This window comes from Marinobacterium sedimentorum (genome assembly GCF_024267675.1).
Taxonomy (GTDB): domain Bacteria; phylum Pseudomonadota; class Gammaproteobacteria; order Pseudomonadales; family Balneatricaceae; genus Marinobacterium_A; species Marinobacterium_A sedimentorum.
On sequence record NZ_JALDYX010000028.1, the window covers coordinates 1 to 57,671 of the forward strand.

The 57,671-nt window shown below is 60.1% G+C and carries 50 protein-coding genes and 1 other RNA gene (1 of these 51 running past the window's edge); 16 read left to right on the forward strand and 35 right to left on the reverse strand.

Annotation, left to right across the window (positions count from 1 at the left end; all coding sequences use genetic code 11):
* The 3 genes from MRS74_RS18430 to MRS74_RS18440 form a co-directional block, all read right to left on the reverse strand.
* Nucleotides 1-383, reverse strand: a 383-nt coding sequence (locus MRS74_RS18430; RefSeq protein ID WP_254581747.1) for a DMT family transporter, incomplete at its 3' end; no start/stop codon positions are given.
* Nucleotides 383-2,080, reverse strand: a complete 1,698-nt coding sequence (locus MRS74_RS18435) for a potassium channel family protein (protein ID WP_254581748.1) — start codon at nt 2,078-2,080, stop codon at nt 383-385. The genes MRS74_RS18430 and MRS74_RS18435, both read right to left, overlap by 1 nt.
* A gap of 13 nt (nt 2,081-2,093) precedes the next feature.
* Entirely contained in the window at nt 2,094-2,474 is a 381-nt protein-coding gene (locus MRS74_RS18440) for a DUF6394 family protein (RefSeq protein ID WP_067379188.1), read from the reverse strand.
* Between the two features lie 250 nt (nt 2,475-2,724).
* Between MRS74_RS18440 and MRS74_RS18445 the strand changes: the two genes are divergently transcribed.
* On the forward strand, nt 2,725-5,580 hold the full coding sequence (locus MRS74_RS18445; RefSeq protein WP_254581749.1) for an insulinase family protein: 2,856 nt from the start codon (nt 2,725-2,727) through the stop codon (nt 5,578-5,580).
* Between the two features lie 108 nt (nt 5,581-5,688).
* On the opposite strand, the gene MRS74_RS18450 is transcribed toward MRS74_RS18445, so the two are convergent.
* The gene (locus tag MRS74_RS18450) at nt 5,689-6,066 is read right to left on the reverse strand and encodes a hypothetical protein (RefSeq protein ID WP_254581750.1); all 378 of its coding nucleotides are present in this window, start codon (nt 6,064-6,066) and stop codon (nt 5,689-5,691) included.
* Nucleotides 6,063-7,526: an exodeoxyribonuclease I gene (gene sbcB / locus MRS74_RS18455; RefSeq protein ID WP_254581751.1), complete on the reverse strand. Its 1,464-nt coding sequence runs from the start codon at nt 7,524-7,526 to the stop codon at nt 6,063-6,065. The genes MRS74_RS18450 and sbcB overlap by 4 nt, the downstream gene beginning before the upstream one ends.
* 171 nt (nt 7,527-7,697) lie before the next feature.
* Here sbcB and MRS74_RS18460 point away from each other — a divergent pair, with 171 nt between their 5' ends.
* Together MRS74_RS18460 and MRS74_RS18465 are read left to right on the forward strand one after the other, a co-directional pair.
* Nucleotides 7,698-8,162 (forward strand): YchJ family protein, encoded by a 465-nt coding sequence (locus MRS74_RS18460; protein ID WP_254581752.1) that lies wholly within the window; start codon nt 7,698-7,700, stop codon nt 8,160-8,162.
* A gap of 163 nt (nt 8,163-8,325) precedes the next feature.
* Nucleotides 8,326-11,172: a DUF349 domain-containing protein gene (locus MRS74_RS18465; protein ID WP_254581753.1), complete on the forward strand. Its 2,847-nt coding sequence runs from the start codon at nt 8,326-8,328 to the stop codon at nt 11,170-11,172.
* A 104-nt stretch (nt 11,173-11,276) separates the two neighbouring features.
* Here the strand turns inward: MRS74_RS18465 and phbB are convergent, their stop codons facing one another.
* The gene (gene phbB / locus MRS74_RS18470; protein WP_254581754.1) at nt 11,277-12,026 is read right to left on the reverse strand and encodes an acetoacetyl-CoA reductase; all 750 of its coding nucleotides are present in this window, start codon (nt 12,024-12,026) and stop codon (nt 11,277-11,279) included.
* A 283-nt stretch (nt 12,027-12,309) separates the two neighbouring features.
* Here phbB and MRS74_RS18475 point away from each other — a divergent pair, with 283 nt between their 5' ends.
* The 3 genes from MRS74_RS18475 to MRS74_RS18485 all read left to right on the forward strand — a co-directional run bounded on the left by MRS74_RS18475 (nt 12,310) and on the right by MRS74_RS18485 (nt 16,258).
* A complete protein-coding gene (locus tag MRS74_RS18475; protein ID WP_254581755.1) occupies nt 12,310-13,026 on the forward strand; it encodes a 16S rRNA (uracil(1498)-N(3))-methyltransferase in 717 nt (238 codons plus the stop codon).
* A 214-nt stretch (nt 13,027-13,240) separates the two neighbouring features.
* On the forward strand, nt 13,241-14,272 hold the full coding sequence (locus tag MRS74_RS18480) for a Fe(3+) ABC transporter substrate-binding protein (protein ID WP_254581756.1): 1,032 nt from the start codon (nt 13,241-13,243) through the stop codon (nt 14,270-14,272).
* 294 nt (nt 14,273-14,566) lie between these two features.
* Nucleotides 14,567-16,258: an ABC transporter permease gene (locus MRS74_RS18485; RefSeq protein ID WP_254581757.1), complete on the forward strand. Its 1,692-nt coding sequence runs from the start codon at nt 14,567-14,569 to the stop codon at nt 16,256-16,258.
* A gap of 366 nt (nt 16,259-16,624) precedes the next feature.
* Here the strand turns inward: MRS74_RS18485 and MRS74_RS18490 are convergent, their stop codons facing one another.
* The 3 genes from MRS74_RS18490 to ampD all read right to left on the reverse strand — a co-directional run bounded on the left by MRS74_RS18490 (nt 16,625) and on the right by ampD (nt 19,180).
* Nucleotides 16,625-17,671 carry an ABC transporter ATP-binding protein gene (locus MRS74_RS18490; protein ID WP_254581758.1) on the reverse strand — a complete coding sequence of 349 codons (1,047 nt, stop codon included), beginning with the start codon at nt 17,669-17,671 and terminating at the stop codon, nt 16,625-16,627.
* A gap of 115 nt (nt 17,672-17,786) precedes the next feature.
* Nucleotides 17,787-18,599 (reverse strand): hypothetical protein, encoded by an 813-nt coding sequence (locus tag MRS74_RS18495; protein WP_254581759.1) that lies wholly within the window; start codon nt 18,597-18,599, stop codon nt 17,787-17,789.
* The gene (gene ampD, locus MRS74_RS18500) at nt 18,596-19,180 is read right to left on the reverse strand and encodes a 1,6-anhydro-N-acetylmuramyl-L-alanine amidase AmpD (RefSeq protein ID WP_254581760.1); all 585 of its coding nucleotides are present in this window, start codon (nt 19,178-19,180) and stop codon (nt 18,596-18,598) included. The genes MRS74_RS18495 and ampD overlap by 4 nt, the downstream gene beginning before the upstream one ends.
* Before the next feature lie 93 nt (nt 19,181-19,273).
* Here ampD and nadC point away from each other — a divergent pair, with 93 nt between their 5' ends.
* Nucleotides 19,274-20,113, forward strand: coding sequence for a carboxylating nicotinate-nucleotide diphosphorylase (nadC, locus tag MRS74_RS18505; protein WP_254581761.1), 840 nt, complete (start codon nt 19,274-19,276; stop codon nt 20,111-20,113).
* 254 nt (nt 20,114-20,367) lie between these two features.
* Here nadC and MRS74_RS18510 read toward each other — a convergent pair whose 3' ends face one another.
* Together MRS74_RS18510 and MRS74_RS18515 are read right to left on the reverse strand one after the other, a co-directional pair.
* Nucleotides 20,368-20,712: a hypothetical protein gene (locus MRS74_RS18510; RefSeq protein WP_254581762.1), complete on the reverse strand. Its 345-nt coding sequence runs from the start codon at nt 20,710-20,712 to the stop codon at nt 20,368-20,370.
* Between the two features lie 350 nt (nt 20,713-21,062).
* Nucleotides 21,063-21,569, reverse strand: coding sequence for a pilin (locus tag MRS74_RS18515; protein WP_306422011.1), 507 nt, complete (start codon nt 21,567-21,569; stop codon nt 21,063-21,065).
* Between the two features lie 329 nt (nt 21,570-21,898).
* On the opposite strand from MRS74_RS18515, the gene pilB reads away from it, so the two are divergent.
* The 5 genes from pilB to yacG all read left to right on the forward strand — a co-directional run bounded on the left by pilB (nt 21,899) and on the right by yacG (nt 26,740).
* Nucleotides 21,899-23,608, forward strand: a complete 1,710-nt coding sequence (pilB, locus tag MRS74_RS18525) for a type IV-A pilus assembly ATPase PilB (RefSeq protein WP_254581763.1) — start codon at nt 21,899-21,901, stop codon at nt 23,606-23,608.
* Between the two features lie 24 nt (nt 23,609-23,632).
* Entirely contained in the window at nt 23,633-24,856 is a 1,224-nt protein-coding gene (locus MRS74_RS18530; RefSeq protein WP_254581764.1) for a type II secretion system F family protein, read from the forward strand.
* A 134-nt stretch (nt 24,857-24,990) separates the two neighbouring features.
* Entirely contained in the window at nt 24,991-25,854 is an 864-nt protein-coding gene (locus tag MRS74_RS18535) for a prepilin peptidase (protein WP_254581765.1), read from the forward strand.
* 38 nt (nt 25,855-25,892) lie between these two features.
* Nucleotides 25,893-26,501, forward strand: a complete 609-nt coding sequence (gene coaE, locus MRS74_RS18540; protein ID WP_254581766.1) for a dephospho-CoA kinase — start codon at nt 25,893-25,895, stop codon at nt 26,499-26,501.
* Nucleotides 26,498-26,740, forward strand: a complete 243-nt coding sequence (gene yacG, locus MRS74_RS18545; protein ID WP_254581767.1) for a DNA gyrase inhibitor YacG — start codon at nt 26,498-26,500, stop codon at nt 26,738-26,740. Before coaE ends, yacG begins: the two co-directional genes overlap by 4 nt.
* A 258-nt stretch (nt 26,741-26,998) precedes the next feature.
* Here yacG and MRS74_RS18550 read toward each other — a convergent pair whose 3' ends face one another.
* From MRS74_RS18550 to rsmI, 21 genes are all read right to left on the reverse strand, one after another.
* Nucleotides 26,999-27,946, reverse strand: a complete 948-nt coding sequence (locus tag MRS74_RS18550) for a Nudix family hydrolase (protein ID WP_254581768.1) — start codon at nt 27,944-27,946, stop codon at nt 26,999-27,001.
* Nucleotides 27,947-28,013: 67 nt separating this feature from the next.
* The gene (gene argJ / locus MRS74_RS18555) at nt 28,014-29,228 is read right to left on the reverse strand and encodes a bifunctional glutamate N-acetyltransferase/amino-acid acetyltransferase ArgJ (protein WP_254581769.1); all 1,215 of its coding nucleotides are present in this window, start codon (nt 29,226-29,228) and stop codon (nt 28,014-28,016) included.
* Nucleotides 29,229-29,302: 74 nt separating this feature from the next.
* Entirely contained in the window at nt 29,303-32,068 is a 2,766-nt protein-coding gene (secA, locus tag MRS74_RS18560; protein ID WP_306422012.1) for a preprotein translocase subunit SecA, read from the reverse strand.
* 204 nt (nt 32,069-32,272) lie between these two features.
* On the reverse strand, nt 32,273-33,187 hold the full coding sequence (gene lpxC / locus MRS74_RS18565; protein ID WP_254581770.1) for a UDP-3-O-acyl-N-acetylglucosamine deacetylase: 915 nt from the start codon (nt 33,185-33,187) through the stop codon (nt 32,273-32,275).
* Nucleotides 33,188-33,311: 124 nt separating this feature from the next.
* The gene (gene ftsZ, locus MRS74_RS18570; protein ID WP_254581771.1) at nt 33,312-34,511 is read right to left on the reverse strand and encodes a cell division protein FtsZ; all 1,200 of its coding nucleotides are present in this window, start codon (nt 34,509-34,511) and stop codon (nt 33,312-33,314) included.
* Between the two features lie 88 nt (nt 34,512-34,599).
* Nucleotides 34,600-35,895, reverse strand: a complete 1,296-nt coding sequence (gene ftsA, locus MRS74_RS18575) for a cell division protein FtsA (RefSeq protein WP_254581772.1) — start codon at nt 35,893-35,895, stop codon at nt 34,600-34,602.
* Between the two features lie 4 nt (nt 35,896-35,899).
* On the reverse strand, nt 35,900-36,694 hold the full coding sequence (locus MRS74_RS18580) for a cell division protein FtsQ/DivIB (protein ID WP_254581800.1): 795 nt from the start codon (nt 36,692-36,694) through the stop codon (nt 35,900-35,902).
* Between the two features lie 5 nt (nt 36,695-36,699).
* Nucleotides 36,700-37,659 carry a D-alanine--D-alanine ligase gene (locus tag MRS74_RS18585; protein WP_254581773.1) on the reverse strand — a complete coding sequence of 320 codons (960 nt, stop codon included), beginning with the start codon at nt 37,657-37,659 and terminating at the stop codon, nt 36,700-36,702.
* A 13-nt stretch (nt 37,660-37,672) separates the two neighbouring features.
* Nucleotides 37,673-39,103, reverse strand: a complete 1,431-nt coding sequence (murC, locus tag MRS74_RS18590; protein WP_254581774.1) for a UDP-N-acetylmuramate--L-alanine ligase — start codon at nt 39,101-39,103, stop codon at nt 37,673-37,675.
* 204 nt (nt 39,104-39,307) lie between these two features.
* The gene (gene murG, locus MRS74_RS18595) at nt 39,308-40,393 is read right to left on the reverse strand and encodes an undecaprenyldiphospho-muramoylpentapeptide beta-N-acetylglucosaminyltransferase (protein WP_254581775.1); all 1,086 of its coding nucleotides are present in this window, start codon (nt 40,391-40,393) and stop codon (nt 39,308-39,310) included.
* Complete coding sequence (ftsW, locus tag MRS74_RS18600; RefSeq protein WP_254581776.1) at nt 40,390-41,613, reverse strand: putative lipid II flippase FtsW; 1,224 nt, start codon at nt 41,611-41,613, stop codon at nt 40,390-40,392. The genes murG and ftsW overlap by 4 nt, the downstream gene beginning before the upstream one ends.
* Nucleotides 41,610-42,965, reverse strand: coding sequence for a UDP-N-acetylmuramoyl-L-alanine--D-glutamate ligase (murD, locus tag MRS74_RS18605; RefSeq protein WP_254581777.1), 1,356 nt, complete (start codon nt 42,963-42,965; stop codon nt 41,610-41,612). Before murD ends, ftsW begins: the two co-directional genes overlap by 4 nt.
* 60 nt (nt 42,966-43,025) lie before the next feature.
* Nucleotides 43,026-44,108, reverse strand: coding sequence for a phospho-N-acetylmuramoyl-pentapeptide-transferase (mraY, locus tag MRS74_RS18610; RefSeq protein ID WP_254581778.1), 1,083 nt, complete (start codon nt 44,106-44,108; stop codon nt 43,026-43,028).
* The gene (locus MRS74_RS18615; protein ID WP_254581779.1) at nt 44,109-45,491 is read right to left on the reverse strand and encodes a UDP-N-acetylmuramoyl-tripeptide--D-alanyl-D-alanine ligase; all 1,383 of its coding nucleotides are present in this window, start codon (nt 45,489-45,491) and stop codon (nt 44,109-44,111) included. It lies immediately after the preceding gene.
* The gene (locus tag MRS74_RS18620; RefSeq protein WP_254581780.1) at nt 45,488-46,987 is read right to left on the reverse strand and encodes a UDP-N-acetylmuramoyl-L-alanyl-D-glutamate--2,6-diaminopimelate ligase; all 1,500 of its coding nucleotides are present in this window, start codon (nt 46,985-46,987) and stop codon (nt 45,488-45,490) included. The genes MRS74_RS18615 and MRS74_RS18620 overlap by 4 nt, the downstream gene beginning before the upstream one ends.
* Before the next feature lies 1 nt (nt 46,988).
* Nucleotides 46,989-48,704: a peptidoglycan D,D-transpeptidase FtsI family protein gene (locus MRS74_RS18625; RefSeq protein WP_254581781.1), complete on the reverse strand. Its 1,716-nt coding sequence runs from the start codon at nt 48,702-48,704 to the stop codon at nt 46,989-46,991.
* Nucleotides 48,694-49,104 carry a cell division protein FtsL gene (gene ftsL, locus MRS74_RS18630; RefSeq protein ID WP_254581782.1) on the reverse strand — a complete coding sequence of 137 codons (411 nt, stop codon included), beginning with the start codon at nt 49,102-49,104 and terminating at the stop codon, nt 48,694-48,696. Before ftsL ends, MRS74_RS18625 begins: the two co-directional genes overlap by 11 nt.
* Nucleotides 49,101-50,039 (reverse strand): 16S rRNA (cytosine(1402)-N(4))-methyltransferase RsmH, encoded by a 939-nt coding sequence (gene rsmH / locus MRS74_RS18635; RefSeq protein ID WP_254581783.1) that lies wholly within the window; start codon nt 50,037-50,039, stop codon nt 49,101-49,103. The genes ftsL and rsmH overlap by 4 nt, the downstream gene beginning before the upstream one ends.
* 36 nt (nt 50,040-50,075) lie before the next feature.
* Nucleotides 50,076-50,531 carry a division/cell wall cluster transcriptional repressor MraZ gene (mraZ, locus tag MRS74_RS18640; protein ID WP_067379093.1) on the reverse strand — a complete coding sequence of 152 codons (456 nt, stop codon included), beginning with the start codon at nt 50,529-50,531 and terminating at the stop codon, nt 50,076-50,078.
* Between the two features lie 287 nt (nt 50,532-50,818).
* An RNA gene (gene rnpB, locus MRS74_RS18645) (RNase P RNA component class A) lies at nt 50,819-51,182 on the reverse strand.
* A gap of 72 nt (nt 51,183-51,254) precedes the next feature.
* A complete protein-coding gene (gene rsmI, locus MRS74_RS18650) occupies nt 51,255-52,097 on the reverse strand; it encodes a 16S rRNA (cytidine(1402)-2'-O)-methyltransferase (RefSeq protein ID WP_254581784.1) in 843 nt (280 codons plus the stop codon).
* 35 nt (nt 52,098-52,132) lie between these two features.
* On the opposite strand from rsmI, the gene MRS74_RS18655 reads away from it, so the two are divergent.
* From MRS74_RS18655 to MRS74_RS18670, 4 genes are read left to right on the forward strand one after another with little or no spacing between them, the layout of a single operon-like run.
* A complete protein-coding gene (locus MRS74_RS18655; protein WP_254581785.1) occupies nt 52,133-53,962 on the forward strand; it encodes a penicillin-binding protein activator in 1,830 nt (609 codons plus the stop codon).
* Nucleotides 53,962-54,321 carry a YraN family protein gene (locus MRS74_RS18660; RefSeq protein ID WP_254581786.1) on the forward strand — a complete coding sequence of 120 codons (360 nt, stop codon included), beginning with the start codon at nt 53,962-53,964 and terminating at the stop codon, nt 54,319-54,321. The genes MRS74_RS18655 and MRS74_RS18660 overlap by 1 nt, the downstream gene beginning before the upstream one ends.
* A gap of 18 nt (nt 54,322-54,339) precedes the next feature.
* On the forward strand, nt 54,340-54,927 hold the full coding sequence (locus MRS74_RS18665) for an SIS domain-containing protein (RefSeq protein WP_254581787.1): 588 nt from the start codon (nt 54,340-54,342) through the stop codon (nt 54,925-54,927).
* Between the two features lie 5 nt (nt 54,928-54,932).
* Nucleotides 54,933-55,502 (forward strand): BON domain-containing protein, encoded by a 570-nt coding sequence (locus MRS74_RS18670; protein WP_254581788.1) that lies wholly within the window; start codon nt 54,933-54,935, stop codon nt 55,500-55,502.
* 92 nt (nt 55,503-55,594) lie between these two features.
* Here MRS74_RS18670 and MRS74_RS18675 read toward each other — a convergent pair whose 3' ends face one another.
* From MRS74_RS18675 to MRS74_RS18685, 3 genes are all read right to left on the reverse strand, one after another.
* Entirely contained in the window at nt 55,595-56,059 is a 465-nt protein-coding gene (locus MRS74_RS18675) for a ClpXP protease specificity-enhancing factor (RefSeq protein ID WP_254581789.1), read from the reverse strand.
* Between the two features lie 196 nt (nt 56,060-56,255).
* Nucleotides 56,256-56,888, reverse strand: a complete 633-nt coding sequence (gene sspA, locus MRS74_RS18680) for a stringent starvation protein SspA (RefSeq protein ID WP_254581790.1) — start codon at nt 56,886-56,888, stop codon at nt 56,256-56,258.
* 87 nt (nt 56,889-56,975) lie between these two features.
* Nucleotides 56,976-57,671: the 3' portion of a cytochrome c1 gene (locus MRS74_RS18685; protein ID WP_254581791.1), read on the reverse strand. 69 nt of this gene lie beyond the right edge of the window; only the last 696 of its 765 coding nucleotides appear in the window; the start codon falls outside the window, past its right edge; the stop codon is at nt 56,976-56,978.

The following is a 57,671-nucleotide window of genomic DNA, read 5'->3' on the forward strand; positions in this document are numbered from 1 at the left end:
ATCGACAGGCTAACCCCCACCCACTGGCGCAAGCTGATGGCATGGTGCAGAAAGAACCGGCTGATAATCAGAATCAGCACAGGAATCATAGAGTGCATCAGCGTGGTGTTGGTCGCGGTCGTGGTTTGCAGACCGGTATAAATCAGGGTGTTGAAGCAGGAAACGCCCAGTATCGAGAGCAGCAGTATGATCGGCCAGTTGGCGCGGATCACCGCCCATTCGCGCCTAATGCGCGGCAGCACTATGGGCAGCAGTATCAGCATGGCCAGGGTCCAGCGCGAGGCGGCCAGGCTTACCGGAGGGAACTCCAGGTGAATCGCCCGTGCCATGACCGAGTTACCCACCCAAAACAGCACGGTAAACACCAGCAACAGCTGAGCCATCAGCGCCTGCCTCCCGGATTCAGCAAACGCGACAGCAAGCTATCGCTGTTTTCCCGCCCGGTAAGCAGATATTGCAACAAGTTGTAATTATTCACTGTCCACTCCATTTGATGCAGTGCTTCACTCAAGCCACAAAAAAGTAATTCGTCCCCCTCCTGCAACTCGCACAATTCGCCCGGCAGCAGCCGCACCTCGGTGCCACGCCGGTGCATCAGCGCCAGACAGGCCAGGCTGCAGGTACGATCGCGCGGATCCTTCATCAGGGTACGCAGTTTCAGCGTCTGCCCGGGCTGGCGCATCAGCAGCGCCGGAGTGTCTTCCTGACACAGCCGGATGCCCCAGCTGTCCAGCTCCCGATCGCCTACCACATGACTCATGCGATTGAGCAGTACATGGGCCCAGACATCGTCGTGCTCGCGCAGCATGCGCTCGATAAACACCGGCAACAGTGGCGTCTTGATCTGCGCCAGAATGCGGTTGGCGATAATCCGGCCGGGTTCCATCACAAAATCCGCACGCGAACTCTGAAACACCAGATCGTTCTCGCCCAGATTCTGCCGCACCACCGTGATCAGCTTAGGGTTCAGCGCCCGCGCCGTCATGATGATCGAGAGGTTGTCGGCATCGTGAAAGGTGCCGGCCACTATACCGACGGCATCGCCGACGCCAGCATCCTGCAGCGTCACGGCCTCGGTGCCGATGCCCCGCACCCGGTGCAGCGGCGGTATCAGATCGTCACTGCCCTCATTGATCAACGTCAGCTCGACACCGGCCTGCCGGAAGGTCCCACAGAGCGCGCGGCCAAAACGACCATAACCGCAGATGATCCAGCGCCCTTCCATGCGCTTGTTGGCCGTCGCCATATGGCGGTGCAAAGGATTGAGCAGCCAGTCGTACACCAGATGGGTATAGGGGGCGTGGGTGGTCAGTACCAGGTATTCGGCATAGGAGCGAAACGGGTCCACCACCAGATTGGTGCCAAAGGAGTCGAGGTTGGCGGTGGTCACATCGGATTCAGTACGGCTGATCACCATCCGCTCAGGCACCAGCACCTTGCTGGCAATGGCAATGGCCAGGTTCGCCTGATCATCGTTGGTCAGCGCCAGCACACCGATACAATGCTGATGCCGCAGGCCGGCATCGTGCAGCACATCGGGCAGGGAGGCGTCGGCACACAGGCGCGGCACCCGAATCGACAGACCGTCCATCTCCAGGGCGTCGATGCGCTCCTGCTTCAGGTCCAGCACCACGGTGCGAATGTTCCGCGCCGCCAGTTTCTTTACCACCTGGGAACCGGTAACACCGTAGCCGCAGATCAGGTAAAACGGCTCCCGCAACCGGAGTACCTCGGTGACGAAGGAACGCCTGCGCATCAGGCGCCCGAAGGCTGGCTCCTGCAGCAGCGTCAACAGAGTACCAATGCTGTACAGCCAGGCAATGACCGTGGCGTAGATGCAGGCCAGGGTCCAGAAGCGCTGCCCATCGGTAAAGGGGTAAGGCACCTCGCCAAAACCGATGGTCGACCCCATAAAGGAGACGAAGTAGAAGGCATGGAAGAAGTCCATGCGCCAGGGCTGCCCCTGATCATCCACCCCCGGGATCAGCACCAACCCCAGCACCGACGCCGCATAGACCACGATAAGGGTGATCAGCGGTGCCCGCAGTCGGCGCAGCAGTATATAGATGACATCATTCATCGCGGAGCGCCTGTCAGCGCCGGACCATCACGGTCTCGACCACCAGCAACACCACCGACAGTATATTGGCCATGAGCGCGCCGCCCGACAGCGAGACCACACTGGCCAGAATCAGCTCGTCGACACCCCCGCCCACCTGGGCGGCGTAGCCCCAGATAACCGCGGCGGCCACCAGCTGCAGATCCGCCACCAGACTGGTAGCCAGCATCATGGCGCCGACATGGGTGCGATCACCGAATTTAAGCACAGTGCAGATCAGGCTGATCACCAGGGCAGCGTAGAGCTCGTACACATTATGGTGATTCGGGTTGCTCGTATCACCGACGAAAAAGCCAAAGTTCAGCGTCAGCGCCAGCACGATAAAGAAGGCAAAAATCACTTTCTCACGGTTCATTGGATTCCCTTGCATGATCGAACAGCCAGATGGATGCCCGATTGTATCGACTGTAGCCCGTCGCTGCCACGCACGACAGCGGCCTGCGCGCAGAATCAGCGGGCGCTGCTGCCCTGGCGACTTGATGCAGGCGCCAGCGAACTTTGCACCGGGGGTACAGTCACAAGGCTCACAACTCTGAGTGACAAGTCATGTGCAGGCTCAGTAGTATGTTGACCCTGTTGCCGGCACCCAAGGACCCCGAGACGCCATGAGACAAAAGAACTTCGCCGCCCCCCTGCTGTTGCTGTTTTTCTGGCTGTTCAGTCTGCCGGCACTGGCCCAGGGCCAGATCAGCGTCAGCCCCAACGACACCCGCGACTACCTGAATTTCACCCTGGACAACCAGCTCAAGGTGCTGGTGATATCGGACCCCGGCACCGACAAGGCCGCCGCATCGCTGGATGTGGATGTCGGCTCCAATGCCGACCCTAAGGCGCGCATGGGGCTGGCCCACTTCCTGGAACACATGCTGTTTCTGGGCACCGAGAAATACCCCGAGGCCGGCGCCTACCAGGCATTTATCCGCGCCAGCGGCGGCAGTCACAATGCCTATACATCCTATGAAAACACCAACTATTTCTTCGATGTCAGCGCTGAGAACCTGACACCGGCGCTGGATCGCTTCGCGCAGTTCTTTATAGCGCCGCTGTTCAACGAAACCTACGTGGACCGCGAGCGCAATGCCGTCAACTCCGAATACCAGAGCGGCCTGCGTGACGACAGCCGGCGCATCTGGAGCACCTACAAGCGCCTGACCAACCCGCAGCACAGCTTCAGCCAGTTCAATGTCGGCAATCTGGACACGCTGTCCAACGATGAACCCGGCGCATTGCGCCAGGACCTGCTCGACTTCTACCAGCGCTACTACTCCGCCAATCTGATGACACTGGTGGTACTGGGCCGCGAGCCCGTCACAGAGCTGCGTGCGCTCGTTGAGGCCCGCTTTGCCGATGTAAAGAACTTCGATGCCGCTCCCTTTCGCGACACCGCACCGCTTTATACGCCCGGCACGCTGCCCGCTAGGCTCGATATCCGCACCCTGGACGATACCCGCGAGCTGAGCCTGAGTTTCCCGCTGCCGCCGGTCAAGGACTACTGGTCCCAGAAGCCGCTGTATTACCTGTCGAGCCTGATCGGCTATGAAGGCAAGGGCAGCCTGCTGTCGGCCCTGAAGGACCGGGGCTGGGCCAATGAGCTGGGCGCATCACAGGGCATGGAGCTGCCCAATGCCTCGTCACTGGTGGTCAATATTGACCTTACCGAACAGGGCTTTGAGCATTATCAGCAGGTAGTGGCGCTCTTTTTCAGTTATGTGCGCCTGCTGCGCCAGAGCGGCATCGACGAGCAACTCTACGCAGAAGAGCGCCAGCTAAACGCTACGCGCTTTCGCTTTGTCGAGCCCAGCTCCCCCGTTCACTATGTGCGCCAGCTGGCCCGCGGACTGCAGGAATATCCAGCCGCTCACGTGCTGGATGCAGGCTATGTGCTTGCGGACTTCGACGCCGAGCTGATCCGCCGTTTTCTGGCGCCGGTACGCCCCGATAACATGCAGCTCACGCTGCAGGCGCAGGATCTGGACACCGACCAGGTCGACCCCTGGTACCAGACCGGCTATCGCATCACGCCGCTGTCCGATGCGCAGCTGTCACAGTGGCGCCTCAACCCTGCGGGCGACGACATGCTCAGCATCCGCCCGCTCAATCCCTACGTGGCACAGGACCTGGAACTCAAGCCCCTGGCACAGGCTGCCAGCACCCGCCCCCGGGCGCTGCTGTCCCAGGCCGGGCTTGAGCTCTGGCATCAGCAGGACAGTGAATTTCGCATCCCCAAGGCCGATTTCTACTTCTCGCTGCTGTCACAGCCCGCCAATGCCGATGCCACCGGCGCCGTACTGACCGCGCTCTATACCCGCATGGTGAACGACGAGCTCAACGAAACCCTGTACGACGCTGCACTGGCAGGGCTCTCGGTAAGCCTGTATCCGCATATGAAAGGCATCAGTGTACGCATCTCCGGTTACAACGAGCGCCAGCCGGTATTGCTCGATGCCCTGCTGCACACCATGGTCAAACCGCAGCTGGATGCCGGCCGCTTTGAATTGATTCGCCAGCAGTACGCCCAGGAACTGGCCAACGAGCGTAACGACACGCCCTATAGTCAAACCACCGGCGAGCTTTACAACCTGCTGCTGCCGCAGTGGTCCAGCGAGCAGAAACTCACCGCGCTGCAATCGGTTACGCGCGCGCAGCTGCAGCGGTTCGTCCCCGGACTGCTGGCCAACACCCGCCTGCGGGTGCTGTCCCACGGCAATCGCCAGGCCGATGAAGCCCTCGCCATGGCGCATACCGTCAACCAGGTACTGCGCAGCAACGCCGCACTGGCCAAGCCCGCCAGTATCGACGTCGTGCAGCTGAATCCGCAGGAGGCACTGGTACAGACGCTGGAGCTGGAGCACGAAGACTCCGCCGTTACCCTGTACCTGCAGGGGCAGGATACCGACCTTGGAACCCGCGCCGCCTACATGCTGCTGGGGGAAATGCTGTCGTCACCGTTTTACAACGAGCTGCGCACCGAACAGCAGCTGGGCTATGTCGTTTTCGCCAGCTCCATGTCGCTGCTGAATGTGCCGGGGCTCGCCCTGGTGGTGCAGTCGCCGCTCGCGGATCCGCTGACGCTGGAGCAAAAGATGGAGCAGTTCCTGCGGGATATCAAACCGCTGTTCAGCCAGCTCGATGCCAGCTCCCTGGCCGAGGTGAAAGCCAGCACCCTGTCCCGCCTGCTGCAAAAGGAAACCAGCCTGAGTCAGCGCAGCGGGCGCTACTGGCAGGAGCTGGATCGGGGAGACCTGGGTTTTGACAGCCGCGAGCAACTCGCCGCCGCCATAGAAGCGCTCAGCGTGGCGGATCTGCAGCGTCAGTTCGCCTCTCTTACTGCACGCAGCCTGCTGGTCAGAAGTTTTGGCAAGAGCATTCGCGCCAAATTCGAAACCCGGGAAACAAACAGGCGCGCCGATACGGCAATCAGCGCCCTCAGGGCAGCGGATGCCTTTGTGCCCGGCGCCTGATCACACATAGCTGTTATCTGACAAGAGGTGGTGATTAAGAGAAATGGCGGCGGAATTTGGCCGCCAGCGCCAAGCGCCCTGCCCGGCTATGCCCTGGAGCGTTCAGGATCAGTCCTGCAACGGCTCCGCCGCCTGCAGATAAGGCGTGCCGGGCTCTGCCTTTATCTGCTCGAAAACACGGTCTTCACCGCTGGACGCCGCGGGCCTTTTTACAGACCCGATCAGCACGTCGGTGTCATCAGGCGCTTTTGCATAAGGCACTATATGGGGTGCCGGCAGGCCGGGCCCTGTATCCTCTGGCCGGACTTCAGGCATGACTTCGCCATCAAGACTGCCACGTGCCTTGTTGTCATAAACACTTTGCCCCTTCACTGACCCTGCCGAAAAGCCCTCTGGCTCGGTCAGCGCATAGGGCAGTCCCTCTTCGCCCCAGAGCGGTGGAGCCAGCAGGCTCAGCAAACTGAAGCCAAGCGCCAGGGCTCTCACCCGTCCATGCCCTCCATCGGATAGATGGCTTCGGCATAGACATTCAGCTCTTCCAGAATACGACGCTGTTCATCGGTGCGCTCCGGCGCCTGATACAGCGTATTCAGCCGCTCGTAAAACGCCTTCATCCCCAGATAGCCGTCACTGTTGTCACCCAACAGCTTGCGATGGCGATACTCTTCCCAGTGCAGCCGCTCATCATCACTGAGGCTGTTAGGGAAATTGCGTGCCTTGTAGCGCAGCAGCATTTCTTCCAGCCGTGGATCCTGAAACGCCAGTTCCAGCGCGCCAAGTTCCTGCGGGTCGCAGGCGCGAATCCGTGCCATGGCCGATTTATCGGCCTCGCCAAAGAAGCCGCCGCTGTAGAGCATCTGATCAGGGTCAGACGGCGTATCAAAATCACTCTCGCCAAACACCTCTGCCAGAGTAGCCTGCAGACCGTCAAAGCTGCGCAGGATCTGCAAGTGCGTGCGACAGCTATCACCGTCAATCTGCAGCCGCTTGGCCTCAACCGCCGTCAGCATGCCAGCGGGAGCAACAATGGGGCACTTGTTGATATGGACCTGCTTGAGTGCGATCCGTGGCGCACCGGGCTCAAGATCTTCGCTGCGGCTGTACATCAGGCGGCGGATATCAGCCGCGGGCAAACTCAGCAGCGGTGTCGGATCGACCCGCAGATCCCAGACGATCACGCTGTTGCGATTGACCGGATGCACCGCCAGGGGCGCGACTATGGCGCAGTTGCCCCACTCCACCGGATAACGCGACGACACATGCAGCACCGGCTTGTGCCTGGTCACATCGAGCAATGCCTGCACCGAACGCTTGCCGCGGTTTTTCAGCACATAGTCGTACAGTTTGGGCTGACGCTCGCGCACAAGTTTCGCCATGGCGATGGTGGCATAGACGTCGGACAGCGCATCATGGGCATGACCATGATCTATGGCGTTGGCGCGGGTCAGATCTTCAAGGCGCAGGCTCGGCGTACCGTCGTCGTAGCTCGGCCACTCGATACCCTCGGGGCGCAACGCCCGTGTCAGGCGCAGCATGTCGATGATGTCCCAGCGCGAACAGTCGTTCTGCCACTCCCGCGCATAGGGGTCGTAGAAATTGCGGTACAAGGTGTAGCGCGTCACCTCGTCATCGAAGCGGATACTGTTGTAGCCCACGCCACAGGTACCCGGACGGGCCATTTCAGCGTGAATCCTGGCGATGAACTCAGCCTCGCAGACACCGTCCACCAGCGCCTGCTGCGGCGTGATACCGGTGATCAGGCAGGCTTCGGGGTTAGGCAGAAAATCATCCGCCGGTTTGCAGAAAAACATCACCGGTTCTTCGATGATGTTCAACTCCATATCGGTACGTATTCCGGCAAACTGGGCCGGGCGATCACGCTTGGGGTCGGCGCCGAAGGTTTCGTAATCGTGCCAGAAGAAAGTCGGCGTGGCGGAGACAGACATCGAATCGATAGCTTCCCTGATAAAAATGATCAACCCGACGGCAGACGCCACATCGGATCCTGTTTAGACTAAGGGGCGAGCGCCCGGCAACAGTCTGCATTAAAGCCTAACAGCTCGGCCGGCGTCGATCCATTTCAGCTGCACGGATGGCGGCAAACACAACGGATAACCATGTCGAAGAAGAAATCTGCCTCCGCTAACCCGGCCGATATGGCCGCCGGCATGCCTTGTCCCTGCCAGAGCGACAGGCTGTACAGCGATTGCTGCAAGCCCGCCATTAGCGGCAAGCAGCCAGCACCGACCGCGGAAAAACTGATGCGCTCACGCTACAGCGCCTTTGCACTGGGGCTCGCATCCTACCTGATTGATACCCTGGCACCGGAGCGGCGCCAGCCGGGCGAGCGCGGTGCACTTAAACGGCAATTCAGATCCACCCGCTGGACAGGCCTGCGAATTATTGACGTTCAGGCCGGTGGCGAGCAGGACAGAACCGGCACGGTGGAATTCGAAGCCTTGTACATCAGCGCTGAAGAACCCGGGCGGCTGCACGAACGCTCGCGTTTCAGGCGCGACGACATGGGCCGCTGGTACTATGTCGATGGCGACGCCAAATTCCTGTCCGGCTCGGCAAATTAACTGCGAGAAGACAACAGGATTGGTGCTCGGTTCCTGTAATTGGCCATTTTGCATGGATGTCAACTCTTTCGCTGCCATCCATGGCGTCTTAGAATAGCTAGCTTTCGCGCTGCAGCATAACGAGATCATGCTGCCCAACCCTTATGCCGGGACCCCCCTACCAATGTTTGCGAAGTTTTTCAGGCCCAAGTGGCAAAGCAACAAGGCGGACGTACGGATACGTGCAATCAGCACTCTGCTGACGGAACACCCCGACCAACTGGAAATACTCGCCAGGCTGGCTCAGATGGATCAGAGCCCTGACGTGCGCAAGGCTGCAGTGGCACGGCTGCAAAAGCCGGAACTGCTGCTGCGCGTCATGGCCAGCGAGCAGGATCCTTCCATCCGGCATGTCGCCACCGACCGCCTGTGCAAACTGGTGGCCAGTGAAGCCAGCACGCTGTCACCGGAGCAGCAACTGTCCTGTATTCAGGATATCCAGGATCAGGACCTGCTGACCCATATCGCACTTCACACCGGCCAGGCGGCACTGCAACAGGCCGCTGTTTTGCGCGTACGCGATGAAAACAATCTTGAAATACTGACACTGAATGCCCAAAGCGCGCAGATGCGACGCCTGGCAGCCGAGCGCCTGGAAAGCGAAGCGGTACTCGAGCGCGTCGGCCGACAGATGCGCCAGCGCGACAAGGCGGTGTATCGGGTCACCCGGGACAAGCTGCAGCAACTGCGTGATCAGGCCCGCGCCCGGGATGCCTTGCAGACCGACCGGCTCGAGCGCGTGGAGCGCATGGAGCAATTGGCCGAAGGCGAACTGATGCCACTCTACGGTGCCCGCATCGACGCCCTGAGCCAGGAATGGCTCAAACTTGAAACCAGTGCAGACGAACTGGAAAGCCGTTTTCAGCAGGCCCTGCTGAACTGCCGCGAACGTGCCGCCATTGTGCAGGCCGAAGCGGATGCCAAGTCACAGCAGCAGCGTGACCTGGCCGCCTACAAGGAAAGCTGCACCCAGTTGCTGCAACAGCTTGAAGCGATAGAACAGCACAGCCGCCACGCCCTGGCTGACGCCAGCCTGGACACGGCCGCCCTGGATGCCGAGCTGGCCGCCTGGCAGCAGCAATGGGACGCCCTGCCCCATGCAGCGCACGCTGGCGAGGCACCGGACCCGGGCAAGACCCTCAGTCGCATCAAGAGCACAGCAAACAGCGCCACAACACTACAGCAGAGCCAGGCCGATCTGCAGCGCCTGCTGTCGCAGCCGATTGAAGACGCAAGCCCGGCCGTACTGCGCAAACAGCAACAGCGCATCGGCAATCTGCTGCAGAAAATAAACTGGCCCCAGGCACTGCCGCAGCCTGAAACGCTGAAACAGGCGCAACTGCGGTTGCAGGCCATCGATATACGCCACAAGGCACTGCGCGAGCAAGAGCAGGAACTGGCGCAAGACCTACAGCAGCAGCTCGACAAGCTGGAGCAGGCCATCAAGGACGGTCACGTCAAACAGGCTGGCAAGTGCCATGATCGTGCCGCCCAGGCGCTGGAGATGCTGAACGGCAACACAGGCGCGGCGCTGGATCTGCGCTTCAGGCAACTGCATGCCCAGCTGCTGGAACTCAAGGACTGGCAGGGCTACGCCGTAACGCCGAAAAAGGAGCAACTGTGCGCCGACATGGAAGCCCTGATCGACAGCGAGCTTGAGGTCACCGAACTGGCCGAGTCCATCCGCCGCCTGCAACAGCAATGGAAACTGCTCGACAGCACCGACCCCTTCCACGCCCAGGCAATCTGGCGCCGATTCAAGAAAGCCTCGGATCTGGCCTATGCGCCCTGCGAAGCCTACTTCCAGGCCCAGGGCGAACGCCGGCGCCAGAACCTGGTGCAGCGCGGTGTAATCTGCGATCAGCTGGAAAGCTACATCGCCAGCATCGACTGGGAGCAGGCAGACTGGAGCGCCATCGATACCATCAGCCGGGCCGCCAAGGACGAATGGAAGCATTATTCCCCGGTCGACCGCGGCCCCGGCAAACAGGCGCAGGAGCGCTTCAATCAGCTGCTGCAGCAGCTCGATGGCCCGCTGCACGATCACTATCACAGCTGCCTGGAACTCAAACGTGACCTGGTCGATCAGGTCGAGGCCCTGTGCGACGCCGAAGACCCGCAACAGGCCGCACAGCAGGCCAAGGAACTGCAGCAGCAATGGAAGGCTGCGGGCAAGACCTTCCGCAGCCAGGAACAGCGGCTGTGGAAGCATTTCCGCGCCCACTGCGACACCCTGTTTTCCCGTCTGGGCGACAGCCAGCAGCGCGATCGCAAGCTGCGTGTCGAGCAACGTGAAAGCGCAGAACAGATCTGCCTCCAGCTGGAACAATTGCTGGAAAGTCCGTGCAGCCGAGCCCAGCTCGAACAGCTGCCACAGAACATCGCCCGCTTCTGCGAGCTGGAGGAAGACTTCAGCATGCCCTACCTGCGCCGTTTTGACGATGCCCGCCAGCAGCTCGAGCGCCAGCGCGCCGATCTTGCACAACTGCGGGATACCAGCGCTTATACGGCACTGCGTCTGCGCATTGAACTGTGCGATGAGCTTGAGGATCTGGTACTGGCACAGGCCGCAGACTCCGCAGTGCTGGAGCAGCTGCAGGCTCGCTGGGAAAAGCTGAACAACTGCTGCAGTGACTATGTCGAACTGATCGACCAGCGCTTTGCACTGGCCCGACAGGTTCAGCAGGAGCCCGAGCTACTGCCAGAACTGACCGAGGCCGCCGGCCTGCGCCTGCGACAGCTGTGCATTCAGCTGGAAATCGCTCTGGGACTCTCGTCGCCCGAGGATGACCAGGCACTGCGGCTGGAATACCAGATGCAGCGCCTGCAGCAGGCGCTGGAACAGCAGAGCGAGGCTGTCACCACAGCGGACCTGCAACGGCTGGAATACGAGTGGCGCTGTGTGCCTATGGCACGGCGCCACCCGCAACTGGTAGAGCGCTTTTACCGCCCGCTGAAAGGCTTGCTGTAAGGCCGCCGACCACAAACGGCAGGCACAAAAAATCCCGCGATCAGCGGGATTTTTTATTGGAGCCCAAAACCCTGACCGAAACCAGAGCCCAGGCGCGTCCCCTATCAGGACATGTGCAAGCCGCCGTTCATCGACAGATCAGCACCGGTGATATAACCGGACTGCTCGTCAGCGACAAAGGCCACCAGACGGCCGATCTCTTCCGGCGTACCGAAACGCCCCACAGGGATAGTCGCGGTAATCTTGTCCTGAATATCCTGAGCAATGGCTGCCACCATGGCAGTCTTGATATAACCGGGAGACACAGTGTTAACCGTTACACCCTTGCGCGCCACTTCCTGGGCCAGCGCCTTGGTGAAACCATGGATACCCGCCTTCGCAGCGGAGTAGTTGCACTGACCGAACTGACCTTTCTGGGCATTTACCGAGGAAATGTTGATAACACGGCCCCAGCCCTTGTCCAGCATGCCGTTGATGACTACGCGAGTCATGTGGAACATGGAATCCAGGTTGGCGGACATGACTTCGTCCCACTGTTCCCAGGACATTTTCTTGAACTGACCATCACGGGTAATACCCGCATTGTTAACCAGCACATCAATAGTACCGCCGGTCTGCTCCTCCACGTTGGCGATACATTTAACGCAGGATTCGGCATTGGTCACATCACCGTAGGCGATCATGATTTCATAGCCGTCCTTGCGCTGCTCTTCCTGCCACGCCTGCGCTTTTTCGTGCTTGCCGCCGCTGTTGTAGCCTGCAACGACCGTAAAGCCCTGATCTACCAAAGAACGACAAATAGGCGTACCCAGACCACCGGTACCGCCGGTAACAAACGCTATTTTCTTGCTCATATACGCATCCCCATAGTGTCAATTTCCTTTTTTATAAGGCGACTTATAATTCTAGTCTCTATCGCTTAGCTCGTCCCTAAGTGACACGACAATAATACCAACCCAGTGGCCAAATCAACTTCATTTGCTACAGGCGGATGACAATACCCGTAAAAAATTACGGATATATGACAAAAAGCAAAGCTCGACGCCAAATCGGCGCCCGGCCTGGCCTCCGACTGCCAAGCGCGCTTCTGATACAATGCGCACCCCAAACTCCTCAAGCCCGATACATTCTACCGCCATGAACCTGATCCTGCTGTTTGACGACGATTTTATCGCGCCTGCCAGAGTGCGCCTGAGCGACCGGCGCTACGCCCACATCCGCGCGGTACAGCAACCCGAGGCAGGGGAAACACTGAAAGTGGGGCTGCTCAACGGCGCTATCGGCCGCGCCCGCGTGCTGAGTGTCGATGATCAGAGTATCGAGCTGGAAACCTGCCTTGAAGAGACACCTCCAACAGCACTGCCGCTGACACTGATCATGGCACTGCCAAGGCCCAAGATGCTCAAACGCACGCTTCAGACCATTGCGACCATGGGTGTAAAAAGACTCTGTCTGATCAACTCCTACCGCGTCGACAAGAGCTACTGGTCCAGCCCCCTGCTCGGCGACGATACCATCCGGGAGCAGCTACTGCTGGGGCTGGAACAGGCAGGCGACACACAACTGCCCGACGTGTCGCTGCACAAGCGCTTCAAACCCTTTGTAGAGGACGAACTGCCTGCCATTGCTGCCGATACCCGCGCCCTGGTGGCCCACCCCTACGAGGCCTCTGAGTGCCCGCCAGCCGAGCAGACGCCCACCACCCTGGCCATAGGTCCGGAGGGCGGATTCATCCGCTACGAGGTGGAAAAGCTGCAGCAGGCCGGGCTTGCCCCCATCCACGTCGGCCAGCGCATTCTGCGTGTCGAAACCGCCGTACCTGTATTGCTGGCGCGACTCTTCCCGCCGCTATGAAAGCGTTAAGCCTAAAGCGGCTTCGACACTGGCCAGTAGAGTGCCTGCACTCACCCAGCACCTGCCTGCGCATCTGCATAGCCGCGAGCCGGCCCGCCGATAAACCTGTCTCCAAGTGAGAATAATACTCATCCCCTTGACAGACTCCGATATATTATTAAGAATTGTTCGCATTATCTTTTACATAAATTCTTCGGACTAAGTGAGTTCACGCATGAAAAGCTCCCGTACACTCCTTGCCGCCGCCACGCTGACTCTGGCCAGCACGGCGTCTATCGCCCAGGCCGCCAACGAAGTCAATATTTACTCCTACCGCCAGGCATTCCTGATTCAGCCGCTGCTGGAAGAGTTCAGCAAGGAAACCGGTATCCAGGTCAATCTGGTTACCGCCGGCAATGGCCTGCTGGAGCGTCTGGAACATGAAGGTCGCAACTCCCCGGCTGATATCCTGCTGACGGCTGAAATTGGCCCGCTGTACGATGCCACTGAGAAGGGGCTGCTCAGTGCCGTAGAGAGCGATGCGCTGAACGCAAGCATCCCGCAGCACTACCGTGACCCTGAAGGCCGCTGGTTTGGTCTGACGGCCCGATCACGTATCATTTATGCCTCCAAGGATCGCGTGCAGGAAGGTGAAATAAAGACCTACGAAGACCTGGCTGACCCGAAATGGAAAGGCCGTATCTGCACCCGCAGTGGCAAGCACACCTACAACCTGTCCCTGATCGCCTCCGTAATTGCGCACCACGACGAAGCCTACGCCGAGCAGTGGCTCGAGGGCCTCAAAGCCAACCTGGCACGCAAGCCCCAGGGTAACGACCGCTCCCAGGTCAAGGCCGTGAAGGAAGGCGTCTGTGATCTGGCGCTGGGCAACTCCTACTACTTCGGCAAGATGCTGACCAACGAAGACCAGCCGGAACAGAAAGAATGGGCCCAGTCCGTCAACCTGGTGTTCCCGAACCAGGATGACCGCGGCGCGCACATGAACATCTCCGGCGCCGCTGTCACCCAGTACGCACCGAACCGCGAAAACGCCATCAAGCTGATTGAGTTCCTGGCCGACGAGAAGGCCCAGACGATTTACGCCGATGTGAACTCCGAGTTCCCGGTACGTCCCGGCACACCCAACTCGGCCCTGATCGAAGAATACATGGGCAACTTCAAAGGCGACGAAATCAGCCTGAATGAACTGGGCCCGCTGCGCGCAGTCGCATCCCGCCTGGTTGACAAGGTCGGATTTGATAACTGATCCGACAGCGCCGAGCCGGATCGCCCCACGGGCGGCCCGGCTCGACATTACCAAACTAAAACGATAGCCTGCCCGGCCAGCAGCCTGTCAGACTTACCACTGATCTACTGCGGAAAAGCCGATTCTCTCCGGTAAAGAGGGGTCATTTTTCGAGCTCTTTTTTGTTAAATAGAACCACTATTCGCCTCAAAAGAGCTCAAAAACTGCCGCAAATCGGTCTTTCCCTCGTTACGATCGGCCAAGCCCGACAGGCTGCTAGCGCTTTTTGCCGTTTCTGGATCAGGAAGAATATCGATGAAAGCAGGCACCGCCGCCCTGGCGTACAGCCCCACACGCCAGCCCCGTCCGCGCCTTGCCGGATGGTACTCGGCGGCCTGGGGCATAGCGCTGCTGGTGGCGCTGCCGGTGCTGGCGGTGTTCTATCTGGCGCTCTTCCCGGACGAAAACATCTGGCTGCACCTGGCCAGCACGGTGCTGCCGGTCTACGTCATTACCACCCTGGAACTGATCATCGGGGTCGCACTGCTGTCCATTCTCGCAGGCGTTGGCAGCGCCTGGCTGGTTACCTTGTACAGCTTCCCCGGCAAGCGTTTATTTGAATGGGCATTACTGCTGCCTTTTGCAGTACCCGCCTACGTTATTGCCTACGTCTATACCGACCTGCTCGAATTCGCAGGCCCCGTGCAGGGCGCACTGCGGGCGCTGTTTGGCTGGCAGAGCGCACAGGACTACTGGTTTCCGGAGATACGCAGCCTCGGCGGCGCTATCCTGATGCTTTCCCTGGTGCTCTACCCCTATATTTACCTGCTCACCCGCGCCGCTTTTCTGGAACAGTCCGTCAGCCTGCGCGATGCCAGTCGATTGCTGGGCTGCAATGCCTGGCAGAGTTTTTACCGCGTATCCCTGCCCATCGCGCGCCCGGCGATTGCCGTGGGCGTCTCACTGGTGGCCATGGAAACCATTAATGACTTTGGCACCGTGGACTTTTTTGCCGTCAAGAGCCTGACGGCCGGCATTTACGACACCTGGCTGAACATGAGTAACCTGGGCGGAGCGGCCCAGATTGCCAGCCTGATGCTGATATTCGTGGTTTTGCTGATCACCCTTGAGCGCATGGCGCGGGCCCAGCAGCGCCAGTTTCACAGCGCTGACCGCTTCAGCACCCTCAAGCCTGCCCGCCTGCAGGGCGCCGGCGCACTGGCCGCCAGCATCTTCTGCCTGCTGCCGGTACTGTGCGGCTTTATCGTGCCCTTCGCACTGCTTAGCTGGTATGCCAGCGGTTACCTCGACCAGCTCTGGTCCGAGGACTTCCTCAGCTATGCCAGCCACAGTTTTACCCTCTCGCTGAGCGCCGCCGTGCTGTCGATCGTGCTGGCCGTGGTGCTGGCCTATGCCAAGCGCCTGTACAGCGAAAGGCGCGCCCTGTTGTTCGCCGTGCGCTTTTCTAGCCTGGGCTACGCCATGCCGGGGGCCGTACTGGCGCTGGGTGTGATTATTCCGCTGGCGGCCTTTGACAACGCTGTGGACGACTTCATGCGCCGCACCTTTGATATCTCCACCGGCCTGCTGCTCAGCGGCACTACCTTCGCCATTATCTTCGCCTATGTGGTGCGTTTTCTGGCGGTCTCCAACGGCGCGGTGGACAGCTCGCTCAGCAAGGTAACCCCGTCCATGGACATGGCATCCCGCTCACTCGGCCAGAGTGCGTGCGGGACATTGCTGAAGGTACACCTGCCGCTGATCCGCGGCGGCCTGATGACGGCTTTGCTGGTGGTGTTTGTGGATTGCATGAAGGAACTGCCGGCAACGCTGATTCTGCGCCCGTTCAACTACGATACGCTGGCGACCTTTGTATATCAGTTCGCGTCCGACGAAATGCTAGAACGCAGCGCCCTTGCAGCGCTGCTGATCGTACTGGTCGGAGTCTTGCCGGTGATACTGCTGAGCCGTTCAATCACGGCCAGCCGACGCCAAGGCGAGGCATAGAGCCTAAAGAACCAAGAACGTGATGCGTAATGCGTACCGGCATCAGCTACCGATCCAGCTCTTGCTTTTTAATATGACAGTCGATAGGTAAAGAAGCACAGCTACAGGGTGGTGGGGAGCAGCGGCAAGGTGCAAGATTTAAAAAGCCGGCAAGCGGGCACCCTGCGACACCTTGGGGCTCGTGGGAGCGGCGCCCCGCTGCGAAGCTTTTGAGGGCGAGGCTGGGCACCAAGCATTTGCGCGGGGCCTTCGTCGCGGGGCGCGACTCCTACCGGTTAAATTTGGCCCCCTACGGGGCTATAAAAAGATATTAAATCGTAAGAATTAAATCAGTAACGCATTAGGCGCCTGGCGCCCGATCAACGATCAAAGGCCAAAAAAGGCGATCGGGCGGTGTACCGACACCTGCAGATGCACCTGCTCACCCACCGCATAGTCCAATTTCTCGCGCACCTCGGATTCGACCCTGCGTCCGTTCGGCAACTCCAGCGTATACAGGGTCATGCCGCCAAGAAACTCCCGTGTCAGCACCCGCGCCTCTACCGTGCCTTCCGACGCCGGCCTTATGTCGGCCGGACGGACAAACAGCTGTACAGGGCTGCCATCGGGTGAACAGAAGGGTTCTGCGAACTCCAGCAGCCCAAGCTCGGTGCGCACGCAGGTGGCGCTCTCGCACACGCCAGCGAACAGGCTGCCCTTGCCGACAAAGCCCGCCACCAGCGGATTCACCGGCTCATAGTACAGCGTTTCGGCACGCCCCCACTGCTGCAGCTCGCCGTCCGCCAGAATGCCCAGCTTGTCGCTGATGGCGAACGCCTCTTCCTGGTCATGGGTCACAACGATGGCCGCAATATTCTGCTGCTTCAGAATATTGCGCACCTCCAGCGACAGCTGCTTGCGCAGCTCCGTATCGAGATTTGAAAAAGGCTCATCCATGAGCAGCAACTGTGGCCGTGGCGCCAGCGCCCGGGCCAGGGCGACACGCTGCTGCTGCCCACCGGAAAGCTCGTGCGGGTAGCGCCTGGATAGATCCGGCAATTGCACCAGCTCCAGCGCTTCGGCGACGATGCGCGCCTTCTCTGCCCGCGACGCCAAGACCAGCCCAAAGCTGATATTCTCAAGCACATTCAGATGCGGAAAGAGCGCGTAGTCCTGAAACACCATGCCCATCTGGCGCTTTTCCGGCTCCAGCACATAGTCCGCTGTAGAAACAGGCACGCCATCAATCCGGATGCACCCCGAGCGCAGCCGGTTAAAACCGGCCAACGCCCGCAACACCGTCGTCTTGCCGCAACCACTGGGGCCCAGCAGGCAGGCGATCTCGCCGGCAGCCACCTCGAAGGACAGATCCCTGACCACGACGTTGTCCTGATAGGCACAACTGACCGATTCGACTTCCAGCAACTGACTCATGCAAATCCATATTGGTTCGGGTTTCAAACAGGCTCGGTGCTTGCGGGCATTACAAAGATCGCCGAAAAACCGGGCATTCAAAATTTTGCCCGCAAATGATAAATGAAAACAATTCTCAATACAGCCCGGTTTCGAACCCTGCCATGGCAAGCGCCGCAATTATCAGCAGCCAAAGTACCAGTGCCCGGGCCACCAGACGCTGCAGCGCGTCCATTTCCTCGGCCCCCCGCTGCGCCAGGTTGCCGGCAAGATCGCGACTGCCCGCATAGTCGCCAATGGCGCCAAGCCCAACCCGGAACAGCCATTGAATATCATTGCGTCTATGCGACAGGCGCGACAGCGCAAACCAGGCGCCGTTTCCACTGCCCACGATGAAGAAACTAAACCCTAGCAGCCGGACCGGCAGCCACTGCACCCAGTAGGCCAGCGAGGCGGGCCTGATTGTTTCGAGCTGTGGCTGTACCAGCACCGCCAGCAACAGGCCGGGAATACCAGCCAGCCAGAACCAGAACAGCGGTACAAAAAGCGTCAGCAGCAGCTGCTGCAGGTAACACTGGCAGAGTCGGTAATGCAGACGTAGCGGCCGTTCAGACCCGGCATGTTCGTGAAAGCGGATCTGTTCCGCGGCATGGGCTGAAGCTGCACGGTAATGGCCCCGCGCCCAGAGATCTGCGTACTCCTGCAACAGGTTGCCAGGCGTCGAACGCCCCAGCCAGTAACTCAAAAGCGCTGTTTCCAGCAGCAGTACCGGCACCCCATAGGCAAACTCCAGGCTGAACAGCAGCAGTGCCTCAAGACACAGGGACAGGAACAGCCAGACAATCACCCGATCCCGGCTGGAAGCTGCGGCCGGCTGGTAAGGCTGGCTGTGGGGCCGGAACAGCAACCGGCTGAAGAATAGCGCGCCCAGAAGCGCCAGAAACTTCATCGACGCGCTCCTTGTCGCAGCTGCGCATCCAGCAACTGCGTGCGAAATCGGGCCCAGTCAAATGCAGGCCCTGGGTCCGTCTTGCGCCCGGGCGCTATATCGGAATGCCCCACAATGCGCTCGTTTGCCAGTTGCGCAAAGCGTTGCTGCAACTGCAGCGTGACCTGCACCAGAGACTCATACTGGGCATCGCTGTATGGCTGATCGTCGGTGCCCTCCAGCTCGATGCCGATGGAATAATCATTACAGTTTTCCTGGCCCTCAAAGCAGGAGCGCCCGGCGTGCCAGGCGCGCTGATGCAGTGGCACAAACTGAATCAGGGCACCGCTGCGCTCGATCAGCAGATGGGCCGAGACCTCCATGCCCTCGATACCCAGAAAGTACGGGTGGGCCTGCCAGTCAAGCCGGTTACAGAAAAACTGCTCGACACAGCCCGTGCCAAACTGCCCCGGCGGCAGGCTGATATTGTGGATGACCAGCAGCGTCACCTCAGCCCCTGCGGGGCGCGCATTATGATTCGGGCTCGCCACAAAACGTGCGTTCAAGAGCAGCCCTGCAGGCTGCGGCTGCGCTGTTGCCATCAATTACCCCTATTAGCAGCATCCGGATTGGGCTAGAATTCTGCCTAGTTTAGCACCACTCGACTTTCTATTGCTGTTGCAGATCAAACACCTATGCTGACCGAACATGACCTGAAAGACACCATCCGCCAAAGCGTCGCCATTGCCCTAGCCGAAGATATCGGCGACGGCGACATCACGGCACAACTGATCCCGCTAACCCAGTCGGGTCATGCCCGGGTCATCACCCGCCAGAGCGCCATCGTCTGTGGCACAGACTGGGTTAATGAGGTATTCCGACAGGTCGACCCCGAGGTTCAGCTAACCTGGCATGTGCACGATGAACAGGCCGTGGTACCTGATCAGCTGCTGTTCGAGGCCAGAGGCAAGGCCCGCTCACTGCTGACGGCCGAGCGTGCGGCGCTGAACTTCCTGCAGACACTGTCCGGCACCGCCACCATCAGCCGCCACTATGCAGACCTCGTAAAGGACACAGGCGTGCGCCTGCTGGATACCCGCAAGACCCTGCCGGGCCTGCGCAGGGCGCAGAAATACGCCGTTACCTGCGGTGGCTGTTTTAATCACCGTATCGGCCTGTACGACGCTTTCCTGATCAAGGAAAACCACATTCTGGCCTGCGGCGGCATCGCTGCCGCCATCCAGACCGCAAAACAGAATGAGCCGGGCAAGCCGGTTGAGCTGGAAGTGGAGAACCTGGCACAGTTGGAAGAGGCGCTGGCTGCCTCCGCCGATATAGTGATGCTGGACAACTTCAGCCTCGAAGACATGCGCACGGCGGTAAAAACCACCGCAGGCCGCGCCAAACTCGAAGCCTCCGGCGGCATCAACGAAGATACCCTGTACGCCATCGCCGCAACCGGCGTCGATTACATATCCATCGGCGCCCTGACCAAGCACTGCCAGGCGGTGGATCTGTCGCTGCGGTTGATTTAAATCAACCGGATTTTAAATATAAAGCTGTTTACTCCAGACCGCATAAGAATATAAAAAAGGGCCTGCTAAAAGCAGGCCCTTTTTTATATTTACGCTGGTACGATTTCAACCACTCTCGATATCGAATTAGCCCGTAGGTCGGGTTAGCCCGCAGGGCGCAACCCGACATGATGGGGATGGCAAGTCGCCGCAGGGCGTTGGGTTACGCTGCGCTAACCCAACCTACGGACTGCCAAATCAACCGCGCCAGGTGCTTACGGCTTGCAAGACGCCCTGCCAATCAGGTCCCATTGCTCGCTCTGGCGGATCTTGTCCAGATCGTAGACTTCCACCGAGGTATCGGTAATTCCCTGGCGCCGCAGCAGCCCGCAAACATCGGCCGCCGCGCCGTCTTTGGGCTGACCGTCCGCTGTCATGCCCACCGCCAGTATGGCCCCATCCTGCCACCAGACCGGGCGCGCAGGAAACCGGAGATCCTCGGTCAGCTGCGCTTCCAGTGCAAGGCGTACTGACTCGGGCACGGGTTCAGCCTGCCGGTTAAGGTACAGGGTTACGCCGACAGACAACGCTATAAGTACAAGCAGAATTATTCTTTTCATAACGCCAGAGTCTGAACTCAATTTGAAAAGGAAGAAATTATACCTTGGTGGACAACTCAGGTGGATCCAGACAGCACTGGAGCCCATGGTACAACTCAGGAAGAGCGGCGGGATATAAAAATAAACGTGATTAGCTGATAAACAGGCAGAGCGGCGATTGCCGTGCTGACTCAGATGCAAGCTGACTGCCCAGCAACAATAATGTATGGCATTGAAGTGAAGTGAAGTGAAGTGAAGTGAAGATCCGCATCTCAACATTTTAAGTGGAGCGGCCGGTACAGTAAAAACGAAGAACCCCGGACGATGCCGGGGTTCTTGGGTGGGATCAACCCCATAAACTAAATGCGTCGTTACGGCCTGCAGGCGCTGGGGGCTACCTCAGGGTTTGCAGCAAGAAGTGTTGATGCTTCAGGAATAAGAGAATCGTCGCAGCGCCAATCCACTTCACTGCCAGCATTCATATCCCCAGCTACAATCAAAGTTTCGCCGGCTATTTTAGCTGCGACACCAGTAGCGAGATAGGTCGCGGTGAATATGCAGATCCCGGCAGAGGCCGACTCTTCTACATCCACCTGTGAAACATAACTACCATTCAGGTTGGTGTTCAGGTCAATTGCTGCTTCTGTTGCAGACGCTGCGGTTGTGTTGTCCGGGCAAATACCATTAGACGCATAGTACTCCTGCGCCGAAACTTTCAATCCATCCGTAATCGTCAGCGCTTCAGACGCCTGGCTTCGTGCCACGTAGTCCTGGTAGGCCGGGATTGCCAGCGCCGCCAGGATGCCGATGATCGCAACCACGATCATCAACTCAATCAGGGTAAAACCCTTTTGCACCATTTTGATCGATCTGTTCATTATGTTTTTCTCCAGCGAGTTTCCATTTCGATCGACTGCCGCGACCCAAGATACATATTGCATCCCGATCCAACCGACTGCGCGACCCATCCACCTGACCCAGCATTGCAAGGGCCTGAGACCATATTTCCAACCCGAGCTACCCCGAGCGCCTCCAAGCCCCAGACCACCGACAGCGTACTCTCAGATCGTATCATATCTGTTACAGTACAGTGATCTGGGAACAAGTATAGTCTGCATTTTCAAAGAGTCACGCAAGTGCTATGTTACATCCTGATCGTGCTCAATAACGGACTGGTCAGCTAGTCAGCAGGTACTAGGGAGTCAAGGTGAACGCTTTTCAACCTCTCAGCGGTCTCGCCAAGCGACTGGTAAATGACGGTGTATTCTCCGCCGAAGTCGCGGTCGATGCGATTGCCCAGGCAAGGGCCGCGCAGAAACCCTTTATCAGCCATATTATTGAGCAGCGCCTGGTAAGTGCCCACAGGGCGGCCTGTGCCGCGTCCGACGAGTTCGGTTTGCCGCTGCTTGATCTGGATGTCATTGCCCGCGAAGCCCTGCCCCAGGGCCTGGTGTCCGAAGCCCTGATCAGCAAGCACCATGCGCTGCCGCTGATGAAACGCGAAAACCGGCTCTTTATCGCCATCGCCGACCCCACCAATATCCAGGCGCTGGATGAGATTAAATTTCATACAGGCACTACCACCGAAGGCGTGATTGTCGAGGAAGACAAGCTGCGCCGCCTGATTGATGCCTTTCTCGACAACCAGCACAGCGCGCTGGATGATCTGGCCGACTCCGACCTCGACCACCTGGATGTGGGCGGCGGCCAGGAAGTTGACGCTGCCGAAACGGCGGAAGAGGCCGCCAACGATGCCCCCATCGTGCGCTTTGTTAACAAGATTCTGCTGGATGCCATCAAGAATGGCGCATCCGATATTCACTTCGAGCCCTACGAGAAAAACTACCGTATCCGCAGCCGCATCGACGGCATCCTGCAGGAAGTTGCCAAACCCCCGGCCAACCTCGCGCCCCGCCTGGCGGCACGTTTGAAGGTCATGTCCCGCATGGACATTTCCGAGCGCCGCATGCCCCAGGATGGCCGCATCAAGATGAAGATTTCGGCCAAGCGCGCCATCGACTTTCGCGTCAACAGCCTGCCGACCCTGTGGGGGGAAAAAATCGTACTGCGTATCCTGGATCCCGCCAGTGCCAAGATGGGCGTCGATGCACTGGGTTTCGAGCCTGATCAGAAAGAAATATTCCTGGCAACGCTGTCCAGGCCCCAGGGCATGATCCTGGTAACGGGCCCCACCGGCAGCGGCAAGACGGTCACACTTTATACCGGCCTGAATATTCTGAATGACGAAGAGCGCAACATCTCCACCGCCGAAGATCCGGTGGAAATCAATATGGAGGGCATCAACCAGGTTCATGTAAATACCAAGGTTGGCCTCACCTTTGCCGAAGCACTGCGCGCCTTTTTGCGCCAGGACCCTGATGTGGTCATGGTCGGCGAGATTCGCGACCTGGAAACCGCCGAGATTGGCATCAAGGCCGCCCAAACGGGCCACATGGTACTCTCCACCCTGCACACCAACAGTTCACCCGAAACCCTGACGCGCCTGCGCAACATGGGCGTGCCTGCGTTCAACATCGCAACCTCTGTCACGCTGATCATTGCCCAGCGACTGGCGCGGCGACTGTGCGAATCCTGCAAGCGACCGGCGGACATTCCACAGGCCGCGCTGCTGGAAGAAGGCTTTACCGCCGAGCAACTGGAAACAACTACACTGTTTGAAGCCAACGCCGAGGGCTGCTCCAAATGCAACCGGGGCTACAAGGGCCGTGTCGGGATTTACGAAATGCTGCCGATGAGTAGCGAAGTTGCCAACGTCATCATGAACAACGGCAACTCTCTCGATATTCTCCGGGTGGCCCAGGCCGAAGGTTTTCGCACCCTGCGACTATCCGGCCTGATCAAGGTAGCCAAGGGCCTCACCAGCCTGGAAGAAATGAACCGGGTTATCGTTACCTGAGCCTAAGTTATTACAGGGATTACCATGGCCACGAAACAAGTCAAATTGCAGACATTTGTCTGGCAGGGGCGAGACAAGAGCGGCAACGTCACCAAAGGCAAGCTCGATGCTGCCAATGTCGCCACCGCACGGGCTCAATTGCGTCGCCAGGGCATTACGCCCAAAAAGGTCGGCAAAGAAAGCATTTCCATATTCAGCAACCGCAGCAAAGCCATCAAGCCGCTGGATATTGCATTCTTTACACGCCAGATGGCCACCATGCTTAAATCCGGTGTGCCGCTGCTGCAATCCCTGGAAATTGTGGCCGGTGGCTCTGAAAAAGACAAAATGAAAAAAATGCTCTATGACATTCGCAACGATGTCAGCGGCGGCTCGGACTTTTCAACCGCGCTCTCCAAGTTTCCGATATTCTTTGACAACCTCTACTGCAACCTGATCAAGGCCGGTGAGCAATCCGGTGCCCTGGATGCCATGCTGGATCGCATTGCCACCTACAAGGAAAAAATCGAGGCCCTGAAAGCCAAAATCCGCAAGGCCATGACCTATCCGATAGCGGTCGTAGTGGTCGGCATCATCGTCACCGCCATCCTGCTGGTCAAGGTGGTACCGGTATTCGAAGAGCTGTTCACGAGTTTTGGTGCCGACCTGCCAGCCTTTACCCGCTTTGTAGTCACACTGTCGGAGGGGGCGCAGAAATGGTGGTTCGTGGTTCTGCTGGGAATTGCACTCTTTGGTTACCTGTTCCAGAGTACTCACCGAAAATCACAGAAATTTCGTGATTTTATCGACCGTACAGTGCTGAAAATTCCGGTACTGGGAACCATTTTGCACAAGGCGGCCATCGCCCGCTTCGCCCGTACCCTGGCAACCACCTTCTCCGCCGGTGTGCCACTGGTCGAGGCGCTCGACTCGGCCGCAGGCGCCGTGGGCAACGTGGTCTATCGCAATGCCATCATCCAGATCCGCAACGGCGTTTCAACCGGCCAGTCACTGAAGAATGCGATAGAGATGACCGGCGTCTTCCCCAACATGACCATCCAGATGATCGGCATCGGTGAAGAAGCGGGCTCCCTCGAGATGATGCTCGACAAGGTCGCTGAATTTTACGAGCGGGAGGTAGACGATGCGGTAGACTCTCTCTCCAGCCTGATGGAACCCATGATCATGGTCGTACTGGGCACCCTGGTGGGCGGCCTGGTTGTTGCTATGTATCTGCCCATATTCCAGCTGGGCAACGTGGTGGGTTAAAAACAGGTGGGAGCCCACTCTGTGGGCGAATAAAGCGTCCGGCACCTCCGGGTTCGCCCACAGACCGGGCTCCCACAACGGACCGCACCCTAGTGTCCGCATCCAACAATCTAGGCCCCAAACTGAATCGATACATGTATTTCGAATTTATGGCAGACGCCCCGCTGATTGCGATCGCTTTTTCCTTTGTTGTAGCGCTGCTGGTCGGCAGCTTCCTCAATGTTGTTATCCATCGCCTGCCCCTGATGATGGAGCGCGAATGGCAGGCAATGACGGCAGGTGCCGACTTCAGCGAGGAGCCGGCCCGCGAGGCCTTCAACCTGGCCGTACCGGCATCACGCTGCCCCCATTGCCAGCACCGGATTCGCTGGTACGAAAACATTCCGCTGATCAGCTATATGGCACTGCTGGGCAAATGTTCGGCCTGCTCGGCCCCCATATCGGTACGCTACCCGGTGGTCGAACTGCTTACAGCCCTGGTCAGCACCTTTGTGCTCTGGCACTTCGGCTTTAATTCCGTCGGCTTCAGCCTGGTGGCACTAAGCTGGGCCCTGATCACCCTGACCTTCATCGATATTGATCACCAGCTGCTGCCGGATCGCATCACCCTGCCACTTATCTGGCTGGGGCTTATCCTCAACAGCTTTACGCTCTTCACTACACTGGAGTCGGCCCTCTGGGGTGCGGTGATCGGCTACCTCGCGCTCTGGTCCATCTACTGGCTGTTCAAGCTTATTACCGGCAAGGAGGGCATGGGCTACGGCGACTTCAAGCTGCTGGCGGCGCTGGGCGCCTGGTGCGGCGTGGAGCAGCTGCCGCTGATCATCCTGGTGTCGTCTGTGGTGGGCATCCTGCTGGCCATGGTGCTGCTGCTGCTGCGCAAGCACCAGATGGCCAACCCCCTGCCGTTTGGCCCCTACCTCGCGATTGCCGGCTGGGTCGCCATCATTTGGGGCCGCCCGATCACCGAAGCCTACCTGCAACTGTTCAGGTTCTGAGCAATGACCTTTACCGGGCACAACAGGAGGCAGCAAGCATGTTCGTTGCAGGCCTGACCGGCGGCATTGGCAGCGGCAAAAGCGCTGTCGCCAGGCTGCTACAGGAGCAGGGCATTGTCGCTATTGATGCTGACCAGGTAGCGCGGGATGTCGTTGCGCCGGGAGAACCTGCTCTGGGGAAGATCGTCGAGCGCTTTGGCGTTGAGATACTGCAGCCTGATGGCGCCCTGGATCGTGCCGGCCTGCGCCAGATCGTCTTTGCCACGCCCGAGGCGCGTCTCTGGCTGGAGTCCCTGCTCCACCCGCTGATTCGCCAACGCATTCAGACATCGTTGCAGGGGGCAACATCAGCCTACAGCCTGCTGGTATCGCCGCTGCTGCTGGAGACAGACCAGCACAAGCTGGTGGATTACGTTGTAGTAGTGGATGTACCGGAAGAGATTCAGCTGCAACGAACCACCGAGCGGGATCAGAACAGCACGGATCAGGTGAAGCGCATCATGGCGGCGCAAATGGATCGCCAGTCAAGGCTTGCCAGAGCCGACAGCATCATCGACAATTCGGGCAACCTTCAATCCCTGCGCGCCGCCACACTGCAACTCCACAAGACCTTGCTGCAGCGGGTGCAAGACTCGAGAGATTCATGACAATTAGCCAGCCAAAAACCAGCGGCAAGACCAAGACCATCAAGTGCCCGCAGTGCGGCAAGCCCAGTGTATGGAGCCCCGAAAACAGCTACCGTCCCTTCTGCAGCGAGCGCTGCAAGCTGATCGACCTTGGTACCTGGGCTAACGAAGAATACCGGATTCCCACGGCGCCCTCGGAAGACGACTACAGTACCGGCATGGATGATGACGAGCGTCCCCATACACCTACGCGGCATTGAGCGCATTGAAAGGTTAGAGAACTGTCGGGGGTTACGGGGGCGGGCGCTGATCGCAACGCCAGCCGCAACGCCAACCCGGCATTGAGCCGGCGTGAGCCTGTGCCCTGTTCAGAGTCAACTCACCACTTAGCACCCGCACACTTCGCCGGTGCTAAGACTTTGGCTTTGTGCCGTGATTGTTCGCTGCGGGACGCAGCGCCTGCGTGGGTGAACAACCCCGGTGCCATCGAAGTACGTACGGGAAGCGGGTGCCTGCCGCTACCACCAGGCGCCGATAGCCGCGATACCCTGGGCGCCATGCTCCCAGGCACCCGGCAGGTTATCGTCCAGCATGCCGCCCAAGGCGTACACCGGCAATGTGGCTTCGGCGCACAGTGCAGCGAAGGCTTGCCAGCCGAGCGGCCGGGTATCAGGATGTGAACCTGTGTGCGTCACCGGCGACAGGGTAACGAAATCCAGCTGCAGCTCAGCCGCACGCGCAAGCTCTGCGGCATCGTGACAGGATGCACTGAGCCACTCACCCTGGAACTCATCACGCGCACCCAGTTGGGCCAGGCGATGGCGGTTCAGGTGCAACGCTCTGGCGCCCAGGCGGTTCGCCAGCGCCAGATCGCAATTCACGCCCAGCGTTGCACCCGCAGCATCACAGAGTGGCAGCAACTGCCGATACAGGGCACAGAAATCCGCCTCAGCCAGCTCAGGCGCTCGCAGCATGACCCAGCGCAGCCCTTGGGCCAGCGCACGTTCTGTGCGGGCCAGGTAGTCTGCAGCATCCATTGCAACACCGGTAATCAGCAGGCGCGCCGGCAGCCGGGCAGCCGCCACTATAGGTCTGTTGGCGGCGGGGAAGCTGTAATCGGACAACTGCTGCGCACTGACCCAGCGCACCGGCTGACCTTCACGACCATGGGCCTGGCCATCAAACCGATCCACCACAAACACATCCAGCAGCACCGACTTGTCGGCGTAGTGGTGCGGAATCTGAATCAGCGGGCGGGCGCTGCGCACGCGAATGCCGAGCTCCTCGTAGAGTTCACGATCCAGTGCATCAGCTACCGCCTCTCCCGCTTCAACCTTGCCACCGGGGAACTCCCAAAGCCCGCCCTGATGCTTGTCATCGGGCCGGCGGGCCAGCAGGATACGCTGTTCCCCATCCAGAATCACCGCCGCAGCGACCTGAATCAGACGTGGTTCTGTATTGCTCATGCTGGGGCCTTCGATATGCCCGCGCGCCAGTTTGCCCAGAACAGGCAAACTGACGCACGTCGGTCAGTTAGCTGCGGTAGTCCGCATTGATACGCACGTATTCTTCAGAAAAGTCCGTCGTCCAGACAGTTTCTGTCGCCTCGCCACGGGCCAGCAGCACGCGAATAAGGATATCTTCCTGCTGCATGACGCGCTGTCCGGCAGCTTCGGTATATCCCGGTGAACGGCCGCCATTCTCAACGATGCAGACATCGCCCAGATACAGACGCAGCGCATCCAGATCAAGCTCTTCGATACCGGCACGACCGACGGCCGCCAGAATACGCCCCCAGTTCGGGTCGCTGGCAAAGAGTGCGGTTTTCACCAGCGGCGAATGGGCAATGGTGTAGGCGGTCTGCAGGGCTTCGGCGCTGCTGCGCGCCCCTTCAACCTGCACGGTGACAAACTTGGTCGCACCCTCACCATCGCGCACTATGGCATGGGACAGCGCCAGCAGTACCGACTCCACCGCCGCCGTGAACTGCGCCAGCAGATCTGCGTCCTGCTCATCGACTACCACGCCACTCTGGCCGGTGGCGATAAGCATGCAGCTGTCGTTGGTCGAGGTGTCGCCATCAATGGTGATGCGGTTAAACGACTTGTCCGCAGCTACGCCAAGAATGCGCTGCAGCAGCGGCGCAGCAACAGCGGCATCCGTACCTATATAGGCCAGCATGGTGGCCATGTTCGGCATGATCATGCCGGCACCCTTGGAAATGCCTGTCAGGGTTACGGTCTTGCCGCCGAACTCGAACTGGCTCGAGGCCGCCTTTGGGCGGGTATCGGTGGTCATGATGCCGCTGGCGGCGTCTTCCCAGCCGTTTTCGTCCAGGGCAGCCAGAGCCGCCGGCAGTGCCTTTTCGATCTTATCAACCGGCAGTTTTTCACCGATGACACCGGTGGAAAACGGCAGGATACGCTCGATCGGCAAAGACACCAGCTGTGCCAGCGCTTCGCAGCAGCGCATTGCATCCTGCATGCCTTCGCTGCCGGTGCCGGCATTGGCATTACCTGTATTGGTCAGCAGATAACGCGGGGCGCAGGCGAGATGGCGCTTGGCGATCTGTACCGGCGCTGCGCAAAAGGCGTTGAGGGTAAAGACGCCCGCCACAGTGGCGCCCTCGCACAGCTCCATCAATACCAGATCCCTGCGGCCTGGTTTCTTGATGCCTGCCGACGCAGTGCCAATACGCATACCCTTGACGGGGTGCAACCTGGGTAAAGTTCCGGGACCTACAGCCATAACCACCTAATCCTCAATAGACGCCAGACGGGCAGCACCGGAAACCTTGTTTTACCGGTACCGCCTGCGGGTGCTTAGCTCAACTGACCGTGACACTGCTTGAATTTCTTGCCTGAACCACAGGGGCAGGGATCGTTGCGCCCGACCTTGGGCGCCTCGCGCACAAAAGTCTCAACCTGGGCATCTTCTTCCACCCCGGCATGCGCCTCGCCCGCGTCGTCCTGCTGCGGCGCCTCATCCTGCATGGCGCTGCTCGAGGCATGCTGGTAGTTCATCTGCTGATTCCGGGCCTGCTCGCGACGCTGCTGCTCGACCACATCCACTTCTTCAGGCTGACGCACCTGTACATGGCTCAGCACCTTGATCAGGTCGCGTTTGATATGCTCAAGCAGCTCCTGGAACAGCTGGAAGGCTTCGCGCTTGTATTCCTGCTTGGGGTTCTTCTGGGCGTAACCGCGCAGATGAATGCCCTGGCGCAGCTGATCCATGGTCTGCAGATGCTCTTTCCACAGTGTATCCAGCACCTGCAGCATGACCTGTTTCTCGAAGGTCCGCATGCCCTCGGCCCCCACCAGAGCTTCCTTCTGCGCATAGCTTTCGCTGATGGCGTTCATGATTTTCTCGCGCAGGCCTTCTTCGTGCAGACCATCGTCTTCATCCAGCCACTGCTGCAACGGCAGCGCTATGGCGAACTCGGCCTGCAGGGATTTTTCCAGCCCCTCGACGTCCCACTGCTCGGCCAGGCTTTGCGGTGCTATATATTCGCTGATGGCACCGTCGACCACCTCAGCCCGCACTTCGGTCACGATATCGGAGATATCATCACTGGCCATCAGTTCGTTACGCTGACGGTAAATCACGCTGCGCTGATCGTTCGCCACATCGTCGTATTCCAGCAGCGATTTGCGGATATCGAAGTTGCGACCTTCCACCTTGCGCTGAGCCTTCTCGATGGCATTGCTGACCATCTTGTGCTCAATCGCCTCACCGCGCTCCATCCCCAGCGCCTGCATGAACTGGCGCACGCGCTCGGAAGCGAAGATGCGCATCAGGTCATCTTCCAGAGACAGGAAGAAACGCGAAGAACCCGGGTCACCCTGACGACCAGCGCGGCCACGCAGCTGGTTGTCGATACGGCGCGACTCATGCCGCTCTGTACCCAGAATATGCAGGCCACCGGCTGCGACCACCTGGTCGTGACGCTCCTGCCAGGCCGCCTTGACCGCCACCAGATGCTCGTCCGACGGGTTATCCAGGGCGTCTATTTCCGCCTCCAGCTTGCCGCCGAGCATGATGTCGGTACCACGGCCGGCCATGTTGGTGGCGATGGTCACCGCGCCCGGACGACCGGCATCGGCGATGATGCCCGCTTCCATGACGTGGTTCTTGGCGTTAAGCACGCTGTGCTTGAGGTTCTGCTTGTTGAGCAGGGCCGAGATCAGCTCGGAGGATTCGATCGAGGCCGTACCCACCAGCACGGGCTGGCCCTTTTCCTGGCACGACTTGATTTCCTCGATGATGGCTTCGTATTTTTCTTCCATGGTCAGGAAGACGATATCGTTCTGGTCCAGACGCGAAACAGCGCGGTTGGTCGGAATGACCACCACATCCAGACCATAGATCTGGTTCAGCTCGAAGGCTTCGGTGTCGGCGGTGCCGGTCATGCCGGACAGCTTGCCGTACAGACGGAAGTAGTTCTGGAAGGTGGTGGACGCCAGGGTCTGGCTTTCAAGCTGAACCTGAACCCCCTCCTTCGCTTCAACCGCCTGGTGCAGACCTTCGGACCAGCGCCGTCCGGGCATAATACGCCCGGTGTGTTCATCGACGATGACCACCTGATTGTCCTGCACAATGTAATCGATGTCGCGCTGGAACAGGTTGTGCGCCCGCAGGGCCGCCAGCACATGGTGCAGCAGGCTCAGGTTACCAGGCGCATAGAGGCTCTCGCCTTCGCCCAGCAGCTTGTTGCTGACCAGGATGTCCTCCACCAGCTGATGACCGGCTTCAGTCAGTTCCACCGAGCGGTTCTTCTCGTCAACGACAAAGTGTTCGTTGATGACCTGAGTATCATCCTTGTGATCGATCTCGCCTTCAAAACGCTTGAGTTCGGGAATCAGAGTATTGATGGTGCGATACATCGCCGAGCTGTCTTCGGCGGGGCCGGAAATAATCAGCGGGGTACGGGCTTCGTCGATCAGGATGGAATCGACCTCATCGACTACGGCGAAGTTGAAGTCGCGCTGCGCCTTGTCGGCCAGGCTGAAGGCCATATTATCGCGCAGGTAGTCAAAGCCGAATTCGTTGTTGGTACCGTAGGTAATGTCGCTGGCGTAGGCATCACGCTTGACCTGCTGGTCCTGTCCCGACAGCACCACGCCGACACTCAGGCCCAGGCCTTCATAGAGTGGACGCATCCAGTCGGCGTCGCGACGCGCCAGATAGTCGTTGACCGTAACCACGTGCACGCCTTTGCCGCCGAGGGCGTTGAGGTAGACCGCCAGAGTTGCCACCAGCGTCTTGCCCTCACCAGTGCGCATTTCGGCCACCTTGCCTTCATGCAGCGCAATACCACCCACCATCTGCACATCGAAGTGGCGCAGGCCGAGCGTACGCTTGGAGACTTCCCGCACCACGGCAAACGCCTGCGGCAGTATCTGTTCCAGGCTTTCGCCCTGCTCCAGCCGCTGGCGAAAAGCGACGGTCATGTCCCGCAGCGCCTCGTCACTGAGCGGTTCCACTTCGGGCTCAAACGCGTTGATCTGTTCGACGATCTTGCCCATGCGCTTGAGTTCCCGGTCGTTCTTGCTCCCGAAAACCTTCTTCAATAGTGATGTCAGCATAATCCGAATTTCAACCAGTTGAATACAAAGACTTTTACGCGCGTGCCACGAAAAACGACTCGACATTCTACCCATATTGGGGCGCCGAGTAGAATTTTAAACGTAATTATTTTGCGACAGTATGCAAACCCGGCCGCCGGAAAGCAGTCAGGCCGGGAATAACCCGGCCTGACTGGATGCAACCCGATGCAAAAACCGCCCTGATCAGACCGCCCGCGCCGCCTTGGCGTAGGCAATAGGCGCCTTGGCGTCGTCGTCCTCGAAGGTCACGATATCCCAGGAATCCTGATTATCCAGCAGCTTGCGCACCAGCATGTTGTTCAGATAATGACCGGACTTGTGACCCACAAATTCACCGATCAGGCTTTTGCCCAGCAGGTACAGATCACCCACCGCATCCAGAATCTTGTGTTTGACGAATTCATCATCGTAGCGCAGGCCCTCGCTATTCAGAATGCGGTGATCATCGACCACAATCGCATTGTCAAAACTGCCTCCCAGGGCCAGATTTTTCGAGCGCAGGTACTCGATATCACGCATAAAACCGAAGGTACGGGCCCGGCTCACCTCGCGCACAAAGCTGGTGCTGGAAAAATCAAGACAGGCTTCCATGTTGCGATCGCTGAAGGCCGGGTGATCGAATTCGATGGTAAAGCCGACCTTGAAGCCATCGAACGGCTTGAAGGTGGCCACCTTGTCGTCGGCGCTAAAGCTGATCTCGCGCTTGATGCGGATAAACTGCTTGGGCGCATCCTGCTCCACAATACCGGCGGACTGAATCAGGAACACGAAGGGCGCGGCACTGCCATCCATGATCGGCACTTCTTCCGCACTCAGCTCCACACAGGCGTTGTCGATCCCCAGACCCGACAAGGCCGACATCAGATGCTCGACGGTCGCAACCCGCGCGCCGCCAAACGACAGATTACTCGACAGCGTGGTATCCACCACCAGATCCGCACGGGCCTCGATTTCCACCACCGGATCAAGATCGACGCGACGGAACAGTATGCCGGTATCCACCGCAGCAGGCTTGAGCGTCAGGTACACCTTTTCTCCGGTGTGCAGCCCGATCCCCGACGCCTTGATGCTGTTCTTCAAAGTACGCTGTCTGATCATGCTCGTAGCCAGTTCCGCCCGCAGAGGCGGCGAATAATAACAAAGGTGAGTTGAACGAGGCAAACCAGCACCGGCCTGTAACGCCCGGCACACCGGCTCCGCTCACCCACCCGGGTGGCCCGCATCAGTCTGCCTGACGGCGCAGAAAGGTCGGGATATCCAGCGCGCCATATTCGGCCTGCGAATGGTTGCCGCCCTGGCGCAGCGATCCGCGGGACGACTCGACATCGGCGGGCGCGGCGGGGTCATCCAGCATGGCTTCCTGGCGCTTGCGACGCAGTACCGTCGGCAGCTCGATATCGTGCATGTCCAGGGCAGCATCGGGCTTGTAGTTGCTGTTGTTGCTAACCACGCGGATTTCATCGGCACGCTTGTCCAGCCCCGTCGCCACAACGGTCACCTTGAGGTCATCCTTCATTTCCGGATCGATAACAGTACCCACCACTATGGTGGCGTTATCGGAGGCGTATTCCTCGACGATGTTACCCACTTCGGTAAATTCGCCCAGGCTCAGATCCAGACCCGCGGTAATGTTGACCAGAATGCCGCTGGCACCCTTGAGATCCACATCTTCCAGCAACGGGCTTTTGATGGCCGCTTCCGCCGCCAGGGTCGCACGGTCCTCGCCGCGGGCAATACCGGTACCCATCATCGCCATGCCCATTTCGGACATCACGGTACGCACGTCGGCGAAGTCGACGTTGATCATGCCTGGGCGGGTGATCAGATCCGCGATACCCTGCACGGCGCCCTTGAGCACATCATTCGCCGTGTTGAAGGCGTTCAGCAGGCTGCAGTTGCGGCCCAGCACCTGCATCAGCTTCTCATTGGGAATGATGATCAGGGAGTCGACCGAATCACGCAGCTCACGAATGCCATCTTCGGCAATTTTCATGCGCTTGCGGCCTTCAAACGGGAACGGCTTGGTGACCACCGCCACGGTCAGAATGCCCAGCTCACGCGCCACTTCGGCAACGATAGGCGCCGCACCTGTCCCGGTACCGCCCCCCATGCCGGCGGTAATGAACACCATGTCGGCGCCACGGATCATATCGGCGATCCGCTCGCGGTCCTCGATGGCAGCCTGGCGGCCGACTTCCGGATTGGCTCCGGCCCCCAGACCCTTGGTCAGCTCATTGCCAATCTGCAGCACCGAACGCGAAGCGGAGTTGCTTAACGCCTGGGCATCAGTATTGGCACAGATAAACTCAACGCCATCAACATCGCTGTTCAGCATGTGAAGGACGGCATTGCCGCCACCACCGCCCACACCAACAACCTTGATTATTGCGCTTTGTGGTACGTTATCGAGTAATTCAAACATATCCCCTTCCTCCGTTATAGCGCCTGCCAACTACATTCCGGCACCGTCAAAATACTAATAAGTTGTGCTTCCGAGGCCGCCTGGCGCCTCAGAAATTTCCCTGAAACCATGTTTTCATCCGCCCCAGCATCGACCCCACGCTGGGCAGTTCGGGTACCTGGATCTGGCGGCGCCGCGCCGGCAATTCATGCATGGAACTGCGAGGCGACACTGCCGGCAACCTGTTCGCCGGCGCCTGGTACTGGTGCTCCTGACGGGCGTAGTGCAGCAGGCCGGTGCCGGTGGCGTAAATCGGGTTCTTCAGCACGTCTTCCATGCCGAAAACGCCACTGGGTACCGCCAGGCGCACCGGCATATGGAAGATTTCCTCCGCCAGCTCCACCGCGCCTTCCATCTTGGCGCTGCCGCCTGTCAATACCAGCCCCGCCGCCACCAGATCTTCAAAGCCACTGCGACGCAGCTCGCTCTGGATCAGCGAGAACAACTCGTCGTAACGCGGCTCCACCACCTCTGCCAGCGCCTGGCGGGACAGATCCCGCGCCGGGCGATCCCCCACGCTCGGCACCTTGATGGTTTCATTCACCCCGGCCAGCTGGGCCAGGGCGCAGGCATACTTGATCTTGATCTGCTCGGCGTGCGGCGTCGGGGTACGCAGCGCCATGGCGATATCATTGGTCACCTGATCACCGGCAATCGGAATCACCGCGGTATGCCGAATGGCGCCGCCGATAAAGATCGCGATATCGGTGGTGCCACCGCCGATGTCCACCATGCAGACACCGAGTTCCTTCTCGTCGTCGGTCAGCACCGCATAGCTTGAGGCGAGCTGTTCGAGCACCACGTGATCGACTTCCAGCCCGCAGCGACGGATGCATTTCTCGATGTTCTGCACTGCGTTAATGGCACCGCTGACCAGATGCACCCGCGCCTCCAGCCGCACGCCGGACATGCCCAGCGGCTCGCGAATACCTTCCTGGTTATCGATCAGGTACTCCTGCGGCAGAATGTGCAGGATCTTCTGATCCGCCGGGATCGCCACCGCCCGCGCCGCATCGATGACCCGCTCCAGGTCGTGTTCGGTCACTTCCCTATCCTTGACCGCGACAATGCCGTGGGAGTTCATGCTGCTGATATGACTGCCGGCAATCCCTACGGTTACCGAGTGAATCTTGCAGCCGGCCATCAGCTCCGCTTCTTCCACCGCCCGCTGGATCGAGCTGACAGTGGATTCAATGTTCACCACTACGCCACGCTTGAGACCGCGGGAAGGCTGGGAGCCGACACCGATAATTTCAATGCGTCCGTCCGGGCCGACTTCGCCCACCAGGCAAACTACCTTGGAGGTGCCAATATCGAGCACCACGATCATGTTGCTGTCGGACATAGTTCTAACCCGCTTTCTCGTCTGTATCCGGTTTGGGCCGCCATTTGACGGCCACACCGTTGGTATACCGAATATCTACCTGTTCGATCTGCGCCGCGTGCTCCGCAAGCCCCTGACGGTAGACCTGAATAAATCGTGCCAGCCGCTCGGTCACCCGTTCGCGACCGACGACCACCCGCATGCCGTTGTCCAGCTCCAGCGTCCAGGCGCCCCGCGCCTCCAGCGACAGGCCACTGAGGTTCAGCCCGGCGCTCTGGAACATGCGGTTAAGATCATGAAACTGTGCCATCACCCGGCCGGTATCGCTGGCGGGGCCGTTGAGTCGTGGCAGCGCCGCGTACTCCGGTTTCAGCTCGGGCCAGAAAATATCACCCTCGTGATTCAGCAGCCCCTTGTCACCCCAGCGCGCCACAGGTACTTCCTCGTCAATCCGTACCTCGATCGCCGGTGGCCAGTCTCGCCGTACCTTGGCACCGCGCACCCAGGGCTCCTCCAGCAGTCGCTCCTGCACCCGGGACAGGTCCAGTTGCAGCAGGGGCGCATTCAGCCCCGCCGCCAAGCGCTGGGCCAGCTCCGCCTTGTTCAGATGACGCGCATCGCCGAGCACCCGCACCTCGGTCACCGGCTTGTCCAGCCAGCGCCACACCTGCTGTGCCAGCGCCGTGCACAGACCGGCAAAGATCGCCAGCGACACCAGCACCAGCACCAGCCGCACCAGTCCGCGTCCTGCGCCTGCAGAAACCGCGGCCACCTGAGCATGCGGCACCGCACTGCGCGATGCCTGCCGCCCCTGCATCATCGCTGTCACGCAGCGCCCCGCAGTATCCGCACCACCAGTTCCTCAAAGCTGATGCCGGCCCGCTGCGCCGCCATCGGCACCAGGCTGTGATCCGTCATGCCGGGGGCCGTATTCACCTCCAGCAGATGGAACTGCCCCTCGGCATCCTGCATCACGTCGATGCGTCCCCAGCCGCGACAGCCGATCACCGCAAAGGCCTCGCAGGCCAGCGTTGCCAGCGCCTCGCTCTGCGTATCATCCAGACCGTGCTCAAACAGGTAACGGGTGTCGTTGGCCTGATACTTGGCGTCGTAATCATAAAATTCGTGTGGCGTTTCAAGGCGGATCACCGGCAGGGCGACGCCATCCAGTACCGCCACGGTGAATTCGGCACCGGTTAGCCACTGTTCGGCGATAACACTGCGGTCGTACCGCAGCGCCTCGCCCAGCGCGCTTTCAAACTGCGTCCGGTCGCGTACCTTGCTCATGCCAAGACTCGAGCCTTCGTGGGCCGGTTTCACCATCACCGGGTAGCCAAGGCAGCGCTCGGCCTCATCCAGCATCTCCACCGAGGACAGCACCGCGAAGGGCGCCGTGGGCAGACCCGCGCCGACAAACAGCTGCTTGCTGCGCAGCTTGTCCATGCCCAGCGCCGAGGCTTCGACTCCACTGCCGGTATAGGCAATGCCGAGCATTTCCAGCACCCCCTGGATCACGCCGTCTTCGCCGCCGCGCCCGTGCAGAATAAGAAAGGCCCGATCAATGGGCTGGGCCTGCAGCTGGCTCACCGGACAGAGGTCCTGGCTTTCGCCATACAGATCGATACCAAAGGCGTCGACACCGGCGCGACCCAGCGCGCTCAGCACCGCCGCACCGCTTTTCAGCGACACCGCCCGCTCGGCTGAGTTCCCCCCCATGATGACCGCCACCCGCCCAAGATCCGCCGCCTCGGCAGCAGATATCCGGAAGTCAGTGCTATTAACCATGCGTTCTCCCCCGTCAGTCATGGGACAGGCTCAGTGATTTGAGTTCATGTGCCAGGGCGGTGATGTTGCCAGCGCCCTGGGTCAGCAGCAGATCGCCGGGGCGCAGAATACCGCGCAGCACCTCGGCCACCTGCTCGCTGTTCTCGATATAAACCGGGTCGACGCGGCCGCGCTGGCGGATACTGCGGCACAGGCTGCGGCTGTCGGCACCGGTCACCGGCTCCTCGCCGGCGGCGTAGACTTCCATCAGCAACAGGGTGTCCACCTCGGTCAGCACCTGCACGAAGTCTTCATACAGATCCCGCGTACGGCTGTAGCGGTGCGGCTGATAGATCATCACCAGCCGGCGGTCGGGCCAACCGTCACGTACAGCACGAATGGTGGCCTGGACTTCGCGCGGATGATGGCCGTAATCGTCCACCAGCATGGCGCTGCCGCCGTCGACCGGCACCTCACCCAGTACCTGGAAACGACGACCCACACCTTCGAACTGCTCCAGCGCCCGGCAAATGGCGGCGTCGCCGATACCCTCGTCTGTCGCCACGGCGATGGTCGCCAGCGCGTTCAGTACATTGTGCCGGCCCGGCATGTTCAGGCAGATATCTAGATCCGCGTGACCATCGGGGCGCTGCACGCGAAAGCAGGTGCGCATGCCGCTCTGGGTCACATTCAGCGCCCGGTAATCGGCGCCATCATTAAAACCGTAGGTCAGCATGGGGCGTCCAACTTCGGGAATGATGTCGCGCACCACCTCGTCATCCGTACAGAGCACCGCCAGACCATAGAACGGCAGGTTATGCAGAAAATCGATAAAGGTCTTTTTCAGACGATTGAAGTCACCCTCATAGGTATCCATGTGGTCGGCGTCGATGTTGGTGACGATGGCCACCATCGGCTGCAAATGCAGGAAGGACGCATCGCTTTCGTCGGCTTCGGCCACCAGATAGCGACTGCCGCCCATCTTGGCATTGGTGCCTGCGCTATTGAGACGGCCACCGATAACAAAGGTCGGATCCAGCCCGCCTTCGGCCAGCACTGAGGCAATCAGGCTGGTGGTGGTGGTCTTGCCATGGGTGCCGGCCACGGCGATGCCGTGGCGATAGCGCATCAACTCGGCCAGCATTTCGGCGCGAGGTATCACCGGCACCCGGCGCTCCCTGGCTGCCACCACTTCAGGGTTCTGCTCATTCACCGCGGTGGATGTCACCACCACGTCGGCCTGCTCGACATGCTCCGCCGCATGGCCGATAAAGACCTCCGCCCCCAGGGATTCCAGCCGCTGCGTGGTGGCAGACGGACGGATGTCGGACCCGGTCACGGCATAGCCCTGATTCAGCAGCACTTCGGCAATACCACACATACCCACTCCGCCGATGCCGACAAAATGAATACTGCGAATACGCCGCATCTCTGGAACTTCAAACACTGTCGGACTCTTTTGCATGACCGTACTCATTTCGTGATTTCCAGACAGGTTTGCGTCACCTTGACGAACACTTGGCGTATCCGTGTCACCTCGGCCGGAACTTCAAACACTGTCGGACTCTTTTGCATTACTGCGCTCATTTCATGGTTTCCAGGCAAGAGTCATAGAGAGCCGCCACTTCGCGCACATATGCCAGCACCATCCGGCGGCTCTTCATGTTTCTCACTTCATTGTTTCCAGGCAGATTCGCGCCACGTCCCGGCTGGCTTCCGGCCGGCCCTGTGCACGCGCGATCTTCGCCATGCTGAGCAGCGTTTTCCGGCTGCTCAGCTGCTCAAGTAATTTTTTCAGCGCAACCTCATCCAGATCGCGCTGCTGGATCAGCACAGCCGCTCCTGGGCCTGCCAGATAGCCGGCATTGCCGGTCTGGTGATCGTCCACCGCATGGGGAAAGGGCACCAGCACGGCAGCGACACCGGCGATGGACAGTTCACTCACGGTAAGGGCACCGGCCCGGCACAGCACCAGATCGGCCCAGCCATAGGCCTCATCCATGCGGTCAATAAAGGGCACGACCTCGGCCTCGACACCAGACTCCTGATACAGCGCCTGGGTCTCATCCAGCAGTTTCCTGCCGGTCTGATGTCGCACCTGCGGCCGCTGCTCGGGTGCAAGGGATGCCAGCACTCTGGGCAGCAGGTCGTTAATGGCGCGGGCCCCCAGACTGCCACCCACCACCAGCAGGCGCAGTGGCCCTGTGCGCCCCTGCATGCGCTCTTCCGGCGGCGCCAGCTCAAGGATGGCGCCGCGTACCGGGTTGCCGGTGAGGGTAACGTTGCGGCGGGCACCGAAAGCGCCACCGAAGGCTTCGAGCACCCTTGTGGCCATGCGCGCCAGGATGCGGTTGGTCATGCCGGCGGTGGCGTTCTGTTCGTGTATCACCAACGGGCGCCCCTGCAAGCGCGCCGCCAGTCCGCCGGGGCCTGCGGCAAAGCCGCCCATGCCCAGCACAAGGTCCGGCTGGTATTGGCGCAGCAGACGCCAGGCCTGCCACAGCGCCCGCAGCAGGCGCAGCGGCGCCAGCACAAGGCTCAGCCGGCCCTTGCCGCGCAGGCCGGCCACATCGATATAGTGCAGTTCTATGCCTGCCGCCGGTACCAGGTCCGACTCGATGCCCCGCCGGGTACCGAGCCATTCCACCTGCACGCCTTCACGCTGCAGCTCCTGCGCCGTGGCCAGCGCCGGAAATACATGACCACCCGTACCGCCGGCCATGACCAGCACCTTCTTACCCTGCCAGGCCGTCATGCCACGGACTCCGTTACTCGTGCATCCGAGCCGACACGACTGCGCCGGCGCCTGCGCGGCGTCTCGGCCGCCAGACGCTTGGTTTTAAGTTCAAAATCGATTCGCTGCACTATGGCAATCATGGCGCAGCACACCAGCAAGCTGCTGCCACCGTAGCTCAGCAACGGCAGTGTCAGCCCCTTGGTCGGCAAGGCACCGACATTCACGCCTATATTGATCAGCGCCTGGCCCGCGAAGATAAAGCCAAAACCATAGGCGGCGTAGGCCATGAAGAACTCTTTCTGCTTCTCCGCCTGACGCCCGATAAGGAAGACCCGCGCCACCAGCACGACATAAAGGCCGATCACCAGCAGCGCCCCCATCAGGCCAAACTCTTCCGCCAGCACCGAGAACACGAAATCGGTATGGGCTTCGGGCAGGTAGAACAGCTTCTGCACACTGCTGCCAAGACCGGTTCCGAACCAGTCACCACGACCAAAGGCAATCTGCGCCTGGGACAGCTGATAGCCGGCACCAAAGGGATCAGACCAGGGATCCTGGAAGGATTTAAGGCGCTCCAGGCGGTACGGCTGAGCGATGGCCAGAACACCGATCAGCGCACCGGCGCCGCAGGTGACCATCAGAAACTGCCCGAAACGCATGCCACCCAGAAATATCATGCCCATGACCGTGCCCATCAGCACCACCGCCGCACCGTAGTCGGGCTCCATGATCAGCAGGAACACCAGGATACCCAGCGGCAGCGCAGGCTTGGCAACACCGGTCCAGCTGCTGCGCACTTCACTCAGACGCCGCACCAGATAGCCGCTGAGGTAGAGCACCATAAAGAACTTGGCGATTTCCGACGCCTGCAGATTGACCGGACCCAGGCCAATCCAGCGCCGACTGCCGTTCACCTCACGGCCAATGCCGGGGATCAGCACCAGCAACAGCAGCAACAGCGCCACCAGCAGCAGTACAGGCCCCAGGCGGTGCCATAAAGCCAGCGGGATGCGTGACACCACCAGTGCCAGCACCAGCCCCAGAATCATGAAAATGCCGTGGCGGATACTGAAGAAAAAGGCCCCTCCAAAGCGCTCAGCCGCCACGTCCATCGACGCCGAGGTGATCATCACAAAACCAGTCAGTACCAGGCTGACGGCGGCCAGCAGCAGCCAGGGGTCGAACGGTAGCGTCCCCTTCTGCTGTGGCTGCAATGCCTGCCAGTACTTCTTGATCATGCCAGCGCCCTCACCGCGGTTACAAAGCAGCGGCCGCGCTCCGGATAGCCGCTGAACATGTCGAAGCTGGCGCAGGCCGGCGACAGCAGAACGATATCGCCGGGCCGGGCCAGGGTGGTGGCCTGTTGTACTGCATCATTCATGGACTGGGCATAGACACGGTTAACCGTATTGATCGCGGTATCAATGCGCGCTGCGTCGCGGCCGATCAGTACCAGCGCCCGGCCATAGCGGTTGAGCGGCGCATCCAGTTCGGCAAATTCGGCGCCCTTGCCATCGCCACCGGCGATCAGCACAAGACCTGCGCCCGCCGCCAGGGTCGGCCCCAATCCGTTCAGTGCAGCAACCGTGGCCCCGACATTGGTGCCCTTGGAATCGTTGACGTACGCCACACCGGCGACATCGGCGACCCACTGGCAGCGATGCTCGAGTCCGCCAAAGTGGCGCAGCGCCTGCAGCATGGCGGGCATCGGCAGACCGGCAGCATGGCCAATGGCCAGTGCCGCCAGCGCATTGCTGACATTGTGGCTGCCGCGGATGCGCAGCTCGCTGACCGCCAGCAGCCGCTCGCGGCCCAGCGCCAGCCAGTCCTGCCCAGCGTCGTCCTGCAGCAATCCAAAGCGTTTCAGATCAGGCGCGCCCAGGTGATAGAGCCAGGTTTCCACACCCTTGGGCAACAGCGGGTGGGTCAGCGGATCGTCCTTGTTCTCCACCACCTTGCGGGCACCGCGAAAGATACGGTGCTTGGCTCGGTAGTAGTCCTGCACGCTGTCGTAGCGGTCCAGATGATCGGGACTGATATTCAGCACCGTGGCGACTTCGGCACGCAGATCGGATGTCGTTTCCAGCTGAAAGCTCGACAGTTCCAGCACATAGAGCGCCTGCTCGCCGCCGGCCAGCATGTCCAGCACCGGCGTTCCCAGATTGCCGCCGACACCCACATCAATGCCCGCCGCCGTCGCCATTTCACCCACCAGGGTCGTGACGGTGCTCTTGGCGTTGGAGCCGGTGATGGCAATAACGGGCGCGCTGATGGCACGGCAGAACAGATCGATATCACCGGTCAGGCGCACACCGGCGGCCAGAGCCTGGCGAATTGCCGGGTGACTCTGGGCCACACCCGGGCTCAGCACCAGCTCGTCGGCCCGCGCCAGAAAGTTGCCGTCCAGCTCGCCGCAATGCACCTCTACATCAGGCGCAAGCGCGCGCAGCTCTTCGAGTCCTGGCGGCGCCTGGCGGGTATCCACCACGGCAAAGCGACGGCCAAGACGCTGCAGATGCCGCGCACAGGAGAGCCCGGTCTTGCCCAGACCGATCACCACTGTTAGCCGATCACTCGAAATCAGACTCATTTAGCTGCCGTTCCCTTTTGCATAAGTATCAAATAGCCACAACCCGCACCGATGCGACCTTTAGCGAATCTTCAGCGTCGCCAGACCGATCAACACCAGCACCACCGTGATGATCCAGAAACGCACGATAACCCGCGGCTCCGGCCAGCCTTTGAGCTCAAAGTGGTGATGAATCGGTGCCATGCGGAAGATGCGTCGGCCCGTCAGCTTGAACGAGGCCACCTGCAGAATCACCGACACTGTTTCCATCACGAAAACACCGCCCATGATCACCAGTACCAGCTCCTGTCGCACGATCACCGCCACTGTGCCCAGCGCAGCCCCCAGGGCCAGGGCACCGACATCACCCATGAAGACCTGAGCCGGATAGGTGTTGAACCAGAGAAAACCCAGCCCTGCGCCAACGATGGCACCGCAGAAAATAATCAGCTCACCGGCACCGGCGATATAGGGAATATTCAGATAGCTGGCGAACTGGCTGTGCCCGGTCAGGTAGGCGAAGACCGCGAGCGCGCCGGCCACCATGACCGTGGGCATGATGGCCAGCCCGTCCAGACCGTCGGTGAGGTTGACCGCGTTGGAGCTGCCAACAATGACGAAATAGGTAAAGACGATAAAGAAGATGCCAAGATCCAGCGCCACTTCCTTGAAGAAGGGCACGATCAGAGTGGTTTCGGCCACACCCGGCGCCGAGCTATAGAGTGCGATGGCAGCCCCCAGGCCACCGACGGACTGCCAGAAATATTTCCAGCGGGCCGGCAGACCACGGGAGTTTTTCTCCACCACCTTGCGCCAGTCATCGACCCAGCCCACGGCGCCGAAAATAAAGGTCACGCCCATCAGTATCCAGACGTAGCGGTTGCCAAGATCACTCCACAGAAAGGTACTGATGCCGATCGCCAGCAAAATCAGGCCGCCGCCCATGGTCGGGGTGCCGGCCTTGCTGAGGTGGGACTGGGGGCCGTCATTACGCACCGACTGACCGATCTGGCGATTCTTCAGCAGACTGATCAGACGCGGGCCCGCGAACAGCGAGATCGCCAGCGCCGTCAGCACACCGAGAATGCCGCGCAGCGTAATATACTGAAACACAGCAAAGCCTTTAAAATACTGCGTCATAAATTCGGCAAAAATAACCAGCATCTAGTGAGATTCCCCTTGCGTCAGGCCAGATACGACCTGATCCATAGCGGCGCTGCGCGACCCCTTGACCAGCAGGGTTAGCTGCGCATGCGCCAGTGTATTAAGTGTGCCGATCAACTCGGCTCGGCTGTCAAAATTTTGCCCATCGCTACCGCCCTGTGTGCAATAGGCAGCAATCGCGTGACGACACAGGGGCCCGGTGGCATAGAAACCTTCGATACCGGCGCTGGCGGCATAGGCCCCCACCTCGCCATGCTGCTCGGCAGCATCAGCTCCGAGTTCCGCCATGTCACCAAGTACCAGCACCCGCTCACCCGGCAGACTCGCCAGCACGTCGATGGCAGCCTTGACCGACGCGGGGTTGGCGTTATAGCTGTCATCAATCAGCCGACAGCCGGCCACGCCCGCTATCGGCTTCATCCGCCCGGGCACCGCTTCGAAACGCTCCAGCCCCTGCACAATCAGATTCAGATCCAGACCCGCGGCAAAGGCCGCTGCCGCTGCCGCCAGGGCATTGGCGACGTTGTGACGCCCCAGCACCTGCAGACGCACAGCAGCACGCTGCTCTGCGACAACCAGCTCAAAGCCATGACAGCCATTGGGCTGGTAATACAGGTCCGTGGCCGTCACATCCACATCGCTGCGGTCCAGCCCGAAGCTCAGTACCCGGCACTGCTCCAGCTGTCGCAGCCAGGTATACACGTGAGGATCATCGGCATTGACCACCGCCGTGCCACCGGCATTAAGACCATTGAAGATCTCGCCCTTGGCCCGCACCACTCCCTCGAGCGACCCAAAGCCCTCCAGATGGGCACCAAAGGCGTTATTCAGCACAGCCACATCGGGCCTCGCCAGTCCCGACACATAGTCGATCTCGCCGGGGCCGCTGGCGCCCATCTCGATCACGGCATAACGGTGCTGCTGTTCCAGCCCGAACAGCGTCAGCGGTACGCCGATTTCGTTGTTCAGATTGCCGCGGGTTGCCAGCGTAGGGCCTGCGCCGGCCAGTATGGTAGCAAGCATTTCCTTAACAGAAGTTTTACCGCTACTGCCCGTAACCGCGATCAGGGAGCCGGTAAAAAAGGTGCGATTGTATTGCGCAATGGCACCGAGCGCGAGTCGCGCATCGGCGACAACCAGCTGCGGTATCGCCAGCGGCAACAGGCGCTCGACCACCGCCGCCACCGCCCCCTGGCGCTGGGCCTGGGCGACAAAGTCGTGGGCATCGAAATTCTCACCGCGCAGCGCCACAAACAGATCACCCGGCTGAATCCGGCGGGTATCGGTGCTGACGCGGGCAATGCTGATGGCACTGCCATTACCGCCTTCAAGACGCCCATCCAGTACCGGCACCAGCTCGGCAAGACTGAAACACCCGATCATGACAGCGCCCCCTGTTTGCGCGCATCCAGCGCCTGCTGCGCGATCAGCTGATCGCTGAACGGACGACGCTGGCCGTTAATTTCCTGATAATCTTCATGCCCCTTGCCCGCAATCAGCACGATATCGCCAGCACCGGCACGGGCCAGGGTTTGCTGGATCGCCCGTGCCCGATCAGGTTCCACCTCGCAGCCCCTGGCACTGTCGATACCTTCCTGAATCATGTCGATAATGCGTGCCGGGTCTTCGCTGCGCGGATTGTCGCTGGTAATCACCACCCGATCCGCCAGGCGCGCGGCAATGCTGCCCATCTGGGCGCGCTTGCCGGTATCGCGGTCACCGCCGCAACCAAACAGGCACCAGAGCTGGCCCCCGACATGCTCGGCCAATGCCTGCAGCGCCTTTTCCAGCGCATCCGGCGTATGGGCGTAGTCGATAACCACCAGCGGCAGGGCGCCGCCACCAAAACACTCCATGCGACCACACACCGGCGTCAGGCCATTGAGGCCGCGCTGCAGCTGCTCGCTGTTAAGCCCGGCCAGTTGCAGCACCGCGGCACTGAGCAGCAGGTTACTGAGATTGAAGTGCCCCAGCAGGCGGTTCTGAATGTCCATTTCGCCAAACTGAGTATGCAGCCGCAGCTGCATGCCGTTGCTGTTGAGCTGGCTGCTGACCGGATAAATATCAGCGTCCGCCCTGGTGCCAAAGGCCAGCAGCTCACGCACATCGGCATAAGGACGCTGCAGCAAACTGCGCCCGAAGGCATCATCGGCATTGATGGCCAGCAGTGGCACCGCCATGGCATCGAACAGGCGCGCCTTGGCGGCGCCGTAAGCCTCCATCGAACCGTGGTAGTCCAGATGATCGCGACTCAGGTTGCTGAACGCCGCCACGTCGAAGGCGATCCCTTCGACTCGCCCCTGCTCCAGCGCGTGGGACGACACCTCCATCACCACCGTATCTGCACCCTGCGTACGGAAATCCGCCAGCAGGCGCTGCAGTGCGATGGGGTCCGGCGTGGTATGACTGGCGGTTGCCAGGGCGTCGATAAAGCCGTTGCCCACGGTGCCGATCAGCGCCGTGCGCCGCCCGGCAAGGTTCAGCGCCTGGGCAATGTAATGACTGCAGGAGGTCTTGCCGTTGGTTCCGGTCACGCCAATCATCTGCATGGCACGGCTCGGTTCGCCGTAGAACAGCGAGGCCATGGGGCCTATGCGCCACGCCAGCTGTGCAACGGCCAGCACCGGCACGCCGAAATCGGCCTGCGCGACTGCTGCCGCCTCGGCCTCATCCACCAGCACCGCCACGGCGCCACGGGCGACCGCCGCAGGGATGAAGTCGACACCCCGATGCGTCAGCCCCGGGCGGGCGAAAAACAGCTCACCGGCCTGCAGCGTGCGGCTGTCCTGGGACAGGCCCCCGATAACGAGCGAAGCCAGAGGGGTGTTAACCGCCTCTGGCAGGAGCTGTTGCAATCTAGCTTGCGCGATTTGAGTCATGCTATTTCATCGCCACCCGCTTGGTATCCTTCTCTGGCCAGTCATCCGGCGCCACGTTCAGCAGCCGCAGCGCGCCGGCCGCAATACGCGAAAATACCGGCGCCGCCACCTCGCCACCAAAATATTCCTGCCCCTTGGGGTTATCGATCATCACCACCATGACCAGCTCCGGGTTTTCCACCGGCGCCACGCCTGCAAAGACCGACACATACTGATCGGCGATATAGCCCCCGGCGCCAATCTTGTGGGTCGTACCGGTCTTGCCGGCAATGCGATAGCCCGGCACCCGGGCCCGGGTGCCGGTGCCACCGCTGTGGGTTACCGTTTCCATCATGGCCAGCACATCCCGGGCCACCTGCTCCGGCATCACGCGCACCATGGGCGCAGGTTCGGTCTGCTTGAGCAGGGAAACGGGGCGAATCATGCCGTTGCTGGCGAAGGGAATATAGGCATGGGCCAGCTGCAGCGGCGTAACCGAAAGCCCATAGCCATAGGACATGGTGGCGCGCTCTACGACCTGCTTTTCCGACACATAGGGCAGGGAACCCGACTGCTCGCCCGGGAAGCCCGTGCCCGGCACCTGCCCCAGACCCACGTTGGTCATCAGATTGCGCACTGCATCGCCGTGCATGCTGAGGGCCAGCTTGGTCACGCCGACGTTGCTGGACTTGGTAATAATGCCGGTGAGATCCAGGATGCCGTAGTTGCGGTGATCCCGGATGGTGTGGCCCTTGATACGGATATAGCCCGGCGACACATCCACCGGAGTGTCGGGCTTGTACTGACCGCTCATCAGGGCTGCCGCTACGGTGAGCGACTTCATTGGCGAGCCGGGCTCGAACAGGTCCGTCAGGGCACGGTTGCGCAACGCACTGCTGCTGAGCTTGCTGCGATCATTGGGGTTGTAGGACGGCTGGTTCACCATGGCCAGCACCTCGCCGGTATGGGCATTGAGCACCACCGCCGCCGCGCCGTCGGCATGATGCACCTGCACCGCAGCCTTGAGCTCACGATACGCCAGATACTGCAGCCGCAGGTCGATACTCAGCTGCAGGTTGCGGCCGGGGTCAGACTCTTCGAGCGAGCGGATGTGCTTGATGGTACGGCCAAGCCGATCCTTGAGCACCAGCTTGCTGCCAGGATCGCCGCGCAGCCAGTCGTTGTAGGCAAGCTCCATACCCTCCTGCCCTTCACCGTCAACATTGGTAAAGCCCACCAGGTGACTGGTGACTTCGGCCGCCGGATAGTAGCGCTTGTACTCCCGATCCACATGGATGCCGGGCACCCGTAACGCCGCGACCTGCTGAGCCAGTTCCGGTGACACCTGACGCCGCAGATAGATGAACTGGCGTGACTTGAATTCGTTGAGGCGGCCCAGCAGCTCGGTACGATCCAGCTCCAGCAGCTGCGCCAGACGTCCGAGGGACGGGTGATTCAGATCGGCCTTGCCAGGGTCGGCCCAAATGGTCGCCACAGGTGCGCTCACGGCCAGAGGCTCGCCGTTACGGTCGGTAATCTGGCCACGGTGCGCCGGAATCAGCATGGTGCGCAGGGTACGGGCATCACCCTGACTCTGCAGAAACGCCTGATCCTGACCATAGAGGGAAAACAGCTTGAACAGGATGGCCGAGGCGATGATCGCCAGCAGCCCAAACAGCAGTATTAGCCGCCAGCTCTTGGCCGCCTGATTGTCGACCTGGCGCGAATCAGCGCTCATGACGCACGATCTCAATCATGCCAGGCTCGGGCACCAGCATGGCCAGGCGTTTGCTCGCAACCTGCTCAATGCGGTTGTTCGCCGCCCAGGCACTTTCTTCCAGCACCAGCTGGCCCCACTCCACCTGAAGCTCATCCCAGTTGGCAATCAGGTTCTGATGCTGGTTAAACAGTATGCGGTACTGATAGGCGCTGAAAATCACCGCCATGGCACTGCCAACCAGCAACAGCACCAGTACCAGCAGCACCATCGCCGGACGTGTCAGCTCTGCAGCACTGTACAGACGCAACGACGCTGCAGGGGCAGATTGGGTATCTGCCCCTGCAGCGTCGACGGATTTCCAACCCTGTAACCAGTACAGGATTCGGAACGGGCGCCAATCCATGGCTGGCAATTTCATTTGATACGCACCGCGACTCGCATGACCGCGCTGCGTGCGCGGGGGTTTTGCTGAACTTCAGCGGGGCTGGCCTTGATCGCCTTGCCCGCGGACTTAAGACGCTGTTGCAGCATTTCCTGGGTCACGGGAATACCGCGCGGCAGATGCTCGTCACCCTTCACATGCTTGCGAATGAAGCGTTTGACGATGCGATCTTCCAGCGAATGAAAGCTGATCACCACCAGGCGGCCTCCTATCGACAGCAAATCCAGTGCCTGGTCCAGGCAACGCTCAAGGTCTTCCAGTTCCCGGTTTATATGAATCCGGATAGCCTGAAAGGCTCGCGTCGCCGGATGTTTCCCCTTCTCCCAGGCAGGGTTCGCTTCCGCGATAATCTTGGCCAACTGCGCCGTGGTGGTGATCTGCACCTCTTGGCGCGCCGCAACAACGGCACGCGCCATACGTCGGGCAAAGCGCTCTTCACCGTAAGTGAAGATCACATCTGCCATTTCCTTTTCATCGGCCGTCGCGATCCACTGCGCCGCGCTCTGACCAACATCGGGGTTCATCCGCATATCCAGCGGACCTTCATTCAGAAAACTGAAACCGCGCGTGGCATCGTCCAGCTGCGGCGAGCTCACGCCCAGATCCAGCAGGATGCCGCCGACCTTACCGGCAAGCTGGCGCGCACGCACATACTGATCCATATCCGCAAAGGAACCACGCTCGATCTCAAAGCGGGGCTCGTCACCAAAACGCTGAGCGGCGTAGGCGATCGCCTCGGGGTCCTTGTCGATGGCCAGCACGCGCCCCTGCGATTGCAGCTGTTCCAGAATCAGCCCGCTGTGACCGCCTCGCCCAAAGGTGCCATCTATATAGAAGGCATCCGGGTCCTGCACCAGGGCTTCGACCGCCTCGTGCAGCAATACGGTGGTGTGACTGAAATCCTGTATCATTCGTGCTCGACAACCTGTGTGCTGTAATCAATTGGCTTACAGTGACAGCGTCTGCAACTCATCCGGCAGCGCCATACCACCCTCTACATCTTTCAGATACTGCTCGCGGGTCTGATTCCAGAGATCCTCGCTCCAGATCTCGAACTTGCGACCCTGCCCCAGCAATATCACCTTCTTGTCGAGCCCCGCGTATTCGCGCAACGGCGCGGTCAGCAGCAATCGTCCGCTGCCATCCATCTCCAGATCCGTGGCATGACCAATCAGGAGTCGCTGGATACGCCGCGCAGCCGGATTAAAACTCGGCAAGGCCTCGATTTTCTGCTGAATCTGCTCCCATTCGGGCAGTGGGTAGAGCAACAGACAACGCTCTTCGGTATCAATGGTGGCCACCAGACAACCCTCGCATCCCGCCTGAATCTGCTGGCGATAGCGTGCCGGAATGGCCATGCGGCCCTTGGCATCGAGATTGATTGGATTTACGCCTCGAAACATGGAGCCTTCACCCTCTGCTCAAACCACTTTCACCACGAAATTCCCATAATTACCCACATCTGCCCACTTTACCCCACTTGCGCACACTATAGGAACTAACCACAGGCAATGCAAGGCAGCCGGAGTGGCACCTTCCATGGAGATAAGCGAACGCATTAGCTAATTTAAAGCCACTGACAGAGTGTCAAGAGTGGCTGGAAAATAACTGATATAGGAATCAGTCAATTAGGACAAAAACGCGGAAATATCTGGCACGCGGGGTAACGCTACTGCATGAGTAAATTAGTTGGATGAGCTCGCCTGTAAGCCGGGTTCTGTCGAGGACAGTCATTCATCTACGATGCATGTCACCATACACCTTTAGCGACCTACCCGGACCCAGCGCGGGCCGCGCCTAGTGGGTCCCTATTTGGTCTTGCTCCGAGTGGGGTTTACCGTGCCGTGGAATGTTGCCACCCACGCGGTGCGCTCTTACCGCACCCTTTCACCCTTACCGTCATGCAGCTCCGAAGAACTCCATGCTTAGGCGGTCTACTCTCTGTTGCACTGGCCGTCGGCTTGCGCCGCCCAGACGTTATCTGGCACTCCGCCCTGTGGAGCCCGGACTTTCCTCCCCTGCGCAAGCGCAGCGACGACTGTCCGGCGAACTCATCCGGGCGCAAGAATACCAGTATCCACACAAAGCGCAAGCCACGGCAGCGGGCCTTTTTTACCCAGTTCCACTCAGGCGTCGCGCCTAGTCAGCGCCAGCTGATAAAGAAAGTTCTTTTTCAGGCCGGTCAGCTTGGCGGCCAGCGCCGCGGCCTGCTTGATCGGCAGCTCTTCCAGCAGCACGTCAAGCACCCGCATGGCCTCGATGTTGACCTCATCTTCGGCCGCCGCCGGCGCACCCTGCACCAGCACCACAAATTCACCTTTCTGCTGATTGGCATCCTGACGCATCCACTCAAGCAACTCAGATACCGGTGCACCCTTTATAGTCTCGAATGTCTTGGTTAGCTCCCGTGCGGCCACCAGCATCCGCTCAGACCCGAAGCAGGCCTGCATGTCCTCCAGTGATGCCAGAATCCGGTGGGTAGACTCATAGAAGATAAGCGTGCGTTCCTCCCGCGCCAGCGCCTCCAGACGCTGGCGCCGCGCCAGACTCTTGGCCGGCAGGAAACCTTCGAACACAAAGCGGTCGGACGGCAGGCCCGCCGCACACAACGCCGTCACCAGCGCACTGCAGCCCGGTACCGGCACAACCCTGAACTGAGCCTCGCGCACCGCCCGCACCAGCACGAAACCTGGGTCAGAAATCAATGGCGTTCCAGCATCAGAAATCAGTGCAATGCTTTCACCAGCAGCCAGGCGCTCAATAATTCGCTCGATTCGCTGCCGTTCGTTGTGATCATGCACTGAAATCATGGGCGTTTTAATGTTAAAGTGCGCCATTAAACGTGCACTGTGACGGGTATCTTCCGCCGCGATCAGTGACACTGTCTGCAGCACCTCAATTGCACGCGCAGTCATGTCTGCGAGATTGCCTATGGGTGTTGCGACAACATACAAAACCGCTTCCGACATCGTGAATCCATCCGTCTTTTGGGGTGACAGAGTATATGATGAATCCGCTGCGCCTGTCTCTGACCGCCAGCCTGCTGGCCCTATTGCTTGTTGGCTGCAGTACGCCGACATCCAGGACACCCGCACCCGCCGCCAGTACTATCGAACGCGAGCAAAACGCCATCGCGGCGCTGCTCGATGAAGCCAGCCGCGCCCAGCCTATCCGTTCGGCCGAACTGCGCGTCCAGGCGGCCCGCGCACTGATTGGCATCGATCAGCGTGACCAGGCCATTGCCATTCTGGAGCGCATCGATACCGCACTGCTGCCGCCCATCCTGCGCTTTGATATTGCCAAGCTCAAGGCAGGCACCGCACTGGAGCGCCAGGACAGCAGCCAGGCGCTGCTCTATCTGGCCGAAATGCCCAGCAGCGAACCCCTGCCCACCGCCCAGGCCATTGAGCTGGGCGAACTGAGGGCGCAAGCCTATCAGCAGCAGCAGAACAACCCGGGCGAGCTAAAGGAACTGATCAAGGTGGCGCAGCTGCAGCAGGATCCCGTCCTGCGCCAGGAACTGCATGAGCGCATCTGGGCACTCCTGGGCGAACTGCCCCGTGCCGGCCTTGAGCACCTGATCAGCGCCGGCGACGCATCCTATTACGAGCAGGGCTGGTACGAGCTGGCCCTGAATCTTCGCACCAGCACGGACCTGACCGGGCAGTACAACAGCCTGACAGCATGGCGCACCCTGTGGCAATCCCACCCCGCCCTGCAACTGCCGCCGCAGGCCGTAGCCGCACTCCTTGACTCCAGCGTCTCATCGACCCGGCGCATCGGCCTTCTGCTACCCCAGAGCGGCTCGCTCGCCAAGGCCGCCAGCGCCATCAGCGACGGCTTCATGGCCGCCTATTACCAGGCCCAGCGCGAAGGCCAGCCGGTGCCGGAAATACAGCTGCTGGATTCAACCCTGGTCAATACGCCCGAGCAGCTGATAAACCTGACCCGCACCATGCAGCTTGATCTGGTGGTCGGCCCGCTGGACAAGAACTATGTCAACCAGATCGCCCTCGCCACCGAACTGCCCATACCGGTGCTGGCGCTGAACAATACCAATATCGAGACCCCCGCGAACCTCTACCAGCTCGGCCTCGCCGCCGAGGATGAAGCCCAAGCTGCCGCCCAGCGCGCCTGGCAGGATGGCCGGCGTCGCATGCTGATGATGATTCCGGAAACCGACTGGGGCTCGCGCGTAGGCCAGGCCTTTGTCCATGAGTTCGAGAGCCTCGGCGGTCAGATCGTCGGTGCCGTGACCTTTGCCGAGCAGGCGGGCCTGGCGGACCAGGTCGTAGCGCTGCTCAACATCGACCGCAGCGAAGCGCGCACCAAGCGTGTGCGCCAGGTCGTTGGCAACCGCATCCAGGCCGAACGCCAGCCGCGCAATGATGCCGACGCCCTGTTCCTCAGCGCACTACCGGTAGAGGCCCGCCAGATCAAACCCCTGCTGGCCTTTAACTATGCAGGCGACCTGCCGGTCTATGCCACCTCACACCTGTATAACGGCAGCCCCAACAGCCTCAGCGACATTGACCTCAACGGCATACTGTTCTGCGACCTGCCCTGGGTGATAGGCCCGCCCAGCACGCTGAAACTGGCCATGAGCCAGCAGCGCGACGACACCGACACCCGCTTCGGCCGCCTCTATGCCCTGGGCGCCGACGCCTTCACACTGCACCCTTACCTGGAGCAGTTGCGGGCAAGCCCGCAGGCACGCATCAGCGGTGAAACCGGCCAGCTGCATCTGGTATCCGGCTCGCGCATCGCCAGAGATTTGCCCTGGGCCCGGTTTGACAATGGCGTCCCCAGCCTGCTGACACCCGCGAGCAACTGATGGACAGACGCGCCAGCGGACAGCGTGCCGAAGACCGGGCCCTGAACTGGCTTGAACAGCAGGGCCTGGCGCTGCTGACGCGCAACTACCACTGCCGCCTTGGCGAAATCGACCTCATCATGCAGCACGCCAATTGCCTGGTCTTCGTTGAGGTACGCAAGCGCGGCCGCAGCAGCCTGGCCAGCGCTGCCGCCTCGGTCGACGCCCGAAAACAGCAAAAAATCATCCTTACCGCCAACCATTACCTGAGCCAATACCCTCAGCGGGCCACCCAGCCCTGTCGCTTTGATGTGATCGCACTCGAATCAGATTCACCGACAGCCACCCCGCTATGGTATAAAGACGCCTTCAGGCCCTGAGATCGGAAACACCGCTGAATGGAACTCGAAGACCGCATTGTCAGCCAGTTTCACAGTTCGATGGATATCAATGCCCATACCATCGAACACTACACACCCATGATCGCCAACGCCGGCGAACAGCTGCTGCATTGCCTGGTAAATGAAAACAAGATTCTGTGTGTCGGCAACGGCGGCTCCGCAGCGCTGGTGCAGCATTTCAGCGCCTTACTGCTGAACCGTTACCGCCATGAGCGCCCGGGGCTGCCCGCTCTCGCCCTGTCCGCCGACAGCGCTACCCTGACCGCCATCAGCGAAGACAGCGGCTTCAGCGATATCTACTCCAAGCAGATTCGCGCCCTCGGCCAGCCCGGGGACATTTTGCTGGTGGTCTCGACCCATGGCCGCGCCAACAACCTGGTTCAGGCCATCCAGGCCGCCCACGACCGGGACATGAGCGTGATCGCACTGACCGGCTACGATGGCGGCAACACCACGGCACTTTTACGCCCCGATGAGATCGAAATCTGCGTTCCGGCCGATGATGATGTACTGATACACGACGCCCATCTGCTGGTACTGCACTGCCTGTGCGATCTGATCGACTACCAACTGTTTGGAGCCTGAAACCGATGAAAACACTGTTAATTGCCACCAGCCTCGCCAGCCTCGTCGTCCTGTCCGGCTGTTCGTCACTGATCAGCGCCACCCGCGAAGAGCCCATCCAGGAAGACAAGGGATACCGCACCCTGGGGAATTACCTGGAAGACGAAGTCATCGAGACCAAGACCCTGGTCAATATCAACAAGGGCTCGATCGGCCTGCGCAACGCCCACGTCGACGCAACCAGCTATAACGGCCTGGTACTGCTCACAGGCCAGGTTCCCAGCGCCGCCACCCGCGACGAAGCCGAACACATCGCCAGCCAGATTCGCGAAGTGCGCAAGGTGCATAACGAACTGGAGATTGCCGGCCCGACGTCCGGCATAGTGCGCAGCAATGATGCCTACCTGACCAGCCGCGTCAAACTGCAGCTACTGGCAGAGCGCAACATCAACGGCGGTCGCATCAAGGTCGTCACGGAAAACAGCACGGTATTTCTGATGGGCCTGGTGACCCAGAAGGAAGCGGATATAGCAGTACGCCTGGTGCGCACCATTACCGGCGTGCAGAAAATCGTCAAGGCGTTTGAATACATCTGACGGAAGGGGGCAGACTGCGCCACGCGCAGCCTGCCCGACATAGCAGCCACCATCACAGCTGCGGCTATTCATAGCCGCTATTTCACAAGCAACTATTTTACGACCTTGAGACTCGGGCGCCCGGGCTTTGGCCTTTTGGGCGTACTCGGCTGAACGCTCTCCCCGCCCTTCTCACTCTCCTCAGCCGCCCGCCCGTCGACCGCCTCATCGGCATCCACCGGCTGCAGACGCTCATAGTAGTCAGCGCCGGGCTCCATGCCGAACCCCATGCCCATGGCATTCTCCTTGGCGAAGATGGCCATCAGCGCCGCGTAGGGCACCCGTACCTGCATGGGCACACCACCAAAGCGGGCACTGAACGAAATCTCGTTCCCCCCCATAAAGAAGTCACGCACGGCCGAAGGCAGCACATTCAGCACTATCTGACCGTCCTGTACAAACTGGCGCGGCACCACAACATGGGGCGCCTCTGCATCCACCACCAGATGGGGCGTGCAGTCATTATCGAGGATCCATTCATACAGACCTCGAGCGATATAGGGACGACTAGGATTCATTACTCTGTCTCCGCAGGCACAGCCGCATATCCCTGACGCGGCGCCCTGCCTTCTGTAATTCAAGATGACGGACCTTGCCACCTTTACCTGCGCCAGCAGCCTTATCGGCAGCCAGAGCGCACGCGGGCATTGCCCATAAAAAAGGGACAGAGTCGCCTCCATCCCTTGATTCAGTAGTGCTGCAACCCAGAGGTTATCAGTCGCGCATCTCGCGCTCAGCTTCCGACAGGCTTTCCTGGAAAGCCTCACGCTCAAAAATGCGCTTCATGTAACGCACCAGCATCTTGCACTGCGCTTCCGGCAGCTCGATACCCATGGCGGGCAAACGCCACAACAGCGGCGCCAGGCAGCAATCTACCAGGGAAAACTCTTCACTCATGAAGAAGTCCTTTTCTCCGAAGATCGGAGAAATGGCGACCAGACCGTCGCGCAAGTCCTTGCGGCAGCGCTCGATCTCGGATGCATCAGCCTTGCCAGCCAGAATAGTATCTGCCAGACCACACCAGTCATGCTGGATGCGGTACATGTACAAACGACTTTCTGCACGCGCTACCGGATAAACCGGCAACAGCGGCGGATGTGGAAAGCGCTCATCGAGATATTCCATCATCACATTAGGCTCATACAACACCAGCTCCCGATCCAGCAGGGTCGGCAGGCTGTTGTAGGGATTCAGTGACGACAAATCCTCGGGCAAGTCACTTTCGGTGCAGTCGACGATATCGACTGCGACCCCTTTTTCCGCCAGCACGATACGCACGCGGTGGCTGTAATGGTCTGCACCATTGGAAAAGAAGGTCATGGAAGAACGCTTAGCCACTACTCCCATCGGATAATCCCCGTCAGTCTTCATTTAAAAAATAAATGCGGCCCAATCCTTCAGGCCGCATTCGATCGTTGCTCGAACACAAGAACCTTAGTGTACGTCTTTCCAGTACTCTTTCTTCAGCGCAAATGCGAACAGGAAGAAAATAAACAGGAAGATAAGCACCTTGGTACCAATGCGCTCGGATTCAAGACGGTACGGCTCACCCATGTAGGCCAGGAAGTTGGTCAGGTCGTAGACCGTCTTGTCGAACTCTTCGACTGTCTGGCTACCACTGTCTGCAACTCTCAGACACTTGGACATGCGAGTGTTGGTCAGCGGATCAATCTCACCGGAAGCGGCGTGAGCAAACTCTTCCGCCGTGCAGTGGTTGACCTGCAGGCCCTGCAGATCCTGCAGCACGTTGGGCATGCCCACGTCCTTGAAGACCACGTTGTTCACACCCCAGGGGCGAGCCTCATCCTGGTAGAAGCTGCGCAGGTAAGTGTAGATCCAGTCCGGCCCGCGCAGACGCGCCTCCAGAGACAGATCCGGCGGCGGGTTACCAAACCAGTTCGCCGCATCACCCTTGTCCATGGCGTTCCTCATCTGTTCGCCAACCTTCTGATCCCCCAGCAGCAGGTATTCTTCTGCCAGCTCCGTGGGGATCTCAAGATCAATGGCAGCACGCTCGTAACGCTGATAGTCCGCCGAGTGGCAGCCCATGCAGCGATTAACGAAGGTACCCATACCGCGCTGCAAAGAGGCCTTGTTCTCGAGGTCCACTTCGATAGAGTCGAGGTGAAC

What these genes read in the sequence shown, in the direction of transcription:
- MRS74_RS18435 (WP_254581748.1), bottom strand. Translation starts at nt 2,080, where the DNA reads ATGAATGATGTCATCTATATACTGCTGCGCCGACTGCGGGCACCGCTG.
- MRS74_RS18440 (WP_067379188.1), bottom strand. Translation starts at nt 2,474, where the DNA reads ATGAACCGTGAGAAAGTGATTTTTGCCTTCTTTATCGTGCTGGCGCTG.
- MRS74_RS18445 (WP_254581749.1), top strand. Translation starts at nt 2,725, where the DNA reads ATGAGACAAAAGAACTTCGCCGCCCCCCTGCTGTTGCTGTTTTTCTGG.
- sbcB (WP_254581751.1), bottom strand. Translation starts at nt 7,526, where the DNA reads ATGTCTGTCTCCGCCACGCCGACTTTCTTCTGGCACGATTACGAAACC.
- MRS74_RS18460 (WP_254581752.1), top strand. Translation starts at nt 7,698, where the DNA reads ATGTCGAAGAAGAAATCTGCCTCCGCTAACCCGGCCGATATGGCCGCC.
- MRS74_RS18465 (WP_254581753.1), top strand. Translation starts at nt 8,326, where the DNA reads ATGTTTGCGAAGTTTTTCAGGCCCAAGTGGCAAAGCAACAAGGCGGAC.
- phbB (WP_254581754.1), bottom strand. Translation starts at nt 12,026, where the DNA reads ATGAGCAAGAAAATAGCGTTTGTTACCGGCGGTACCGGTGGTCTGGGT.
- MRS74_RS18475 (WP_254581755.1), top strand. Translation starts at nt 12,310, where the DNA reads ATGAACCTGATCCTGCTGTTTGACGACGATTTTATCGCGCCTGCCAGA.
- MRS74_RS18480 (WP_254581756.1), top strand. Translation starts at nt 13,241, where the DNA reads ATGAAAAGCTCCCGTACACTCCTTGCCGCCGCCACGCTGACTCTGGCC.
- MRS74_RS18485 (WP_254581757.1), top strand. Translation starts at nt 14,567, where the DNA reads ATGAAAGCAGGCACCGCCGCCCTGGCGTACAGCCCCACACGCCAGCCC.
- MRS74_RS18490 (WP_254581758.1), bottom strand. Translation starts at nt 17,671, where the DNA reads ATGAGTCAGTTGCTGGAAGTCGAATCGGTCAGTTGTGCCTATCAGGAC.
- MRS74_RS18495 (WP_254581759.1), bottom strand. Translation starts at nt 18,599, where the DNA reads ATGAAGTTTCTGGCGCTTCTGGGCGCGCTATTCTTCAGCCGGTTGCTG.
- ampD (WP_254581760.1), bottom strand. Translation starts at nt 19,180, where the DNA reads ATGGCAACAGCGCAGCCGCAGCCTGCAGGGCTGCTCTTGAACGCACGT.
- nadC (WP_254581761.1), top strand. Translation starts at nt 19,274, where the DNA reads ATGCTGACCGAACATGACCTGAAAGACACCATCCGCCAAAGCGTCGCC.
- MRS74_RS18510 (WP_254581762.1), bottom strand. Translation starts at nt 20,712, where the DNA reads ATGAAAAGAATAATTCTGCTTGTACTTATAGCGTTGTCTGTCGGCGTA.
- MRS74_RS18515 (WP_306422011.1), bottom strand. Translation starts at nt 21,569, where the DNA reads ATGAACAGATCGATCAAAATGGTGCAAAAGGGTTTTACCCTGATTGAG.
- MRS74_RS18530 (WP_254581764.1), top strand. Translation starts at nt 23,633, where the DNA reads ATGGCCACGAAACAAGTCAAATTGCAGACATTTGTCTGGCAGGGGCGA.
- MRS74_RS18535 (WP_254581765.1), top strand. Translation starts at nt 24,991, where the DNA reads ATGTATTTCGAATTTATGGCAGACGCCCCGCTGATTGCGATCGCTTTT.
- coaE (WP_254581766.1), top strand. Translation starts at nt 25,893, where the DNA reads ATGTTCGTTGCAGGCCTGACCGGCGGCATTGGCAGCGGCAAAAGCGCT.
- yacG (WP_254581767.1), top strand. Translation starts at nt 26,498, where the DNA reads ATGACAATTAGCCAGCCAAAAACCAGCGGCAAGACCAAGACCATCAAG.
- MRS74_RS18550 (WP_254581768.1), bottom strand. Translation starts at nt 27,946, where the DNA reads ATGAGCAATACAGAACCACGTCTGATTCAGGTCGCTGCGGCGGTGATT.
- argJ (WP_254581769.1), bottom strand. Translation starts at nt 29,228, where the DNA reads ATGGCTGTAGGTCCCGGAACTTTACCCAGGTTGCACCCCGTCAAGGGT.
- secA (WP_306422012.1), bottom strand. Translation starts at nt 32,068, where the DNA reads ATGCTGACATCACTATTGAAGAAGGTTTTCGGGAGCAAGAACGACCGG.
- lpxC (WP_254581770.1), bottom strand. Translation starts at nt 33,187, where the DNA reads ATGATCAGACAGCGTACTTTGAAGAACAGCATCAAGGCGTCGGGGATC.
- ftsZ (WP_254581771.1), bottom strand. Translation starts at nt 34,511, where the DNA reads ATGTTTGAATTACTCGATAACGTACCACAAAGCGCAATAATCAAGGTT.
- ftsA (WP_254581772.1), bottom strand. Translation starts at nt 35,895, where the DNA reads ATGTCCGACAGCAACATGATCGTGGTGCTCGATATTGGCACCTCCAAG.
- MRS74_RS18580 (WP_254581800.1), bottom strand. Translation starts at nt 36,694, where the DNA reads ATGATGCAGGGGCGGCAGGCATCGCGCAGTGCGGTGCCGCATGCTCAG.
- MRS74_RS18585 (WP_254581773.1), bottom strand. Translation starts at nt 37,659, where the DNA reads ATGGTTAATAGCACTGACTTCCGGATATCTGCTGCCGAGGCGGCGGAT.
- murC (WP_254581774.1), bottom strand. Translation starts at nt 39,103, where the DNA reads ATGCAAAAGAGTCCGACAGTGTTTGAAGTTCCAGAGATGCGGCGTATT.
- murG (WP_254581775.1), bottom strand. Translation starts at nt 40,393, where the DNA reads ATGACGGCCTGGCAGGGTAAGAAGGTGCTGGTCATGGCCGGCGGTACG.
- ftsW (WP_254581776.1), bottom strand. Translation starts at nt 41,613, where the DNA reads ATGATCAAGAAGTACTGGCAGGCATTGCAGCCACAGCAGAAGGGGACG.
- murD (WP_254581777.1), bottom strand. Translation starts at nt 42,965, where the DNA reads ATGAGTCTGATTTCGAGTGATCGGCTAACAGTGGTGATCGGTCTGGGC.
- mraY (WP_254581778.1), bottom strand. Translation starts at nt 44,108, where the DNA reads ATGCTGGTTATTTTTGCCGAATTTATGACGCAGTATTTTAAAGGCTTT.
- MRS74_RS18615 (WP_254581779.1), bottom strand. Translation starts at nt 45,491, where the DNA reads ATGATCGGGTGTTTCAGTCTTGCCGAGCTGGTGCCGGTACTGGATGGG.
- MRS74_RS18620 (WP_254581780.1), bottom strand. Translation starts at nt 46,987, where the DNA reads ATGACTCAAATCGCGCAAGCTAGATTGCAACAGCTCCTGCCAGAGGCG.
- MRS74_RS18625 (WP_254581781.1), bottom strand. Translation starts at nt 48,704, where the DNA reads ATGAGCGCTGATTCGCGCCAGGTCGACAATCAGGCGGCCAAGAGCTGG.
- ftsL (WP_254581782.1), bottom strand. Translation starts at nt 49,104, where the DNA reads ATGAAATTGCCAGCCATGGATTGGCGCCCGTTCCGAATCCTGTACTGG.
- rsmH (WP_254581783.1), bottom strand. Translation starts at nt 50,039, where the DNA reads ATGATACAGGATTTCAGTCACACCACCGTATTGCTGCACGAGGCGGTC.
- mraZ (WP_067379093.1), bottom strand. Translation starts at nt 50,531, where the DNA reads ATGTTTCGAGGCGTAAATCCAATCAATCTCGATGCCAAGGGCCGCATG.
- rsmI (WP_254581784.1), bottom strand. Translation starts at nt 52,097, where the DNA reads ATGTCGGAAGCGGTTTTGTATGTTGTCGCAACACCCATAGGCAATCTC.
- MRS74_RS18655 (WP_254581785.1), top strand. Translation starts at nt 52,133, where the DNA reads ATGATGAATCCGCTGCGCCTGTCTCTGACCGCCAGCCTGCTGGCCCTA.
- MRS74_RS18660 (WP_254581786.1), top strand. Translation starts at nt 53,962, where the DNA reads ATGGACAGACGCGCCAGCGGACAGCGTGCCGAAGACCGGGCCCTGAAC.
- MRS74_RS18665 (WP_254581787.1), top strand. Translation starts at nt 54,340, where the DNA reads ATGGAACTCGAAGACCGCATTGTCAGCCAGTTTCACAGTTCGATGGAT.
- MRS74_RS18670 (WP_254581788.1), top strand. Translation starts at nt 54,933, where the DNA reads ATGAAAACACTGTTAATTGCCACCAGCCTCGCCAGCCTCGTCGTCCTG.
- MRS74_RS18675 (WP_254581789.1), bottom strand. Translation starts at nt 56,059, where the DNA reads ATGAATCCTAGTCGTCCCTATATCGCTCGAGGTCTGTATGAATGGATC.
- sspA (WP_254581790.1), bottom strand. Translation starts at nt 56,888, where the DNA reads ATGGGAGTAGTGGCTAAGCGTTCTTCCATGACCTTCTTTTCCAATGGT.